At 71.8% G+C, this 55,375-nt stretch carries 54 protein-coding genes and 3 pseudogenes (1 of these 57 cut by a window edge); 27 read left to right on the forward strand and 30 right to left on the reverse strand.

Translation table 11 applies throughout. The features are described from left to right. Positions 1-158 precede the first annotated feature (158 nt). Positions 159-623, reverse strand: coding sequence for a type II 3-dehydroquinate dehydratase (aroQ, locus tag AC068B_RS39345; protein WP_468560455.1), 465 nt, complete (start codon positions 621-623; stop codon positions 159-161). Between the two features lie 84 nt (positions 624-707). Between aroQ and AC068B_RS39350 the strand changes: the two are divergent. Both AC068B_RS39350 and AC068B_RS39355 read left to right on the forward strand, forming a co-directional pair. Next, positions 708-1,644 (forward strand): annotated as a pseudogene (locus tag AC068B_RS39350) (S66 family peptidase); the annotation flags it as partial. A 54-nt stretch (positions 1,645-1,698) separates the two neighbouring features. After that, a complete protein-coding gene (locus AC068B_RS39355; RefSeq protein ID WP_478676272.1) occupies positions 1,699-2,991 on the forward strand; it encodes an MFS transporter in 1,293 nt (430 codons plus the stop codon). Here the strand turns inward: AC068B_RS39355 and AC068B_RS39360 are convergent. From AC068B_RS39360 to AC068B_RS39385, 6 genes are all read right to left on the reverse strand, one after another. Then, positions 2,981-4,081, reverse strand: a complete 1,101-nt coding sequence (locus AC068B_RS39360; RefSeq protein ID WP_478676273.1) for a calcium:cation antiporter — start codon at positions 4,079-4,081, stop codon at positions 2,981-2,983. The two genes, AC068B_RS39355 and AC068B_RS39360, sit on opposite strands and share 11 nt — an antisense overlap. A gap of 88 nt (positions 4,082-4,169) precedes the next feature. Beyond that, positions 4,170-5,177, reverse strand: a complete 1,008-nt coding sequence (locus AC068B_RS39365; protein ID WP_478676274.1) for a TerC family protein — start codon at positions 5,175-5,177, stop codon at positions 4,170-4,172. Between the two features lie 251 nt (positions 5,178-5,428). Beyond that, positions 5,429-7,378: a TerD family protein gene (locus AC068B_RS39370; RefSeq protein WP_478676275.1), complete on the reverse strand. Its 1,950-nt coding sequence runs from the start codon at positions 7,376-7,378 to the stop codon at positions 5,429-5,431. Between the two features lie 95 nt (positions 7,379-7,473). Then, positions 7,474-8,052 carry a TerD family protein gene (locus AC068B_RS39375; RefSeq protein WP_356264109.1) on the reverse strand — a complete coding sequence of 193 codons (579 nt, stop codon included), beginning with the start codon at positions 8,050-8,052 and terminating at the stop codon, positions 7,474-7,476. Positions 8,053-8,228: 176 nt separating this feature from the next. Beyond that, the gene (uvrB, locus tag AC068B_RS39380) at positions 8,229-10,400 is read right to left on the reverse strand and encodes an excinuclease ABC subunit UvrB (protein WP_478676276.1); all 2,172 of its coding nucleotides are present in this window, start codon (positions 10,398-10,400) and stop codon (positions 8,229-8,231) included. 77 nt (positions 10,401-10,477) lie between these two features. Continuing rightward, on the reverse strand, positions 10,478-11,362 hold the full coding sequence (locus AC068B_RS39385; protein ID WP_478676277.1) for an MHYT domain-containing protein: 885 nt from the start codon (positions 11,360-11,362) through the stop codon (positions 10,478-10,480). Positions 11,363-11,637: 275 nt separating this feature from the next. Here AC068B_RS39385 and AC068B_RS39390 point away from each other — a divergent pair, with 275 nt between their 5' ends. The 3 genes from AC068B_RS39390 to AC068B_RS39400 are packed head-to-tail and all read left to right on the forward strand — an operon-like array spanning position 11,638 to position 14,443. Continuing rightward, a complete protein-coding gene (locus AC068B_RS39390; protein ID WP_478676278.1) occupies positions 11,638-12,525 on the forward strand; it encodes a glycerophosphodiester phosphodiesterase in 888 nt (295 codons plus the stop codon). 40 nt (positions 12,526-12,565) lie between these two features. Next, the gene (locus tag AC068B_RS39395; protein ID WP_478676279.1) at positions 12,566-13,120 is read left to right on the forward strand and encodes a methylated-DNA--[protein]-cysteine S-methyltransferase; all 555 of its coding nucleotides are present in this window, start codon (positions 12,566-12,568) and stop codon (positions 13,118-13,120) included. Positions 13,121-13,180: 60 nt separating this feature from the next. Further along, positions 13,181-14,443: an MFS transporter gene (locus AC068B_RS39400; protein ID WP_478676280.1), complete on the forward strand. Its 1,263-nt coding sequence runs from the start codon at positions 13,181-13,183 to the stop codon at positions 14,441-14,443. Positions 14,444-14,462: 19 nt separating this feature from the next. Here the strand turns inward: AC068B_RS39400 and AC068B_RS39405 are convergent, their stop codons facing one another. Next, the gene (locus AC068B_RS39405; protein WP_478676281.1) at positions 14,463-14,828 is read right to left on the reverse strand and encodes a cupin domain-containing protein; all 366 of its coding nucleotides are present in this window, start codon (positions 14,826-14,828) and stop codon (positions 14,463-14,465) included. Between the two features lie 108 nt (positions 14,829-14,936). Here AC068B_RS39405 and AC068B_RS39410 point away from each other — a divergent pair, with 108 nt between their 5' ends. Then, positions 14,937-15,842 carry a pseudouridine-5'-phosphate glycosidase gene (locus tag AC068B_RS39410; protein WP_478676282.1) on the forward strand — a complete coding sequence of 302 codons (906 nt, stop codon included), beginning with the start codon at positions 14,937-14,939 and terminating at the stop codon, positions 15,840-15,842. A 47-nt stretch (positions 15,843-15,889) separates the two neighbouring features. Beyond that, positions 15,890-16,816 carry a carbohydrate kinase family protein gene (locus tag AC068B_RS39415; protein WP_478676350.1) on the forward strand — a complete coding sequence of 309 codons (927 nt, stop codon included), beginning with the start codon at positions 15,890-15,892 and terminating at the stop codon, positions 16,814-16,816. Positions 16,817-16,883: 67 nt separating this feature from the next. Here the strand turns inward: AC068B_RS39415 and AC068B_RS39420 are convergent, their stop codons facing one another. Next, entirely contained in the window at positions 16,884-17,732 is an 849-nt protein-coding gene (locus AC068B_RS39420) for a methyltransferase domain-containing protein (RefSeq protein ID WP_478676283.1), read from the reverse strand. Positions 17,733-17,878: 146 nt separating this feature from the next. On the opposite strand from AC068B_RS39420, the gene AC068B_RS39425 reads away from it, so the two are divergent. Beyond that, positions 17,879-19,024: a magnesium and cobalt transport protein CorA gene (locus AC068B_RS39425; protein ID WP_478676284.1), complete on the forward strand. Its 1,146-nt coding sequence runs from the start codon at positions 17,879-17,881 to the stop codon at positions 19,022-19,024. 9 nt (positions 19,025-19,033) lie between these two features. On the opposite strand, the gene AC068B_RS39430 is transcribed toward AC068B_RS39425, so the two are convergent. Both AC068B_RS39430 and AC068B_RS39435 read right to left on the reverse strand, forming a co-directional pair. Continuing rightward, complete coding sequence (locus AC068B_RS39430; protein WP_478676285.1) at positions 19,034-19,453, reverse strand: CBS domain-containing protein; 420 nt, start codon at positions 19,451-19,453, stop codon at positions 19,034-19,036. Positions 19,454-19,569: 116 nt separating this feature from the next. Further along, positions 19,570-20,202: a nucleoside/nucleotide kinase family protein gene (locus AC068B_RS39435; RefSeq protein WP_478676286.1), complete on the reverse strand. Its 633-nt coding sequence runs from the start codon at positions 20,200-20,202 to the stop codon at positions 19,570-19,572. A 142-nt stretch (positions 20,203-20,344) separates the two neighbouring features. Here AC068B_RS39435 and AC068B_RS39440 point away from each other — a divergent pair. From AC068B_RS39440 to AC068B_RS39465, 6 genes and pseudogenes are all read left to right on the forward strand, one after another. Next, a pseudogene (locus tag AC068B_RS39440) lies at positions 20,345-21,052 on the forward strand (DUF2293 domain-containing protein). A 149-nt stretch (positions 21,053-21,201) separates the two neighbouring features. Further along, complete coding sequence (locus tag AC068B_RS39445) at positions 21,202-21,777, forward strand: hypothetical protein (protein ID WP_478676287.1); 576 nt, start codon at positions 21,202-21,204, stop codon at positions 21,775-21,777. A gap of 138 nt (positions 21,778-21,915) precedes the next feature. After that, entirely contained in the window at positions 21,916-22,551 is a 636-nt protein-coding gene (locus tag AC068B_RS39450) for an ATP-binding cassette domain-containing protein (RefSeq protein ID WP_478676288.1), read from the forward strand. After that, the gene (locus tag AC068B_RS39455) at positions 22,499-23,440 is read left to right on the forward strand and encodes a hypothetical protein (RefSeq protein WP_478676289.1); all 942 of its coding nucleotides are present in this window, start codon (positions 22,499-22,501) and stop codon (positions 23,438-23,440) included. The genes AC068B_RS39450 and AC068B_RS39455 overlap by 53 nt, the downstream gene beginning before the upstream one ends. Positions 23,441-23,775: 335 nt before the next feature. Then, on the forward strand, positions 23,776-24,255 hold the full coding sequence (locus AC068B_RS39460; RefSeq protein ID WP_478676290.1) for an anthrone oxygenase family protein: 480 nt from the start codon (positions 23,776-23,778) through the stop codon (positions 24,253-24,255). 106 nt (positions 24,256-24,361) lie between these two features. Beyond that, entirely contained in the window at positions 24,362-25,879 is a 1,518-nt protein-coding gene (locus AC068B_RS39465) for a glutamate synthase subunit beta (RefSeq protein ID WP_478676291.1), read from the forward strand. 21 nt (positions 25,880-25,900) lie between these two features. Here AC068B_RS39465 and AC068B_RS39470 read toward each other — a convergent pair whose 3' ends face one another. From AC068B_RS39470 to AC068B_RS39480, 3 genes are all read right to left on the reverse strand, one after another. Further along, positions 25,901-26,698 (reverse strand): SAM-dependent methyltransferase, encoded by a 798-nt coding sequence (locus AC068B_RS39470; protein WP_478676292.1) that lies wholly within the window; start codon positions 26,696-26,698, stop codon positions 25,901-25,903. A gap of 38 nt (positions 26,699-26,736) precedes the next feature. Next, positions 26,737-26,952 (reverse strand): DUF397 domain-containing protein, encoded by a 216-nt coding sequence (locus AC068B_RS39475; RefSeq protein ID WP_356264515.1) that lies wholly within the window; start codon positions 26,950-26,952, stop codon positions 26,737-26,739. Between the two features lie 103 nt (positions 26,953-27,055). Continuing rightward, the gene (locus AC068B_RS39480) at positions 27,056-27,916 is read right to left on the reverse strand and encodes a helix-turn-helix domain-containing protein (RefSeq protein ID WP_356264062.1); all 861 of its coding nucleotides are present in this window, start codon (positions 27,914-27,916) and stop codon (positions 27,056-27,058) included. 158 nt (positions 27,917-28,074) lie between these two features. Here AC068B_RS39480 and AC068B_RS39485 point away from each other — a divergent pair, with 158 nt between their 5' ends. Beyond that, positions 28,075-28,578: an ATP-binding protein gene (locus tag AC068B_RS39485; protein WP_478676293.1), complete on the forward strand. Its 504-nt coding sequence runs from the start codon at positions 28,075-28,077 to the stop codon at positions 28,576-28,578. 90 nt (positions 28,579-28,668) lie between these two features. Further along, positions 28,669-29,088: a hypothetical protein gene (locus AC068B_RS39490; RefSeq protein ID WP_478676294.1), complete on the forward strand. Its 420-nt coding sequence runs from the start codon at positions 28,669-28,671 to the stop codon at positions 29,086-29,088. A 124-nt stretch (positions 29,089-29,212) separates the two neighbouring features. On the opposite strand, the gene AC068B_RS39495 is transcribed toward AC068B_RS39490, so the two are convergent. The 4 genes from AC068B_RS39495 to AC068B_RS39510 form a co-directional block, all read right to left on the reverse strand. Next, positions 29,213-29,392, reverse strand: coding sequence for a hypothetical protein (locus AC068B_RS39495; RefSeq protein WP_356264528.1), 180 nt, complete (start codon positions 29,390-29,392; stop codon positions 29,213-29,215). Positions 29,393-29,559: 167 nt separating this feature from the next. Beyond that, positions 29,560-30,243, reverse strand: coding sequence for a DUF899 domain-containing protein (locus AC068B_RS39500; protein WP_478676295.1), 684 nt, complete (start codon positions 30,241-30,243; stop codon positions 29,560-29,562). Between the two features lie 100 nt (positions 30,244-30,343). Next, positions 30,344-31,579, reverse strand: coding sequence for a cytochrome P450 family protein (locus tag AC068B_RS39505; RefSeq protein ID WP_478676296.1), 1,236 nt, complete (start codon positions 31,577-31,579; stop codon positions 30,344-30,346). Positions 31,580-31,633: 54 nt separating this feature from the next. Then, complete coding sequence (locus AC068B_RS39510) at positions 31,634-33,049, reverse strand: amidohydrolase (protein WP_478676297.1); 1,416 nt, start codon at positions 33,047-33,049, stop codon at positions 31,634-31,636. Positions 33,050-33,175: 126 nt separating this feature from the next. On the opposite strand from AC068B_RS39510, the gene AC068B_RS39515 reads away from it, so the two are divergent. The 5 genes from AC068B_RS39515 (at position 33,176) to AC068B_RS39535 (ending at position 36,879) form a co-directional block, all read left to right on the forward strand. Then, entirely contained in the window at positions 33,176-34,132 is a 957-nt protein-coding gene (locus AC068B_RS39515) for an endonuclease/exonuclease/phosphatase family protein (RefSeq protein WP_478676298.1), read from the forward strand. Between the two features lie 244 nt (positions 34,133-34,376). Continuing rightward, positions 34,377-34,928, forward strand: coding sequence for a nitrobindin family protein (locus AC068B_RS39520; protein ID WP_478676299.1), 552 nt, complete (start codon positions 34,377-34,379; stop codon positions 34,926-34,928). Next, positions 34,925-35,551 (forward strand): 2'-5' RNA ligase family protein, encoded by a 627-nt coding sequence (locus AC068B_RS39525; RefSeq protein ID WP_478676300.1) that lies wholly within the window; start codon positions 34,925-34,927, stop codon positions 35,549-35,551. Before AC068B_RS39520 ends, AC068B_RS39525 begins: the two co-directional genes overlap by 4 nt. A gap of 130 nt (positions 35,552-35,681) precedes the next feature. Then, on the forward strand, positions 35,682-36,173 hold the full coding sequence (locus AC068B_RS39530; protein ID WP_478676301.1) for a DUF3574 domain-containing protein: 492 nt from the start codon (positions 35,682-35,684) through the stop codon (positions 36,171-36,173). Between the two features lie 94 nt (positions 36,174-36,267). Next, a complete protein-coding gene (locus tag AC068B_RS39535; protein ID WP_478676302.1) occupies positions 36,268-36,879 on the forward strand; it encodes a DUF4291 domain-containing protein in 612 nt (203 codons plus the stop codon). 1 nt (position 36,880) lies between these two features. Here AC068B_RS39535 and AC068B_RS39540 read toward each other — a convergent pair whose 3' ends face one another. After that, on the reverse strand, positions 36,881-38,323 hold the full coding sequence (locus AC068B_RS39540; RefSeq protein ID WP_478676303.1) for an SWIM zinc finger family protein: 1,443 nt from the start codon (positions 38,321-38,323) through the stop codon (positions 36,881-36,883). Further along, on the reverse strand, positions 38,320-41,280 hold the full coding sequence (locus AC068B_RS39545) for a DEAD/DEAH box helicase (RefSeq protein ID WP_478676304.1): 2,961 nt from the start codon (positions 41,278-41,280) through the stop codon (positions 38,320-38,322). Before AC068B_RS39545 ends, AC068B_RS39540 begins: the two co-directional genes overlap by 4 nt. A gap of 307 nt (positions 41,281-41,587) precedes the next feature. On the opposite strand from AC068B_RS39545, the gene AC068B_RS39550 reads away from it, so the two are divergent. Genes AC068B_RS39550 through AC068B_RS39565 form a run of 4 tightly spaced genes read left to right on the forward strand, consistent with a single transcriptional unit; the run spans position 41,588 to position 45,332 of the window. Further along, positions 41,588-42,544, forward strand: a complete 957-nt coding sequence (locus tag AC068B_RS39550; RefSeq protein ID WP_478676305.1) for a metallophosphoesterase family protein — start codon at positions 41,588-41,590, stop codon at positions 42,542-42,544. A gap of 15 nt (positions 42,545-42,559) precedes the next feature. Then, on the forward strand, positions 42,560-43,867 hold the full coding sequence (locus tag AC068B_RS39555; protein ID WP_478676306.1) for an MFS transporter: 1,308 nt from the start codon (positions 42,560-42,562) through the stop codon (positions 43,865-43,867). Next, on the forward strand, positions 43,864-44,859 hold the full coding sequence (locus tag AC068B_RS39560; RefSeq protein ID WP_478676307.1) for a TolB-like translocation protein: 996 nt from the start codon (positions 43,864-43,866) through the stop codon (positions 44,857-44,859). The genes AC068B_RS39555 and AC068B_RS39560 overlap by 4 nt, the downstream gene beginning before the upstream one ends. Positions 44,860-44,918: 59 nt before the next feature. Continuing rightward, positions 44,919-45,332: a RidA family protein gene (locus AC068B_RS39565; protein WP_478676308.1), complete on the forward strand. Its 414-nt coding sequence runs from the start codon at positions 44,919-44,921 to the stop codon at positions 45,330-45,332. Between the two features lie 196 nt (positions 45,333-45,528). On the opposite strand, the gene AC068B_RS39570 is transcribed toward AC068B_RS39565, so the two are convergent. Then, positions 45,529-46,515 (reverse strand): glycoside hydrolase family 6 protein, encoded by a 987-nt coding sequence (locus AC068B_RS39570; RefSeq protein ID WP_478676309.1) that lies wholly within the window; start codon positions 46,513-46,515, stop codon positions 45,529-45,531. Positions 46,516-46,716: 201 nt separating this feature from the next. After that, positions 46,717-46,872, reverse strand: a pseudogene (locus AC068B_RS39575) (aspartate/glutamate racemase family protein); the annotation flags it as partial. Here AC068B_RS39575 and AC068B_RS39580 point away from each other — a divergent pair. Then, a complete protein-coding gene (locus AC068B_RS39580; protein WP_478676310.1) occupies positions 46,799-46,996 on the forward strand; it encodes a hypothetical protein in 198 nt (65 codons plus the stop codon). The pseudogene AC068B_RS39575 and the gene AC068B_RS39580 sit on opposite strands and share 74 nt — an antisense overlap. On the opposite strand, the gene pip is transcribed toward AC068B_RS39580, so the two are convergent. The 5 genes from pip to AC068B_RS39605 all read right to left on the reverse strand — a co-directional run bounded on the left by pip (position 46,987) and on the right by AC068B_RS39605 (position 53,038). Next, positions 46,987-47,940: a prolyl aminopeptidase gene (pip, locus tag AC068B_RS39585; protein ID WP_478676311.1), complete on the reverse strand. Its 954-nt coding sequence runs from the start codon at positions 47,938-47,940 to the stop codon at positions 46,987-46,989. The two genes, AC068B_RS39580 and pip, sit on opposite strands and share 10 nt — an antisense overlap. A gap of 25 nt (positions 47,941-47,965) precedes the next feature. Next, positions 47,966-49,180 carry a nitrate/nitrite transporter gene (locus tag AC068B_RS39590; RefSeq protein WP_478676312.1) on the reverse strand — a complete coding sequence of 405 codons (1,215 nt, stop codon included), beginning with the start codon at positions 49,178-49,180 and terminating at the stop codon, positions 47,966-47,968. A 9-nt stretch (positions 49,181-49,189) separates the two neighbouring features. Further along, complete coding sequence (locus AC068B_RS39595) at positions 49,190-49,936, reverse strand: uracil-DNA glycosylase (protein ID WP_478676313.1); 747 nt, start codon at positions 49,934-49,936, stop codon at positions 49,190-49,192. Positions 49,937-50,057: 121 nt separating this feature from the next. After that, positions 50,058-51,518: a YfcC family protein gene (locus AC068B_RS39600; protein WP_478676351.1), complete on the reverse strand. Its 1,461-nt coding sequence runs from the start codon at positions 51,516-51,518 to the stop codon at positions 50,058-50,060. Between the two features lie 158 nt (positions 51,519-51,676). Further along, complete coding sequence (locus AC068B_RS39605; protein ID WP_478676314.1) at positions 51,677-53,038, reverse strand: M20/M25/M40 family metallo-hydrolase; 1,362 nt, start codon at positions 53,036-53,038, stop codon at positions 51,677-51,679. Positions 53,039-53,204: 166 nt separating this feature from the next. Here AC068B_RS39605 and AC068B_RS39610 point away from each other — a divergent pair, with 166 nt between their 5' ends. Continuing rightward, positions 53,205-53,675: an RNA-binding S4 domain-containing protein gene (locus tag AC068B_RS39610; RefSeq protein WP_478676315.1), complete on the forward strand. Its 471-nt coding sequence runs from the start codon at positions 53,205-53,207 to the stop codon at positions 53,673-53,675. A 55-nt stretch (positions 53,676-53,730) separates the two neighbouring features. Here AC068B_RS39610 and AC068B_RS39615 read toward each other — a convergent pair whose 3' ends face one another. The 3 genes from AC068B_RS39615 to AC068B_RS39625 all read right to left on the reverse strand — a co-directional run. Then, positions 53,731-54,192, reverse strand: coding sequence for a DoxX family protein (locus tag AC068B_RS39615; RefSeq protein ID WP_478676316.1), 462 nt, complete (start codon positions 54,190-54,192; stop codon positions 53,731-53,733). Between the two features lie 75 nt (positions 54,193-54,267). After that, positions 54,268-54,960: a class I SAM-dependent methyltransferase gene (locus AC068B_RS39620; protein WP_478676352.1), complete on the reverse strand. Its 693-nt coding sequence runs from the start codon at positions 54,958-54,960 to the stop codon at positions 54,268-54,270. 69 nt (positions 54,961-55,029) lie between these two features. Next, positions 55,030-55,375, reverse strand: partial view of an acyltransferase domain-containing protein gene (locus AC068B_RS39625; protein WP_478676353.1) — the 3' end only. The gene runs 554 nt beyond the window's last position; 346 of the gene's 900 nt are visible here — the last part of the coding sequence; its start codon lies off the right edge, out of view; it ends in the stop codon at positions 55,030-55,032.

The raw sequence follows: 55,375 nt of genomic DNA on the forward strand, positions 1-55,375 counted from the left end.
CTCCGTGGGAGGAGGAGCGGCGTCCGGTGCGTGCGATCGGCGTGCGGTGGAAAGGGTCATGTGGCGGAGCCACCTGTCCCTTTCCACCGTGCGGCGAGCGTGCGTGCCGGGCGTCGTGACCCCACGGAGATCCATCAGAAGGGCCCTAGGGGTACGCGTTACGCCCCGGCGGCGATCAGCGCCGCCACCCGCTCCACCGCGAACGCGTACCCCTGCACACCGCATCCCGCGATGACACCGTCGGCACGCTGCGAGACGTAGCTGTGGTGCCTGAACGCCTCGCGCTGGTGGATGTTGGAGATGTGCACCTCCAACACCGGCATCCCGTCACAGGTGTTGAGCGCGTCCAGGATCGCGACGGACGTGTGGGAGTAGGCCGCCGGGTTGATGACGATGCCCGCGTGGTGCTCGCGCGCCTCGTGGATCCAGTCGACCAACTCGCCCTCGTGGTTGCTCTGTCGCAGGTCCACGGTCCCGCCGTGCGCGGCCGCCGCCTTGGCGCACAGGGCCTCGACGTCGGCGAGGGTGTCCGTGCCGTAGATCTCGGGCTGGCGGCGGCCGAGGAGGTTCAGGTTCGGGCCGTTCAGGATCATGATCGGGGCGGTGGCGAGGCTGCGCGTCATAGGGGAGGTCTATCACGCCTCCCGCGCGCGGGTGCACCTCAATCCGGCTGCGCCCTCCGTAGGGCCCGCCTACGCTCCCGGGATGAGCTGGGCCTGGCACGGCTCCACGAAGACTTCGGCCTCGTACCCGACGACCCGCACGATGGCCGCGACCGCGCGGGAGCGGGCCGACGACATCCACGCGGCGTTCGCCGACCCGACGATCAAGGCCGTCATCGCGACCATCGGCGGCGACGACCAGATCACCGTCCTCCCCCACCTGGACCGGGAGTTGCTCCGCGCGAACCCGAAGCCGTTCTTCGGCTTCAGCGACAACACCAACCTGCTCGCGTACCTGTGGCGGTCCGGCATCGTCGGCTACCACGGCACGTCCGTGATGTGCGAGCTCGGCCGCCCCGGGGCCATGGCGCCCGCGACCGCGGACTCGCTGCGCGCCGCGCTCTTCACCTCGGGAACCTACGAACTCCGCCCCGCCGAGCGCTCCCGCGACATCGACCTGCCCTGGGACGACCCCACGACGTTCGCGCAGGAGCCGCCCACCGAGCCCTGCGACGGCTGGCGCTGGCACGGCCCCGAGCGTGTCGTGGAGGGGCGCTCCTGGGGCGGCAACCTGGAGATCCTCTCCTGGCTCCTGATGGCGGACCGCGAGATCGAGCGGGACCTGTCCGCGTACGACGGGTGCGTGCTGTTCCTGGAGACCTCGGAGGAACTGCCCGGCGCCGAGGACGTGTTCCGCATCCTGCGCGGCATGGGCGAGCGCGGGCTGCTGCGGCGCTTCCCCGCCCTCCTGATGGCCCGCCCCAAGGCATGGTCCTTCCAGCGCCCCTCCGATGCCGAGGCGAAGGCGGCGTACGTCCGCGAGCAGCGCGAAGCCGTCCTGAAGGCGCTCGATACGTACGCCCCGGAGACCATGGCCGTCTTCGGCGTGGACTTCGGTCACACCGATCCGCAACTCGTCATCCCCTACGGGGGAACCGTGCGGGTCGACGGTCCGGCCCGGCGCATCGAAGTGACTTACTGAGACCAGAGCGGTCGCCATGCGTTACCTCTAGTCACTGTGGGTAGTTGACGCGGCATGCACCGAACTGCGCCACCCTCACTGCCGCGGCTCGCGGCCGCCTCGCTCGCCGGGACCGCCATCGAGTTCTACGACTTCTTCATCTACGGGACGGCGGCGGCACTGGTCCTGGGGCCGCTGTTCTTCCCCACGTTCTCCCCGCTCGCCGGGACCCTCGCCGCCTTCGCGACCTTCGGAGTGGGCTTCGTCGCGCGGCCACTGGGGTCCGTGCTCTTCGGGCACATCGGCGACCGGCACGGCCGGCGCCCCGTGCTCATCGCGTCGCTGCTGCTCACCGGCGTCGCCACGGTCGCCGTCGGCTGCGTACCGACGTACGGATCGATCGGGATCGCCGCTCCCGTGCTCCTCCTCGTGCTGCGTTTCCTGCAGGGGCTCGGACTCGGGGGCGAGTGGGGCGGTGCCGTGCTGCTGACCGCGGAGCACGCACCTGCCGAGCGGCGCGGGCTGTGGGCGAGCTTCCCGCAGATCGGCCCCTCGGTCGGGTTCCTGCTGGCCAACGGCATCATGCTGACCCTGTCCGCCACGCTCACCGAGGCGCAGTTCGCGGCCTGGGGGTGGCGGGTGCCGTTCTGGGTCGCGGGGCTGCTCGTGGCGGCGGGCCTCGCGCTGCGCAGTTCGCTCGCCGAGAGCCCGGACTTCCTGGAACTGCGCGAGCACGCGCGCGTGCCGCTCGCCGAGGTGGTGCGCGGGCACTGGCGGCTGGTCCTCCTGACGGCGGGCGCGCTCGCGGTCGGGTACGCGGTGTTCTACGCCGTGACGACCTGGTCGCTCTCGTACGGAGTGGAGCGGCTCGGCGTGAGCCGCACGGTCATGCTGGCCTGCATCATGGCGGCGGTGGTGGTGAAGGGCGCCCTGACGCCGGTGGTCGCGGTGCTCGGCGACCGTTACGGGCGGCGGCCGTTGTGCCTGCTCGGGTGCGCCGCGACGGCCCTGTGGATGTTCCCGATGATCGCCCTGCTCGCGACCGGGGAGCCGCTGCTGATGTTCACCGGGTTCCTGGTGGCGCTGCTCGCGTTCATCACGATGTTCGCGGTGATCGGCGCGTATCTGCCGGAGCTGTACGAGCCCCGGATGCGCTGCACGGGCGCCGCGGTCGGCTACAACCTCGGCGGGGTGGTCGGCGGCGCGCTCACCCCGATCGTGGCGACGGCGGCGGCGCAGGGGGACGGGACGCCGTGGGGCGTGGCCGCGTATCTCACGGGCATCGCGCTGCTGAGCCTCGGGTGCTTCGCGCTGCTGCCGGAGACCCGGCCGGTCGCGGTCCCCGATCCGGCGGCCGCTACGGGGTGACCGCGAGCTCCAGGAACGCCGCGAACAGCACCAGATGGACCCCGCCCTGCAGCGGTGTGGCGCGCCCCGGCACGACCGTGAGCGTGCCGACGATCACGGTGAGCGCGAGCAGGACCATGTGGGTGGAGCTCAGGCCCAGTACGAGCGGTCCCGACAGCCACACCGAGGCGATGGCGACGGCCGGGATGGTCAGCCCGATGCTGGCCATCGCCGAGCCGAGGGCGAGGTTGAGGCTGGTCTGCACGCGGTCGCGGCGGGCGGCGCGCATGGCCGCGATGGTCTCAGGGAGCAGCACGAGCAGCGCGATGATCACACCGACGACGGCGTGCGGCATGCCCGCGCTCTCCACACCCGACTCGATCGTCGGGGACACGCCCTTGGCCAGGCCGACCACGCCGATCAGCGCGAGCCCGAGCAGCCCCAGGCTGAGCATCGCGTCCTTGGCGGAGGGGCCCTCGGCGTGGCTGTCGGTGTCGATGACCTCGCCCTGTTCGGTGAGGGGCAGGAAGTAGTCGCGGTGCCGCACGGTCTGGGTGGTCACGAAGATGCCGTAGAGGACGATCGAGGCGACCGCGGCGAAGGTCAGCTGGCCCGTGGAGAACTCGGGGCCCTGCTTGGTGGTGGTGAACGTCGGCAGGACCAGGCAGAGCGTGGCCAGTGTCGCGACGGTGGCGAGGGCGGCGCCGGTGCCCTCGGGGTTGAAGACGGCGACGCGGTGGCGGAGGGCGCCCACCAGGAGGCAGAGCCCGACGATGCCGTTGCAGGTGATCATCACGGCGGCGAAGACGGTGTCCCGCGCGAGGGTGGAACTCTTGTCGCCGCCATCGGCCATGAGGGTGACGATCAGCGCCACTTCGATGATCGTCACCGCGACCGCGAGGACGAGTGAGCCGAAGGGTTCGCCGACGCGGTGCGCGATCACCTCGGCGTGGTGGACGGCGGCGAGCACCGCCCCCGCGAGGATCAGCGTCACCACGGCGACCAGCACGCCGGGCAGGTCCCGCCCCCAGGTGAGGGCGAGGAGAACGATCGCGAGAACCGGCACCACGGCCGTCCACTGCATGCCGAGCGCCCGGAGCCGAGTGACCATGACTCGATGCTGCCCCGGGCGCTCTGGTGCCGCTACTCGGTGGCTCCCGCCCCCGTGAGGGGGCGGGAGCGGTGCCGTCAGGCCTCGATCAGGCCTCGATGCTGTCCTTGCGGGCGTCGTCGGTGCCGCCCTCGGTCTCGGCCGCCGCCTGCTGCTCCTGCTTCTTGGAGGCGATGAGGCTGGTGATCGTGGTGATCACCAGGACGCCGCAGATGACGCCGAGCGAGACCGGGATGGAGATCTCGGGGACGTGCACCCCGTTCTCGTGCAGGGCGTGCAGCACGAGCTTCACACCGATGAAGCCGAGGATCACCGACAGGCCGTAGCTGAGGTGGACCAGCTTCCTGAGCAGTCCGCCGATCAGGAAGTACAGCTGGCGCAGGCCCATCAGGGCGAACGCGTTGGCGGTGAAGACGATGTACGGGTCCTGGGTGAGGCCGAAGATCGCCGGGATGGAGTCCATCGCGAAGAGCACGTCGGTGGTGCCGATGGCGAGCATGACGACCATGAGGGGCGTCATGATCTTCTTGCCGTTCTTCCTGATGAACAGCTTCGTGCCCTCGTACCGGTCCGAGACGCCGAACTTCTTCTCGATGGACTTCAGGAGGCGGTTCTCCTCCCAGTCCTCTTCCTCGTCGTCGGCACGGGCCTCCTGGATGAGCTTCCAGGCGGTGTAGATCAGGAACGCGCCGAAGATGTAGAAGACCCACGAGAAGTTGGCGATGACCGCGGCACCGGCGGCGATGAAGATCGCTCGCAGGACCAGGGCGATCAGCACGCCGAAGAGCAGCACTCGCTGCTGCAGGTGGGACGGGACCGAGAACTTCGCCATGATCAGGATGAAGACGAAGAGGTTGTCCACGGAGAGGGACTTCTCGGTGATGAAGCCCGCGAAGAACTCGCCGGACGCCTGACTCTCGCCCGCGAACAGCAGGCCCAGGCCGAAGAGTGCGGCGAGGACGATCCAGACGATCGTCCAGATTCCGGCTTCCTTGATCGACACGTCATGGGGCTTGCGCCCGATGAAGAAGTCGACCGCGATCAGGGCACACAGACCGAGAACGGTCGTCACCCACAGGGTCATTGAAACGTCCACTGCGCCTCCGGCGTCGTACGGCTACTGATCAGCGTCGTCGCTGCCGGAGGTCTCTTCCACCCGAGGCGGTTGCCGCCATGAGTCGGGCCGACGCCCCGGGACCGATGGCGGTCCGTATTGACGGGTACGTCGCAGCCGGGAGTACTCCCCTCCGCAGGTAGAAGCGTACGCGAAATACCAAGCATTGGTAAAGGAGACGGCAAACAAGAGCCAAAAGCCCTGGTCAGGGCGGTGCGAAAGTCGCTTTAACGTCAGCGTCCGCCGTTGCGCCGGGCCGTGGCGACCTGGTCGAGGACCTGCCGCAGGATCTGGCTGCCCGGCGGGAACACCGGCGGGTCGTACGTCCACGTGTGCCCGACCCAGGGGTCGGCGAGGTGGTCGTCGGGCACCGGCGTCAGCCGCAGGAGGGCGCGCCACAGGGGGTCGAGCAGCGGCCCGTACTCCGCGGCGTCCTCGCGGTCGGCGACCATCATGAGGTGGACGCCGACGGCCGGGCCCTCGTCCGCGAGGTAGCGCAGCCGGGTCACGGCGCGGTCGTCAAAGCCGTGCGGGAAGTCGTTGACGATCAGGAGCTGCTCGGCGATGTCCAGGTCCGGGGGCAGCGCGTCGGCGGCGCCGCCGCGGACGGCCATCTGGACCAGGTCCACGCGCTGGGTGAGCCTGCCGAGGACCTCCTCGACGCCTGCCGCCCCGGTGGCCGGGGGCCCGGCGAGCACACCGGCCGTCACGAGCGGCGCCAGCGCGGGCGCGGCCGAGCCCGCCGCGTCGATGACGTGCACCTGGAACTCGCCCGCCGGATAGGCCGCCAGCAGCCGGGCCGCGTGCGCGACCGCGGTGTCCATGGCCAGCCTGCGCAGCTCGGCGGAGTCCGTGAAGGAGTTGGTGAGCGCCTTGCCGCTGTCGATCCACAGGCCGCGCTCAAGGGGCAGCCTGACGAGCATCGGGATCCGCAGGTCGACGCGCTCGGGCAGATGGAGGTCGCCGAGGCGCAGGGCCATGGGGATCTCCATCGGCGCGCGGTAGGCGTGCCAGGCGGGGCTGCTCCACGATGCGTACGACGGGGGCAGGGCGGGCTCGACGACGTCGGCCTCGGCGGCGAGCTGGGCCAGGTCGCGGTCGAGGGCGGCCCTGGCCTGGCCGATGAGGTCGGCGTGCTTGGCGCGGGCGGTCTCGCGGGCGGCGTCGCCCGCACCGCCGATGCGGCTGCGCGGGTCGGAGAGGACCTTGTCGAGCTCCTGCTCCATCCGGGAGTCGGCGAAGTCCACGGCGCTGCGGTACGCCGCCGTGGTGCGGGCCAGGTCCTCGAACATGCCCCACACCTGGTTGTAGAGCCGCTCCTCCATGGACCAGCCGGTGGCGTCGCCCGCGACGGGCTGGGCGGGCTCTCCCGGCCGGGCGGCGGGCACGGTGGGCGGGGGCGGCGGGGGCGCGGTCGTCTGGCGTCCCGGGTGGGAGTAGTTGACGGGGCCGCCGCTCGGCTGGTCGGCGGGGGCGGCCGGGGTGTCGTCGCCCGGCTGTCGCGCGGGCCGGGCCTGCGCGGGCGCGGGGTGGCCCTCGGGCGTCGAGGTCCGGTGGGCGTCCTGGCCCTGGGAGGCGGTGCGCACCCTGCTGCCGTCGGCCGGGCGGGGCGGCGGCGCCACGGAGCGGGCCAGGCCCTGGGCCACCGCGTCGTTGATCGCGGCGGCGAGCTCGCGGGCCTGGGGCAGCCCCTGGTCGGTGAGCATCTCGGCGAGGCCGCCCGCGTACCCCTGGCCGACCGCGCGGACCTTCCAGGCGCCCTGGCGGCGGTAGAGCTCCAGGGCGACGACGGCGGACTCGGCGTCCAGATCGGTGACGGTGTAGCTGGCGATCTCGGCGCCGTCGAGTCCGGTGACCGCGACGAAGGGGGCGGCGAGGGACCGGAAAGTGGCCGGGCCCTCGACGCCGACGGGCAGCGCGAGCAGGAGGCTGACCCGGTGGACGGTGTCCTGGAGGGCGCCGAGGTCCACGGCGAGGCGGTGGTCGGCGGCCGCCTGCTTGGAGACCTCGAGGCCCGGGAGGGTGGGCGAACCGGGGTGGGCCACCCACTCCACACCGGGGACCCTGCCTTGGTCGTCGCCGAGCGTGGCGCCCGCCACGACCGGTCGGCCTGCCGACACGCGGATCTCCAGGCGGGTCCCGGGCAGCGGGTGGTTCTGCCCCCGCACCAGCTCGGCCGTCATCGCGTTCGTTCCCCCTCGTACGTACGGATGGTGCTTGTGGTGCTTTTCGTGCTCGTGCTGCTTGAAGTGCTCGTGCTGCTAGGTACTCGCGGTGCTTAGAGGTGCGGCAGGATCGACGGCATCAGGTCCTGGAAGGTGCGGCCGTTGGCCGGGTTGCCGATGGCCGTCATCTGCCAGCCCGCGCCCGCCCGGTGGACCTTCGCCATGATCTGCGCGGTGTACTGACCGCCGCCGTCGAGGGTGTAGCGCGCGAGCTCCTGGCCGTTGGTCTCGTCGACCAGACGGCAGAACGCGTTCTGCACCTCCTGGAAGGTCTGGCCGGTGAACGAGTTCACCGTGAAGACGATCTGGTCGATGTGGACGGGGATCCGCTGGAGGTCGACGAGGATCGCCTCGTCGTCCCCGCCCTGGCCGACGCCGCCCACCAGGTTGTCGCCGGTGTGCCGCACGGAGCCGTCGTCGCTGACCAGGTGGCGGAAGAACACGACGTCCACCGGCTGCTTGTCCGCGAACAGCACCGCCGAGGCGTCCAGATCGACCTCACGGGTCCGCGAGCCGAACAGGCCACGGCGCGGGGCCGCCTGCCACCCGAGTCCCATGCGCACCGCGGTCAGGGCGCCCCCGTCGTCCTTCTGCAGGCTGATGGCCTGACCCTTGGTCATGTTGACCGTCACGCGCTGTCCCCTCTCGAACTGCCTGGGCAACCGCCTCTTGCGGTTGCCCAGCACCCTATGCACTCCGACCTGCGGAGCAGCACTCCGGGCCGCACTTTGTGGCGGTCTTGCAACAGACCGGCCAGTACGCCGTTCCTCGGGCCCCGGGCGTGTTTCCCGGCCCCGTCGTCACGGCCTCAGGCCTGGCCCGCCTCCCGCATCTGCCGCAGTTCCTTCTTCATCTCCGACACCTCGTCGCGCAGCCGGGCGGCGATCTCGAACTGCAGGTCGGCGGCGGCCGCGCGCATGCGCTCGGTCATCTCGTCGATCTGCTCGGCCAGTTCGGCCGCGGGGCGGTCGGTCGGGACGGTCTCCGCGCCCTTCTTGCCCTTGGCCTTGCCCGTGGCGGCCGCCGCTCCCTTGCCTGCCTTGCCCGCCTTGCCTGCCTTGGCCGCCTCGCCGCCGAGCGAGGGCACCGGGGCCTTGGCGGCCTTCGACTTGCGGTAGTCGGAACCGAGGAGCTGCTCGGTGTCAACCTCCTCGCGGGCGATCTGCGACACGATGTCGTTGATCTTCTTGCGGAGGGGCTGCGGGTCGATGCCCCTCTCCTTGTTGTACGCGATCTGCTTCTCGCGGCGGCGGTTGGTCTCCTCGATGGCCTTCTCCATCGCCGGGGTGATCTTGTCGGCGTACATGTGGACCTGACCGGACACGTTGCGCGCCGCGCGGCCGATGGTCTGGATCAGGGAGGTGCCGGAGCGCAGGAAGCCCTCCTTGTCGGCGTCGAGGATCGCCACGAGGGAGACCTCGGGCAGGTCGAGCCCCTCGCGGAGGAGGTTGATGCCGACCAGGACGTCGTACTCACCGGCCCGCAGTTCGCGCAGGAGCTCCACGCGGCGCAGGGTGTCGACGTCGCTGTGCAGATAGCGGACCTGGATGCCGAGCTCCAGGAAGTAGTCCGTGAGGTCCTCGGCCATCTTCTTGGTGAGCGTGGTGACCAGGACGCGCTCGTCCTTCTCGGTGCGCGTGCGGATCTCGTGCACGAGGTCGTCGATCTGGCCCTCGGTGGGCTTGACGACGACCTCGGGGTCGACGAGGCCGGTGGGGCGGATGATCTGCTCGACGAAACCGTCGCCGCGCGAGAGCTCGTACTTCCCCGGGGTCGCCGAGAGGTAGACCGTCTGACCGATGCGGCCGAGGAACTCCTCCCACTTCAGGGGGCGGTTGTCCAGCGCGGAGGGCAACCGGAAGCCGTGGTCGACCAGGGTGCGCTTGCGGGAGGCGTCGCCCTCGTACATCGCGCCGATCTGGGGGACCGTGACGTGCGACTCGTCGAGGACCAGGAGGAAGTCCTCCGGGAAGTAGTCGAGGAGGGTGTTGGGGGCGGTGCCGCGCTCGCGGTCGTCGAAGTGCATCGAGTAGTTCTCGACGCCGGAGCAGGAGCCGATCTGGCGGAGCATCTCCAAGTCGTACGTCGTGCGCATGCGCAGGCGCTGGGCCTCCAGCATCTTGCCCTGCTTCTCCAGTTCGGCGAGGCGCTCGGTGAGCTCCTTCTCGATGCCGGTGACGGCCTTCTCCAGGCGCTCGGGACCCGCTACGTAGTGCGATGCCGGGAAGACGTACAGGTGGTCGTCGTCGCTGATGACCTCGCCGGTGAGCGGGTGCAGGGTGGAGAGCGCCTCGATCTCGTCACCGAACATCTCGATGCGGACGGCCAGCTCCTCATAGACCGGGAAGATCTCGATGGTGTCGCCGCGGACGCGGAAGGTGCCGCGGGTGAACGCCAGGTCGTTGCGCGTGTACTGGATGTCGACGAAGCGGCGCAGGAGCTGGTCGCGGTCGATCTCCGCGCCGACCTTCAGGGGCACCATGCGGTCCACGTACTCCTGCGGGGTGCCGAGGCCGTAGATGCAGGAGACGGAGGCGACCACGATCACGTCGCGGCGGGTCAGCAGCGAGTTCGTGGCGGAGTGACGCAGGCGCTCCACCTCCTCGTTGATCGAGGAGTCCTTCTCGATGTAGGTGTCCGACTGCGGAACGTACGCCTCCGGCTGGTAGTAGTCGTAGTACGAGACGAAGTACTCGACGGCGTTGTTCGGCAGGAGTTCGCGGAACTCGTTCGCCAGCTGGGCGGCCAGTGTCTTGTTCGGCGCCATCACGAGGGTGGGGCGCTGGAGCTTCTCGATCATCCACGCGGTGGTGGCCGACTTGCCGGTGCCGGTCGCGCCGAGCAGGACGACATCCTTCTCACCTGCACGGATGCGCCGCTCAAGGTCGGCGATGGCTGCCGGCTGGTCGCCGCTGGGCTGGTACGGACTGACGACCTCGAAAGGTGCCACCGTGCGTTCGATCTTGGATACGGGCCGCATGGAATCCACCGTACGACCCCGCACTGACAACCGGGCCGGACCGGCCGTTCAGCGGCTCACCGGCGCCGGGCGCCCGCTCACCAGTTCTGCGGGGTGCGGGAGCCGGGGCGGGTGCGGGAGCGGGGCCGGGTCCTGCGGCGGGCGACGGGCACGTGGCGGTCGCCGGAGCGCGGGACGGGGTAGGACTGCCGGGCGCGGTTGCCGTTCGCGGGGTTCCTGACGTCCGCCTGGCCGCCCATCACCATGAGCGGGTCGAACATCACGATGACGCCCGCGAGGAGCAGGAAGGCGAGCGGCCCGATCATCATGGGCGCGAGGATCTCGGCGGGCGAGTCGCCGGGCGGCGCGGCGCCCGAGCCGTGCAGATGGACGCTGAGCCCCGCCATCCCCATGTAGTGCATGCCGCTCACGGCCAGGCCCATGACGAGGCTCGCACCGAGGCTCCACAGGATTCCTCTGACCTGCCCGGCCGCCCAGAGCGCGGCGGTCGCGGCGACCATGGCGATCACCACGGACGCGGCGACGGTCAGCGTGTTGTACTCCAGCGTCCCGCGAAGACGCATACCGGCCATTCCCAGGTAGTGCATCGTGGCGACCCCGAGCCCGGTGACCGTCCCGCCGGTGAAGAGGGCGGTGCCCGTCGCGCCGCGGTAGCCGACGATGAAGATGCCGATGCCGACCATGACGATGGCGACGGCGAGGCTCGCGAAGGTGAGCGGCTTGTCGTAGTGGATGGGGGCTTCCTCGACGGTGAAGCCCATCATCGCCACGAAGTGCATGGTCCAGATGCCGGAGCCGATCGCGGCCGAGCCGAGTGCGAGCCAGCCGGGCCGCCAGGAGTGCGCGAGGAGGAGCGATCTGGTGGTGCAGCGCAGTCCGAGCGCTCCCCCCAGACACGCCATGAGGTAGGCCACTACCGGTGTGACGACTCCGTAGCTGAACCCGTCGACCGTGCCCTGCATGCGCGGAAGCCCTTCCTCCCATTGTGCCCGAATGCCCGGAAAACGTCCCATGCGCCCCCTGCTGACGGCCATCTGAAAGGCCGTCGGCTGAGGCAGAGAGTAAAGCTCGCCCCGGAACCTACGAACGATTTTCCGGCAAAGAATCGCCATCTCCACGCGCGGGGTCCTCGTCGGTGATGACTCCGTTCAACCTGTGGCCATCCTGCACCTGTCTCCCGTTGGCTGTGGACTGTCACTTTGGAGCAGTCCGCGATCACACGACGCGAGGAGTACCCGTGTACGCACGTGCTGCCGCCACCACCGCTGCCCTTCTGGGAGCCGGTGCACTCGTCCTCCCCACCGCCACCGCCACCGCGCAGACCCCGGCGCCGAGCACCCGGCACGACCGCCCGCTGGTCGTCGCCCACCGCGGCGCCTCGGCCTACGCTCCGGAGAACACGTTCGCAGCCATCGACAAGGCCCGTGACATCGGGTTCCGCTGGGTGGAGAACGACGTCCAGCGCACCAAGGACGGCGAGCTGGTGATCGTGCACGACGACACCCTGAAGCGCACGACGAACGTCGAGGAGGTCTACCCCGACCGTGCCCCGTGGAAGGTCGCGGACTTCACGGCGGCGGAGATAGCGAAGCTCGACGCGGGCAGCTGGTTCAGCCCGAAGTACGCAGGTCAGCGCGTACCGACCCTGAAGCAGTACATGCGCAGGGTGTCGCACAACCACCAGAAGCTGGTCTTCGAGTTCAAGAAGCCCGAGCTGTACCCGGGCATCGAGAAGCAGGGCCTGCGGATCCTGCGCAACGAGGGCTGGCTCGACAAGCACCACGTGAAGAGCAAGCTGGTCATCCAGAGCTTCAGTGCGGACAGTGTGAAGACGGTGCACAAGCTGCGCCCCGACGTGAAGACCGGCTTCCTCGGCACCCCCTCGGTCGCCGACCTGCCCGAGTACGCGCGGTTCGCCGACCAGATCAACTCGACGCACACGTCCATCTCGGCCGCCTACGTCTCCGCGATCCACGCCCTGAAGGGCCCGCACGGCAAGCCGCTGGAGATCTTCACGTGGACCGTCAACGACGCCCCGAGCGCCAAGCGGGCGGCGGGCTTCGGCGTGAACGGGATCATCACGAACACGCCTGACGTCGTGCGCAAGGCGCTGCGCGAGGACTGACGGACCCGCGTTGTCAGTGGGCGGTCGTACGGTGGTCGACATGAACGCCATGGCGCAGGACCAGCGTGCGGCCGTGTGGGCCGTCGTCGACAGCGACATCGGTCCACTGCTGCTCGTCGCGACCGGCGAAGGCCTGGTCACCGTGGGCTTCCATGCCACGGAGGCGGTGCGCGACAAGACCCTGGACCGGCTCGGCGCCCGCCTCGGCGCCGAGCCGGTCCACGCACCGGACTCACCCCTGCTCGCCAAGGCGATACGCCAGCTCCGGGAGTACTTCGCGGGCGAGCGGCACGACTTCGAGCTGGCGCTCGACTGGTCCCTGATCACCGGCTTCAACCGCCGGGTGCTGCGCGAGCTCGCCTCCGGCGTGCCGTACGGCGCGGTGGTGGGCTATGGAGACCTCGCCCGGCGCGTCGGCCAACCCGGTGCGGCCCAGGCCGTGGGCCTGGCGATGGGCTCCAACCCCCTGCCGGTCGTGGTGCCGTGCCACCGCGTGGTGGAGAGCGACGGCGGAATCGGCGGCTTCGGGGGCGGCCTGGAGACCAAGCGGCAACTGCTCGCCCTCGAAGGGGTGCTCCCCCAGCCACTGTTCTGACAGAAGCCTGTCCGACTGTTCGCTGTTTCGGACGTACGAACGTCCTGACACACTGCGTCAGTGACTTCGACCGTCGACGCCCCTGACATACCCGGCCCGGAAGCCCTGCCCGCGCTGCGTCGCCGCACGAACGCGGTACTGATCGCCAGTCAGATCCTGGGCGGCCTCGGGGTGCCGATCGGCATCGCGCTGGCTCCGATGCTGGCCACCGACGTGAGCGGGACGGAGGCGCTGTCCGGCCTCGCGCCGACGGCCTCCGTGGCAGGCACGGCCCTCCTTTCGCTGCCGCTGGCCGCGCTGATGAACTCGCGCGGACGGCGTGCCGGGCTCGTCATGGCGTACGTGATCGGCGCGCTGGGCGCGGGGATCGTCGTGCTCGCCTCGGTCGTCGAGAGCTTCGCCCTGCTGCTGCTCGGCATGGCGGCCTTCGGCGCGGGCTCGCTGGCGACCCTGCAGGCCCGGTTCGCCGCGGCCGACCTCGCGGAGCCCGACCGCCGCGGGCGTGCCATCTCCCACGTCATCTGGGCCACGACCATCGGCTCCGTGCTGGGGCCGAACATCTCCGCGCCCACGAGCCGGATCTTCACCGACACCGCCATCCCCAAGGAGGCCGGTCCCTTCCTCTTCGCCGCCGGGATCTTCGCGGTGGCCGCCCTGGTGGTGGAGGTGCTGCTGCGGCCCGATCCGCTGCTCACGGCCCGCGCCCTGGCACCGCAGGAGAGCGGGACCGCACAGAGCCGCTCACTGAAGGCAGGCATCGCGGCGGTGGTCGCATCGCCGATGGCACGCCTCGCCCTGGTGACGGTGGCCGCCTCGCACACCGTGATGGTCTCGATCATGGTGATGACCCCGGTCGACCTGGGGCATCACGGCGCGGACCTGCAGCTGGTCGGGCTGGTCATCAGTGGCCACATCGCGGGCATGTACGCGTTCTCGCCGGTGATGGGCTGGCTCGCGGACCGGTTCGGCAGGCTCTCGGTGATCGGGCTCGCGGTGGGGCTGCTGTGCTGCGCCGCGCTGCTTGCGGGCACCGCGGGGCCCAGCCACGGCCAGACCGCCGCGGGGCTCTTCCTGCTGGGCCTCGGCTGGTCCGCGGGCCTGGTCTCCGGTTCGGCGCTGCTCACCGACTCGGTGCCGCAGCCCGCCCGGGCGGCCGTGCAGGGCCTTTCGGACCTGACGATGAACGCGGCGGCGGGCATCGGCGGCGCCGCCGCGGGGCTGATCGTCGCCCGGGCGAGTTACGGCTGGCTCAACCTGGTCGGCGTCTGCGTGCTGCTGCCGATGGCCGCGCTCGCCGTCCGCAGGGCGCTCAAGAAGGCGTGAGAGAAGGTGTGCGGCGCGGTCACGGGAGCGTGATGTGGTACGCCTTGCGGAGCGTCTCGTGCACGGTCCAGGTGGTGCGGTCGCCCTCGCGCAGCACGGCGGCGTCGCCCGGTCCGATCTCCAGGGTGTCGCCGCCCGCGACCTCGACGGTGGCGCGGCCGCTGACGACCACGAAGAGCTCATTGGCCTCGGTGTCGGTGACCACGCCCGGCGTGATCTGCCAGATGCCGCGCAGCTGCTTGCCGTCGGCGGACTCCCACAGCACCTTGCCGGTCACCACCGGGTCTCCGGAGACGATCTGTGCCGGGTCGAGCGGCTCGACCTCCAGCTCAACATCCGGAATGTGCACGGCAAAAGACGAAACAGTCTGATCATTCGTGGTCATGGCCGGTCACCCTAGCCCGGGGCCGGGCGGCCCCCCGGCGGCGGGGGTTTGACGGAACGCGCCGCCCGCCAGGGATGAGGGGAGACCCGACAGGCAGGAGGCAGGCCCGTGCTGGTGGTGTCCGAAGAGGTGCGGTCGGCGGTCGCGGAGCAACGACCCGTGGTGGCCCTGGAGTCCACGATCATCGCGCACGGCCTGCCACGGCCGCGCAACCTCCAGGTGGCCGAGGAGCTCGAAGCGGTCGTACGGGACGAAGGCGCCGTCCCTGCGACGATCGCCGTACTGGACGGCCTCCCGCGGGTCGGCCTGACCAAGGACCAGCTGCAGCGCGTCGCGCACGACGACGGCATCCGCAAGCTCGGCCACCGCGACCTGCCCCTCGCCGTCGCGACGGCCGCGAGCGGCGCCACGACGGTGTCGGCCACGGCGCTGCTCGCCGCCCGCGCGGGCGTGCGGGTGTTCGCCACGGGCGGGCTCGGCGGGGTGCACCGGCAGTGGACGCAGGCGCAGGACGAGTCGGCCGACCTGGGACTGCTCGCCCGCACCAGGATCGCGGTGGTGTGCGCGGGCGTGAAGTCGATCCTGGACGTCGGCGCGACCCTGGAGCGGCTGGAGACGCTTGGCGTCGCCGTGGCGGGGTACGGGACCGACCGCTTCCCCGGCTTCTACCTCGCCGACTCCGGGCATCCGGTGGACTGGACGCTGCACACGCCCGACGAGGTCGCCGAGGTGATACGGGCCCAGGACGCACTCGGCGGCCCGGACGCGGCGCTGATCGTGGCCAATCCGGTGCCGCGTGCCGAGCAGCTCGATCCGGCACTCCACGCGCGCGTGCTCGCCGAAGCGCTGGCGGCCTGCGAGGAACGGGGCATCACGGGGCAGGCGATCACGCCGTTCCTCCTGGGGGAGCTGGTGCGGCGCACCGGGGGCGCGTCGCTGGAGGCCAATCTCGCGGCGGTCCGCGGCAATGTGCGGCTCGCGGGGCGGATCGCGACGGCCTGGGCCGGGCGTTGAACGTACGGGCGGCCGACGGACCGGCCGCCGAAGAGCCCGGCACGGGCCTGCCGCCGCGTACGGCCCCCACCGCCCTGCTGGTCGTCGGGGACGTCGTCACCGACATCGTGGCCCGGCACCGGACCGCGCTCTCGCCGGGCACCGACACGGCGGCGGCCATCCGCACCGTGCCGGGCGGCGCGGGCGCCAACGTGGCCTGCTGGGCCGCGCATCGGGGCAGCCCCGACGTACGGCTCATCGGGCGGGTCGGCGCCGACTCCGCGGCGTGGCACGAGGCGGCCCTCACGCGCGCGGGGGTGCGGCCCCGGCTCGTCGTCGATGCCGGGGCGCCGACGGGGACGGTGATCTGTCTGGTGGACGGGGGCGCCGCGGCGGAGCGCACGTTCCTCACGGACAGCGGTGCCTCGCTGCGGCTCTCCCCCGCCGACTGGTCGCCCAGGGACCTCGACGGCGTGGCCCTGCTGCACCTCTCCGGCTATCTGTTCTTCGCCGAGCCGAGCCGGGCGGCCGCCCGCGCGGCGCTGGCGGCGGCCGCCGCGCGCGGGGTGCCGGTGAGCGTGGATCCCGCGTCGGCGGGGTTCCTCGCGGAGTCGGGGGCGGAGCGGTTCCTGTCGGCGGTGGACGGGGTGGCCGTGCTGCTGCCGAGCCGGGACGAGGCGGAGCTGCTCACCGGGCTGCCCGACCCGGCGGACGCGGCGTCGAAGCTGAGCCACCGCTTCCCTGCCGTGGTGGTCAAGCTGGGCGCGGAGGGCGCGCTGGTGGCCCAGGACGGCCAGGTGCTCGGCCGGGTCCCGGCGCCCCCCGCGCGAGCAAGCGACTCGACGGGGGCGGGCGACGCGTTCACCGGCGCGTTCCTCGCCGCGCGGCTGGCCGGGGCGGGGCTGCGCGAGGCGGCGGCGGAGGGGTGCGGCGCGGGGGCGCGGGCGGTGGAGCTCATCGGCGGCAGACCGCCGGACCCGGCACCGACGACGTGACACTCCCTGCGCATGTGACACCCCCGGCGCAGGGGGACCGCGCCCCCGCACGCCCCCCCGTCAGCCGCTACGCCTTCCTCCCCCACGCCGAGATCAGCGGCGCCGTCGCCAGGTCCAGGGTGCCCGCCGCGGCGTTCGCCAGGTGGTGGTCGATGTCCTCGGGCGTGGCCAGGCCCGAGGCGGTCAGCTCCGGGCGCAGCTGTTGGAGCGTCGCCGTCTCCAGGGCCGCACTGGCCGGGGAGGAGAGCGGGAAGTACACGTCGGACGCCACCTGGCGCAGGCCAGCGTCGCGCAGCAGCCGGGGCAGCCTGCGCCCGTACGCGAGGTCGGCGCCCCGCTCGGTGAGCAGCGCGCGCACCCCGTGGCGCAGCCGGTTCGCCGCCTCCTGGGCGGGGCCGTGCTCGTCGGGGCAGGCCAGTGGCTGGAGCGCGGGGTCGGGCTCCTCGACGAGCAGCCTGCCGCCGGGCCGCAGCGCCCTGAGCATCGACGCCAGGGCCCGCTCCCGGTCGGACACGTCGGCCAGGACGAGCCGCGCGTGCACGAGGTCGAAGCCCCCGACCGGCGGCGGGTCGGCCGCGATGTCGTGGACCCGCACTTCGAGGGGCGAGCGCGCGGCGCGGGTCTGCCACGACGTGTCGATGTCGGTCGCCAGGACCCGTCCGGTGGGGCCGACCCGCTTGGCGAGCCACGAGATCACGGAGGTGCCGCCCGCCCCGACCTCCCAGCAGCGCCAGCCGGGACCGATGCCGAGGCGTTCGACATGCCCGAAGGTCGTGGGGTCGAAGAGGGCGGCGAAGGCGTCGGCGCACGACAGCGCCCCGGGCTGCCGGGCGTCGGAGAGCTGACGGTGGTCGGAGAGCTGACGGGGTCCTGGGTACTGCCGGGGGTCGAGGAGATGACCGTCGATTCGCGTCATGCGGCGATCATCCCAGTTGTCCCGCTTGCTCCCGGGAGGCAGAACCGGGCAATCCGGAACGGAGTTCTCCGTTCCCCCAGGCCTTGGCGAGCTGCCGGAACGTACTGGCAGACTGGCACGCCAAATCGTCGGTGCGAGGAGCCCACATGTCGATGGCAGGCAATCTGCGCAAGGTCGGAAGCCTGCGCAAGGTCGGCGGCCTGCGCGGGGTCGGCGGCCTCCGGAAGGTCGCGCGGCTGGCCCGCCGCGGCGCCCGTGTCGACCTGAGCCACCCGTCCCGCTCCCCGCTGGGCTCGTCGGTGGTGAACTGCGTGACGTATCGCGAAGGCGTGCGCCAGCCGCCGGACCGCGATCTGGTCGAGTCGGTGGAGCGCATCCGCAAGACCGGTGACGGCTTCGTCTGGCTGGGGCTGCACGAGCCGACGGAGGCGGAGTTCGCCGACATCGCCGAGCTCTTCGGCCTGCACCCCCTCGCCGTGGAGGACGCGGTGCACGCGCACCAGCGCCCGAAGGTCGAGCGGTACGACCAGACGCTGTTCGCCGTCTTCAAGACCGTCTGCTACGTCGAACACACCGAACTGACCGCGACCAGCGAGGTGGTGGACACCGGCGAGATCATGGTCTTCGTCGGCCGGGACTTCGTCATCACCGTCCGGCACGGCAGGCACGGCTCGCTCGGCCCGATGCGCGAGGAGCTCGAAGCGGCGCCCGACCAGCTCGCCCAGGGACCGGCCGCGGTCTTGCACGCCCTCGCGGACCACGTGGTGGACGACTATCTCGCGGCGACCGACGCCGTGCAGTCGGACATCGACCAGGTCGAGACGGACGTGTTCGCCCCGGACGGCGCGCGGGCCGACCCCGGCCGGATCTACCAGCTCAAGCGCGAACTGCTGGAACTGAAGCGGGCGGTGGTGCCGCTCGGCCGTCCGCTCCAGGTGCTCGCCACCCAGCCGATGCGCGTCATCGCCCCGGAGATACAGGCGTATTTCCGGGACGTCGACGACCACTTGAAGCGTGCCACCGAACAGATCGCCGCCTTCGACGAGTTGCTGAACTCGATCCTCCAGGCGCACCTGGCGCAGGTGACGGTCGCGCAGAACGAGGACATGCGGAAGATCACCGCTTGGGCCGCGGTCATCGCGGTGCCGACGATGGTCTGCGGGATGTACGGCATGAACTTCGACCACATGCCCGAACTGCACTGGCGGTTCGGCTATCCGCTCGTCATGTCGTTGATCGCGGCGGCCTGTGTGACGCTGTACCGCGGCTTCCGGCGGAGCGGCTGGCTCTGAGGAGCAGGGTCAGCTCCTGGCGTACACGCTCTCGACCCAGCCCACGAGCTGGTCGTCGTCGAGGTGGGTGGCCAGGTCGGCCTCGCTGATCATGCCGACGAGCCGCTTGTTCTCGATCACCGGCAGCCGACGGATCTGGTGGCCCTGCATCTCCCGCAGGACCTCGTCGACGTCGGCGCCCGAGTCGATCCAGCGCGGCGTGCCCTTGGCCATGTCGCCCGCGGTGATCCGGGACGGGTCGTGCCCCATGGCCACACAGCCGACGACGATGTCGCGGTCGGTGAGGATGCCGCAGAGCCGTTCGTTCTCGTCGCTGATGGGCAGCGCGCCCACGTCGAGTTCGCGCATCAGCTGGGCGGCGCGGTCCAGGGTCTCGTGCTTGGGGATCCACTGGGCACCCCGGTGCATGATGTCTCCGGCGGTGGTCATCACTACCTCCCGTTGCCGGGCAGTGTCCGGCGCGGCGCGGAGGCGCGGCTGGTCCCGGCGCTCCTCATTCTCGCGGCGGGCCCGTCGGCACGCATCCGGAGCCTGCCGAAGCCCGGTCACCCGCTCCACGCCGGATGCCGCGGGTCGTCCGCCCGCACCACCACGTCGGCCGCGGCGGCGGGGTCGGCCTCCGTCTCGTACCGTTCGAAAGCGGGCAGCGTCCATCGCTCGCCCTCCGGCGTGCGCCGCGCAAGGGCGCCCGGCGAGAGCCGCACGTGCAGGGTCAGGTCGAACGGGAACCAGTGGCCGAGGAGCAGCGGCCCGTGCAGCAACAGCAGCCCGCCGGGCGGCAGTTGCACATACGGACTGCGGGTCGCGCGGTCGGCCGCCGGGTCCCACAGATCGGGCAGGACCCGCCCCGTGCCGCCGGGGTCGAGCGGCCCGAAGACCTCCCGCCACAGCGCGCCGGTGTCGAACCACCCGCTGTAGTACGCCTCCACGTCCTCGTGGCCGTACTCGAACCGCAGCGACGCGGGCCGCAGGAAACCCTCCGTGCCGACCACGAGGGCGCTCCGTCCCCGCAGCCGCAGCGCGTCGGCCACCCGGCGCGCCAGCTCGCCGGTGTCCCCGGCCGGTGCTCCGTCCACGGCGATGCGCGGCCAGGCGCCCCCGTCGGCCGTCTTCAGGTCGAGCAGGCGGTCGGCGAGGGTGTCGGCCAGTCGTTCCCAGGTGATCGGTTCGAGTCGCACGGGCCCATGATGCCGGGCGCCGCCACGACTGCGGGAAAGCGGTGCGGCTTCCGGGCAGCGGTGCGGTTTCGCCGGGCAGCGGTGCGGTTTCGCCGGGCGGCGGTGCGGCTTCGCCCGGAGCGGTCGCGGGGATGAGAGGGGCATGGCGAGCTCCCCCGTATCCCCCGTATCCCCCGCCGCCCCTGCCGCCCGCGCCGGACCCCTGGTCTTCCAGCCGTTGAAGCGGCGGCGCTGCGCGGAGTGCCACGCCGGACCGCTTCCGCTGGTCGCCCTGGAGGCCGGTGAGCCACGCTGCCTGGACTGCGCCGACCTGGGACACCTCGTGTACCTGCCGCGCGGCGACACGGCGCTCACCCGCCGGGCCCGCGAGGGCAGCGGGCTCTAGGCGGTCGTCGTCCGCTTCCACCGGCGCCGCGCCCGGTACGAGCGGCAGGGCGTCCTCGTCGAGGAGGCCGCGCTCGCCCGCGCCGAGGAGCGCTGCCTGGCGGACGCGGAGGCAAGGGCGCGGCGCCGGTCCCGCGACGCGGCGCGCCGGGCCGCGGAGGACGTCCGGTTCACGGAGGCGTTCGCCGCGGAGATCCACCGGCTCTTCCCCGGCTGCCCCCTGGACCACGCCCGCGCCATCGCCGCGCACGCCTCGGTGCGGGGCAGCGGCCGGGTGGGACGCAGCGCGGCGGGCCGGGCCCTGTCCGAGGGGGCGGTGACGGCCGCGGTCGCGGCGGCGGTGCGCCACACGGCCACGCCGTACGACCGGCTGCTGATGAGCGGGGTGCCTCGCGGGCAGGCGCGGCGGCGGATCGCCGCCACGGTGCAGACGACCCTGCACGGATGGCGCGCGCATAGACCGTAGGTCGCAGGGCGCAGGCCCCCACCTGCCCCCCCGCAGCCAGCCCATACGGCCGACTTATGGGCTCATACATTCCGCTTGTGCCTGCGCGGGTTGAACCATGAAACCGGAGTCTTCAAGATCGTTTCAGTGACAGCGAACGGAGACACCTGATGAGAAAAAAGCTCGCAACTGCAGCGGCTGCCACCGGCATCGCGCTTGCCGCCGTATCCCCTGCAGCATGGGCGGCGTCCTCGGCAGAGCCCTTGGCCGTCAACGAGGAGGGAGTCGCTGTTGATCCAGAGCAGCTGACCCCTCAGCAACTCGCCGCGTTCACCGCTGAGCCGGAACCCGTAGGAGGCGACCTTTCCAGAGCGGAGTACGGCCCCACTCCTGAGGAGCCGGATCAGCCGATGGCCCGCGCCGCCAGCAAAACCAAGTACCGCAAAGCCCAGTTCAAGCGCGGTAGTGCTTTGATGTGGACCAGGGACACCGTCTACTTCGGCTACAACGGAAAAAAGGTGACCTCCTCGAAGGCATGGCAGGAAAACGGTCACATTTTCCCGAACATCGCCAAGAACAAGGGAATCGTCCGCTACCAGACCAGCGCCGGCACTCATAAATGGCGCGCCAAGAATTCCATCGGAGCCGGGATTCCCACACCCTGGGGAAGCGTCAAGGCCTACTCGAAGGACTACACCCACTACTTCTCCGGAAACAAATCCGGAGGTTGGAGCTGGAAAGGATAGCGCGAGGAATTCTATGTAACAATACTGACGCGGTGGGCAACTCATTATTATCCCCAGGGCGGGTTGCCTGCCCCTCAGATGAAAGAGAATCTTCGAGTGATCAGCGTACGGAACGTGACGAAAAGTTACGGTCGGCAGATGGTACTGGAAGCTGTGTCAGCAGACTTCCACAAGGGTCGCGTGAGTCACCTTCTGGGGCCGAATGGGGCAGGGAAGACCACCCTCTTCAAATGCCTCCTGGGCCTGGAGAAATACTCAGGTACCGTGCGCTTCGGCGGTCACCCTCTCACGAAGGCCCGTGAAAGAGTATTTCCTGTTTTCGACGACTGCGCGTTCTACCCGCACCTGTCAAGTTTGGAGAACCTGCGCCTCCTTCTAGGAAGGAGGATCGACGCTGCCGAGGTCCACGCGGTCGCGGAAGGCGTACTGGCCGAGTCCGCCCTGACCAAGCCGGCCAAGGCTCTGTCGTATGGTCAGCGCAAGAAGGTCTACACCATCGGACTCCTGCTGGACCGCCCTGCGTACATCTTCCTGGACGAGCTGGCCAACGGGCTGGACTATGAGAGTCTTCGCTGGCTCCAGCGGGCCATTCAAATGCTGAAGCAGAACAGCGTGATCATCTCTTCCGGGCACCAATTCGGATTCTACGACCGCGTGGCAGACGATGTTTTTGCCATGCGCATGAATGGATTGACTCAGATTGACTTCGCTCGACCCCGGGGTGACCGCATCGAAGACGCGTATGTCGCCCTTTTTGAGAACAGTGCTGAGTAATCTTCGTTATCAGTGGGTTTCCCGCCACCTGCTTTACTCACTCATGGCGCTCTCGGTTACAGCTGCCATATTCTCTTTCGGCGCGTACGGCGGAGCGCAGAACGCCGTCGACTCCCTGCAGAGAGAATGGGACTTTCTGCGCAGTGAGGGCGGGTATACTTTTCAGCGTGCCATCGGCCAAGGGGAAGACTCCTCCGATGCCCCCCTGAGGGAAACCTGGGAAGACGCCGGACAAGCCCTTACTAACCTGCACCCCATCCAGGGGACAGTCAACCTTCTGCAGGTCACCTGCTTCGTACTGGCGCCCCTGCTCTTCTTTTCCTACGGAGCCATCGCAGCGACCCGTGACCACCACTTCAAGACACTGAAGTTCCGCACAGTGCGTGCGGGACATACACGGCTGTTCACTGCCCACCTCGGAGCTCTTCTCTGCGTTACCGTACTGCTGTCCGTCGCTGCTCTGGCAGTGACTTCGCTCACCAGCGGCGGCCTCAGCCTCGCGGCGTCCGGAAACATCCATTCCGGCATGGTGGACGCCGCACACGATATCCCCCTGTTCCATATTCTCCCCAGCCTGGGAATGCTGTTCATCACCGGCATCTTTTTTTCGGTTGCCGGGATGGGGGTAGCTCTCATACTGCAAAGACCGCTGTATGTGATACCGGCCTTCTGCGTGTTCTTCCTGCTCGTTCCAGTGCTGGGCCGCTACGACCCCCGAAATCTGCTGATGGCGGTGGCATACCCGCACCTCAGCTTCGTCGGCGGATTCAGTCCCACGGCTCCCGTACCGGTTGCCGCGCCGCTGGCACTCTCCGCACTCCTCATATACGCACTCGTCACCCTGACGGCATCCTTCGCCATCACTGCACGAAGGTCTAATTACGTCTGATCGCTGAGATGCCGACTGGTGTGCAGGACGGAGCGTCCTGTCTGCATGGGCTGAGCGAAGGCGTGTAGCTGCAAGAGGCCCGCTGGCCTACGGGCCCGGCATGGCTGTTCCCCCTGTCGAACCGATGACCTGGGGGGGGTGGTGCCACCGGGCCCGAGAGGCGCCGTTGGAGACGCTGATGCCCCCCCCGAGACGACGGCGCATGCGGCCGCGACCGTCGCGTATGGCCTTCGTCGGCCTGTGGGAATTGACTTGTGGTGACGGGGTGCCGGGTTGCAGGATCACTCGCTGCCCGCCATCCGATGTAACCGCCCCAGTCTCCACGGGAGTTGTTCATGATCGACGGACCGTACTTCGTACTCGCCGTGCTGGGGGCGCTCGCCTGCGGTCTCGCCGCAGGTGTCTTCGCCGGATTCTCGACCTTCGTGATGAAGGGCCTTGCCGCGCTGCCTCCGGCCCAGGGCATAGCCGCGATGAACCGCATCAACGTCGCCGCGGTCACCCCGGCGTTCATGGCCGTGTTCATGGGGGCCGCGGCGCTCTGCGCGGTGCTCGCCGTCGTGACGTTCGTGCTCTGGCCGGACGAGGGCACGGTCGAGCTGCTGCTCGGCAGCGCGCTGTACCTCGTCGGCTCGTTCGGAGTGACCATCGCGGCGAACGTGCCGCGCAACGACGCGCTCGCCAAGGTCGACGAGGAGAGCGCGGAGGGCGCCGCGTACTGGCGTACGTACGTCAGTGAGTGGACCGCGTGGAACCACGTCCGCACCGTCGCTTCGCTCGCCGCGACCGCGTCCTTCATCCTCGCCCTGACCTGACCCTGACCTGACCTCCGCGGCCGGTTCCCGATCCCCGGCCGCGCACCGGGCGCCGCGGCCCGACCCGTCGTATGGTGACAAAAAAGCCTGCGCGAGGGAGACGGCCATGGCCGACCCCAAGGGCTTCCTCACCACCTCCCGCCAGGAATGGCCGCGCCGTCCCGTCGCGGAGCGGGTTCAGGACTGGGAGGAGGTGTACGTGCCCGGGGCGCTGCTGCCCATCGTGGAACGGCAGGCGGACCGCTGCATGGACTGCGGGGTCCCCTTCTGCCACGAGGCGTGCCCGCTCGGCAACCTCATCCCCGACTGGAACGACCTGGTCTCCCGTGCCGACTGGCACGCGGCGGCGGAGCGGCTGCACGCCACGAACAACTTCCCGGAGTTCACGGGGCGGCTCTGTCCCGCCCCGTGCGAGGCGGGCTGCGTCCTCGCCATCAACCAGCCCGCCGTGACGATCAAGAACGTCGAAGTGGCCGTCGCCGACCGCATCTGGGCCGACGGCCTCGCCCCGCCGCGCCCCCCGGAGCGCCTCTCCGGCAGGACCGTCGCCGTCGTCGGATCGGGGCCCGCGGGTCTCGCCGCGGCGCAGCAGCTGACGCGCGCCGGGCACACCGTCGCGGTGTACGAGCGGGACGACCGGCCCGGCGGGCTGCTGCGGTACGGGATCCCGGCCTTCAAGATGGAGAAGGCCCATCTGGAGCGCAGGCTGGGGCAGTTGGCCGCCGAGGGCGTGCGGTTCCGTACGTCGACCGAGGTCGGGCGGGACGTGGACGCGGCGGAGCTGCGCCGCCGGTACGACGCGGTGGTGCTCGCCGTCGGGGCCACGGCATGGCGGGACCTGGACGTGCCGGGGCGGGAGCTGGCCGGGATCGAGCAGGCCATGGTGTATCTGCCGCTCGCCAACCGCGTGTGCGAGGGGGATCTGGCCGCGTCGCCGCTGAGCGCCGCCGACAAGCACGTCGTCATCGTGGGCGGCGGCGACACGGGGGCCGACTGCCTGGGCACGGCCATCCGCGAAGGGGCGGCGACCGTCACGCAGTTGGACATCTACGCCCGTCCCGGCACGTCCCGCGACGAGGCCACAGAGCCCTGGCCCACGTACCCGAAGGTCCACCGGCTCTCCCCGGCGCACGAAGAGGCCAGGGAGCTTCGGACCGCCCCCGCGGCCGACACCGGCACGGGCACTGACCCCGACACCGACGCACGCCTGTTCGCGGCGTCCACGCTCCGCTTCGGCGGCGACGCCTCGGGCCATGTGCGCACCCTGCACCTCACGGAGGTCGACGCGGCCCGGCGCCCCCTGCCGGGCACCGATCAAGAGCTCCCTGCCGACCTGGTCCTGCTCGCGCTCGGCTTCTCCGGCCCCGACCGCACGACGGGCGGCCTGCTCGACCAGCTCGGCGTGGACCTCGACGGGCGGGGTGCGCTCCTCGCCCGCGACGCGCACTTCGCGACGAACGTCCCCGGCGTCTTCGCGACCGGCGACGCGGCACGCGGCCAGTCGCTCGTGGTCTGGGCGATCGCGGAGGGCCGCGCTACGGCGGCCGCGGTGGACCGCTGGCTGACGGGCTCGACGGAGCTCCCGGCGCCGATCACACCGCACGACCGCCCGATGACGGCGTGAACGGGGCGGCGCCCGGCGCCGTCAGGGCTTGCGCGCCACCGCGCCGTACCCCGGAGTGGGCCCCTCCGCCGACTCCGGTGTCCACTCGCCCAGCTCAGGCTTCCACCGGTCGAGGACCGCCACTCCGGGCACCACCAGCTCGTACCCCTCGAAGAAGCGTTCCACCTCGGCCTGGGTGCGCAGCGCCAGCGTCATGCCACGCGCCTTGTAGAGCTCAGCGGCCTGCTTCGCCGTGTCCGGGGTGAAGTCGGCCGTGCCGTGCGACAGCATCAGGTGGCTGCCGGGCGGCAGCTCCCGCATCAGCCGGTCCACCAGGTCGTACGCGCCGTCCTCGTCCGCGATGAAGTGCAGCAGCGCGACCAGGCAGAGGGCGACGGGCCGTTCGAGGTCGAGGACCTTGGCGGCCTCTTCGAGGATCCGCTCCGGCTCCCGGAAGTCCGCCTGGATGTACTCGGTGACGCCCTGCGGGGTCGAGCGCAGCAGCGCGGCGGCGTGGGCGAGGACGATGGGGTCGTTGTCGCAGTAGACGACACGGGTCTCGGGGGCGATCCCCTGCGCGATCTGGTGGAGGTTCGGCTCGGTCGGTATGCCGGTGCCGATGTCCAGGAACTGCCGTACGCCCTGGGAGGCGAGCCAGCGCGTGGCACGCTGCATGAACGCCCGGTTGGCCCGCGCCGTCGTCAGGACCCGCCCGTCCATGGCGACGAGCTGCCGCCCCATCTGCTCGTCCACGGGGTAGTTGTCCTTGCCCCCGAGGAACCAGTCGTACATCCGCGCGGGGTGCGGCTTACTCGTGTCGATGTACGACGAGTCGGTCATGCGAACTCCAAGCGAGGGGATCGGGGAACGTCACGCGGTCACGACAGCAGGAAGTCCGCTTCGCCCGCCTTCGCCCCCTGGATGAACGCGTTGATCTCCCCGAACGTGTAGATGAGCGCGGGGCCGTCGGGGTCGGCGGACTGGCGCACGGCCACCCGTCCGTCGGCCAGCTTCATGGCTTCCAGGCAGTTGCCGCCGTTGCCGCCGCTCCAGGGCTTGTGCCAGCCCTCGGTGCCCAGGTCGCGGGCGGGCATGCCGTTGTAGATCCGGGATTCCCTGATCTCGCTGCGCGAGTCGTCGCGGGCCCCGGGTGAACGCGGACCGGCAGGGCGCGTTCCGGATCGGTGTCGGTCCATGTCACAGCTCCTTGCGGAGGTCCCGGAGGATCTCCTTCGTGCGTTGTGCGGTGGCGGCCTGCGCCGCCATGCGGTCCATGACCTCGAGGTGGGTGGCCACCTCGGTGCGCGCGTCGAGGTAGACGGCGCCGGTCAGGTACTCGCTGTAGACCATGTCGGGCAGCTCCGCCATGGCGAAGCGGAAGAGCACGAACGGTCCGAACGTGCCGGGATGCGGGCCCGCCGCGAAGGTCGCGACCTGCAGCGTGACATGGGGCAGTTCGGCGGCTTCGAGCAGCCGGTCGACCTGGCCCCGCATCACCTCCGCATCGCCCACGGGCCTGCGCAGCGCGGTCTCGTCCATCACGACCCACAGGCGGGGCGCGTCCTCACGGGTGAGCAGCGCCTGGCGCTCCATGCGCAGCGCCACGTACCGCTCGATGTCCGCGGGCCTGGTCTGGCCGATGGCGCCGGAGCGCATCACTCCGCGCGCGTACTCCTCGGTCTGCAGGAGTCCGGGCACGAAGTGGGGTTCGTACGACCTGATGAGGCTGGCGGCCCCTTCCAGGCTGACGTACATGCTGAACCAGCCGGGCAGGATGTCGTGGAACCGCTGCCACCAGCCGGGCTTGTTGGCCTCCTCGGCGAGCATGACGAAGGCGTCGGCCTCGTCGTCCGCGATTCCGTACGACTTCAGGAGCAGCTGGAGGTACGGGATCTTCAGCGCGACCTCGGCCGTCTCCATCCGCCGGACGGTGGCGGGGGCGACGCGCAGGATCTTCGCTGCCTCCTCGCGTTTCAGGCCCGCGCTCTCGCGCAGGTCCTGCAGGCGACGACCGAGAACGACCTGGCCGACGGTCGGCGCGGACCGCGGTTCGCTCACGTCTCCTACCTCCACCTGACTCCGCGTTGCTTCAACTCACACCGCACCGCGAGCTGTAGCGAGCAGTGTGCCATGCGCCGTCACGGAGGAACACGCCACTGTGCACTTTTCAGAGTGGGTCTTGCCAAGGTGTTCCGGGCGGGGCGATAGTGGAGAGCGTGACTCCGCCCGCGCCGTTACGAACCGAAGCCGCCGGAGGCCGTCTTGGCGATCTCGCCGAGGCCTGGCCCGAGGACGCCGAGGTCTGCGTCAGTTTCGCTCTCGCACCTCGTCCGGGCTCCGTCGCACAGGCCAGACGCCTGATGCGGACGCAGCTGGACGGGTGGGCGGTGCGCGACGACGACGCCTGCGACGCGGCGGCACTCGTTCTCTCCGAACTGGTCACCAATGCCGTGGTGCACACCGCGAGCCGGCGGATCATCTGCGAGCTCTGCGCGGATCCGGAGAAGCTGCGAATAGCCGTACGTGACGAGGGCCGCGGTTCAGGGATGCCGCGCCCGGTGCACAGGGGGGCCGATGAGGAGCACGGGAGGGGACTGCTTCTTGTCGACGCGGTGAGCAGCGCGTGGGGCGTCCACGACGCGGGGCCCGGTATCGGGCGCACGGTGTGGGCGGAGTTGCGGCGGACGGGATCGTCGGCGACGACGACGGCGTACGCGTAGAGGCATCGAAGCACAGCGGCACAGAACGGAACGATCGAGCGTGGCAGTGGCACGGGCGGGGGGCATGTGAGCGCGGGTACGGTGCGGCCGTTGGATCTGAACACCTTGGTCCGTCTGTCGCGACGGCGGCAGCGCGCCGGGAGATCGACACCGCCGCCCCTGCGACTCGATCTGCCCGAGGGCATGACCGAGCCGCTCGGCCGCGACGCGGTGGCGGTGCCCGCGGCGTTCGGACCCCGGCTGATGTCCCGGCTGCCCCGCGTGGGGTGTGTGTACGAGGACGGGGCGCGCTGGTGGTGGATCGTGCCCGCGGACTCCGACGTCGCCATGGAGTGGCCCGCTCCTGTCGCCTACTCGGCGGGGGCGGTGGTGCGGGACGCGGACTGCCGTCCTGTGCTCATCAATCGTCCTGCGGACGACGTCCCCTATACGCCGCCGATTCCGCTGTATCTGGCGCTGTGCCGGGTGACGGGGACTACGCCGGGGTGGTCCCGGGCCCTCAGCGCGTGAGCGCTCCGCCGGGTTGGGAGGTGTCGGGCTCAGGCTCGGGGGCCTTGGGGTAGCTGCCCGGCTGCGGGTGGGTGGGGGCTTGTCGCGCAGTTCCCCGCGCCCTGAACCCTCCCCCGGGCGTTCCCTACGCTGCCGCTGCCAGTTCCCCGCGCACGATCACCAGGAAGGCGTCCGAGGCGAGGTCCATGACGACCTCGGCGGGCTGGCCCTCCTGGCGCCGGTCCCGCGCGAACTCCTCCGCGGGCCACGATCCGCGCGGTCCGCCCGCGGGAAAACGTTCCAATACCACTCGCTCGTTCATCATGATCCCTGTCCCCCGTTGTCGTTCCGTTGCGTGCGCTGTCCGAAGACTCTGTATCGATGAGAACGCGCGGGACGGGCCCGTGGATGCGCAACGTGACGGAATCGAGACGGAGTTGGGGCATTTCCCAGGGTTCTCCCCTGGGCTTTCCGGCGCCCGGCTCCGTCCGCTCAGTGCTCGTACTCGTCGTGGTACCTGACCCGCGCGCTGCCCGCGGGAGCCCCGTACACCGACGCACGCCCCGCGGGCAGCTCCCACTCCTCCTGTCGGCCGAGCGCGGTGAGGTCGAGGAGGCTCGTGGTGGAGCCGATGCCGTCCAGGCCGCGGGCGAACGTCGCGTACGTGTGGAAGATCCGGTCGCCGTACCGCAGGAAGCAGTTGATCGCGGGCACGTCGTGGGGCTCCTCGGGCGAGGACGCCAGGAAGTCGTAGTTGAAGTCGCCGCCGTTCGTCGAGTACCAGGGCACGGTCCAGCCCATCCGGGCCTTGAACGTCAGCAGCTTGGTGAAGGGCGCGCGCGACACGGCGACGAAGTTCGTGGACCGGGCCCGCAGGTGCGCGAGGTGCCCGATCTGGTCGAGGAACCCGGAGCAACTGCGGCAGCCCGCATCCCATTCGGGGGCGAACATGAAGTGGTAGACGATCAGCTGGTCCCTGCCGTCGAAGAGGTCGAGCAGGGTCGCCTTCCCGTCGGAGCCGTCGAAGTAGTACTCCTTGTCGACCTCGACCATCGGCAGCCCGCGCCGCTCGGCGTTGAGCGCGTCGCGGGCGCGGGTGGCCGCCTTCTCCTTGGCCAGCAGCTCCTCGCGCGCGAGGAGCCACTCCTCGCGCGTGACGATCTCCGGAAGTCCCATGGTGTGTCTCCTCCACCCGTCGGGCGCATACGTCTGCGAAGGGTGGACCGGCGGGCTTCCCGGAACTCATCGCTCGCGGGCGAAGAAGTTCGGAGAACTTTCAGAGGATCACCGGGAGTGCGAGCAGACCCCGGGAACGGATCGACGGGCGCCACCGGATCTCGTCCCTGGGGACGGCGAGCGCGAGGCGCGGGAAGCGTTCGATCAGGGCGCCGACCGCGATCTCGGTCTCAAGACGGGCGAGGGGCGCGCCGAGGCAGTGGTGGATGCCGTGGCCGAGGGCGACGTGTCCGGCGGTGGCGCGGTCGAGGTCGAGGCGGTCGGGGTCGGGGAAGCGCCCGGGGTCGCGGTTGGCGGAGCCGATCGAGAGCAGCACGGTCTCGCCCGCGGGCACGGTGACGCCCGCGATCGTGACGTCCCGCAGGGGAAAGCGGCGGATGGCGAGCGGCGCGGGCCCGTCGTAGCGCTGGAACTCCTCGACGGCCGCGGGGAGTCGGGCGGGGTCGGCCCGCAGCGCGGCGAGCTGGTCCGGGTGGTCGAGGAGGGCGAGCACGGCGTTGCCGATGAGGTGGACGGTGTTCTCGTACCCGGCGAAGAGGATGAGGAAGGCGAGCGACATCAGCTCGTCCTCGCTCAGCCGGTCCCCCGCGTCCCGCACCGCGATGAGGTCGGAGAGCAGGTCGTCGGCGGGGCTCCGCCGCTTGTCCGCGATGAGCCCGGTGAAGAAGCCGAGCATGGCGACGACGCCCTGTTTCGCCTTCTCTGGGTGTGCGGGGTCGGGCGCGAGGAGGGCGTCGGTCCACTCCCGGAAGTCGCGGCGGCTCCCGTCCGGCACCCCGAGGAGGTCGCAGATGACGGTGATGGGCAGCGGTGCGGCGTAGGCGGCGACGAGGTCGACGCGGTCGGCGCCGTCAAGGGGTGCGACGGCGTCGAGGAGGGTGTCGGCGGTGCGCCGGACGGGTGCGCGCAGTTGCTCGACGCGGCGCCGGGTGAAGGCGCGGCCGACCAGGCCCCGGATGCGGGTGTGGTCCGGCGGGTCCATGTTGAGGAGGTTGGCGTCGAGGGCGGGCGGCAGCGCGAGGCCGCGGTAACCGCCGGGCAGGGCGTGGCTCTTGTCGAGCGAGAGCAGCGGGTTCGCGAGGGCCTCGCGGACGTCGTCGTACCGGGTGACGAGCCAGGCGGGGCTTCCGTCGGCGCCCGCGATCCGGTGCACGGGGGCGGTGTCGCGCAGCCGTGCGCAGACCGTGTACGGGTCGTCGACGAGCCCCTCGGCCGGGTCCTGACGTGCGGGCTCGTCCTGATTCCCCGGGGCCTGGTGTGTCCTGGTCGTCGCCATGCCTCCCACCCTAGGCAGCCGCCCCGGTGGTCCCGGTGGCCGCCCCCGCCGCCGCTATCCCTCGTACTCCTGGATCCGCTTCCCGTGGCTCCGGTCGACGAGTTCGGGCAGGAGTCCGCTCAACTCGCCCACGATGGAGGGCACATCGAGGGCCAGCAGCTCGCGGTCGCGCATCAGGACCCGCCCGGCCACGATCGTGGTGCGTACGTCGCCGGAGCGCGCGCTGTGCACGAGCGTGGCCGCGAGGTCGTGCACCGGCTGGGTGTGCGGTCCTGTGATGTCGACGAGGACGATGTCGGCCCGCCGCCCCTCGGCGAGGCTCCCGATCTCGTCCCCGAGCCCGACGGCCCGCGCGCTCTGGAGGGTGGCGTGGTCCAGGGCCTGGCGGGCGGTGAGCCAGGCGGGGTCACGTTCGACGGACTTCTGTACGAGTGCGGTGAGGGACATGGACTCCCACACGTCGAGGGTGTTGTTGGACGCGGCGCCGTCGGTGGCCAGGCCGACCGGGACGCCCGCCTCCCGCAGGGCCCGCACGGGAGTCGTGTCCCAGCCGAACTTCAGATAGCCGCGGGGCGCGGAGGCGACGGCGACGCGTCCGCCGGAGCGCTCCGCTGCCCGGCGCAGGACCGGCAGGTCGCGGGCGGGGTCGAGGCCGGTGACGTGGGCGAGGAGCACGTCGGTGTCGAGGAGTCCGGCGCGCTCCAGGGTCTCGATGGGGGTGCGGCCGTGGCGGGCCAGGCTGTTGGCGGTCTGCTCGTGGTTCTCGGCGGCGTGGATGTGGACCAGCAGGCCGTGCTCCCCGGCGAGTTCCGCGGTCGCGGCGAGGTCGGCATCGTCGACGGTGTAGGGGGCGTGCGGGGCGAGGCAGGTGGTGATGCGGCCGTCGGCGGCACCCCGCTGCCGGAGCGCGAAGTCGAGGGAGGCGGCGCGCCCTTCGGGCCCCTGCGTGCTGAAGTAGGCCTGGCCGAGGACGGCGCGCAGGCCGCTCTCCGCGGTGGCGGCGGCCACCTCGTCCATGGCGAAGTAGTGGTCGGCGAAGGTGGTGACTCCGCCGCGGATCATCTCGGCGCAGGCGAGCCGCGCGCCGAGCCCGACGACGCGGTCGGTCAGATTGGACTCGACGGGCCAGATCCAGTCGTTGAACCACGCGTGGGCGGGCAGGTCCTCGGCGAGGCCGCGCAGGGCCACCATCGGCGTGTGCGTGTGGCAGTTGACGAATCCGGGGAGGGCGACGGTGCCCCGGCCGTCGATGTGGACGGCGCCCGGCGGCGCCTCCGGGCCGCCCGCCGTGACGGAGGCGATGGTTCCGTCCCGCACGACGATCGTGGCGTCCTCGACGAAGACGATCTCCCCCTGCGGATCGTGGGTCAGCGCGGTGCAGCCGGTGACGACGAGGTCGGCGGGGCCGGTAGGGCCGATGGGGCCGTGCGTGCCGGGTCCGGCGGGGCCTTGCGGCGGAGGCGGCGTCATCTCTTCACGGTAGTGCGAGTGCGCATCCGGCGGCCCTGTCGCGGGGACGGTTTCGCGGGCACGCTGGCCCCACCCGCCGATCGGCCGAGGGGACACGGACCAGGGAGTCGGACGAGGGAGTCGGCGATGATCATCGGCACGTGGAACCTGGAGAACCTCTACCGCCCCGGCGGGCCGTTCGGCCCCAAGGACAAGGCGGCGTACGAGGCGAAGCTGGCCTCGCTCGCGGCGACGGTCACCGCGCTGCGGCCGAGCGTCCTCGGGGTGCAGGAGGTCGGCGACCCGGCGGCGCTCGACGACCTGGCGGGCATGCTGGAGGGCACCTGGCACGTCACGCTCTCGCAGCACGCGGACGACCGGGGCATCCGGGTGGGCTTCCTGACCAGCCTGCCCGTCTTCGTCGTCGCCGACGAGGTCGGCCTCCCCGACCCGGTGCGGCCGGTGCAGACCGACGACTCGGGGCGGACGACGGCGCGGGCCGGGCGGGGGATCCTCGCGGTGACGGTGTCGACCCGGGCGTTCTTCTTCGACGCGGTCGTCTGCCACCTCAAGTCGAAGCTGCTCACCTACCCCGGCGGCCGCTTCTTCCCGCGCGACGAGGGCGAGCGCGCACGGTACGGCGCCTACGCCCTGTACCGCCGCGCGGCCGAGGCGACGGCGGTGCGCGCACTCGCCGACCAGCGGCTGCGGAACGACGGCCAGGAGCACCGGGTCGCCGTGCTCGGGGACCTCAACGACGAGGTCGGGGCCGCGACGACGCAGATCCTGCTCGGCCCGCCCGGCTCCGAGATCGGCACGCCGGGCTTCGACCGCCCGGACAAGGGCGACGCGACGCGGCTGTGGAACGTGGCGCCGCTGATCCCGGCCGACCAGCGCTTCTCCCGCATCCACGCGGGCCGCCGCGAACTCATCGACCACGTCCTGGTGAGCCGTGGCCTGATGGACCAGGTCCGCGGGGCGGGCACGGGCGCGCCGGGCGCCGCGGCGAACGCGCTGCCTTCGGTGGAGGAGGGGGACCCGGCGGTACGGAGGGATGCGCCGGGGTCGGACCATGCGCCGGTGTGGATACAGATCCAGCCGTAGCGGGGAGCCGAGGGGCGTATCGGCGGTGTACGTGACGCCGGGGGCGTAGGTGGTGCCGGGGTGTACGTGGTGCCGGGGCGTGCGTGGTGCCGGGGCGTACGTGGTGCCGGGGCGTACGTGGTGCCGGGGTGTGCGTGGTGCCGGTGGCGAGTGGGCGGCGCACGTGGGTTCGGCGGGGCGTGAGCCCTAAGGTTGCTCCCGTCACCTCACCAGCCGTCCCTCGTCAGCCGCCAGGAGCCCCACCGTGTTCGACTCCGCGCCGGAGCAGCCGTACCCGTACCCCGAGAGCCACAGCCCGGACGCGGCGGCGCCCGCCCCGCACGCGCTGCTCGCGCCCGTGCTCGGTCTGCTGGGCCGGTGGCACGGCCGGGGCCGGGGCGAATACCCCACGCTGCCCGAGGAGTTCACGTACGCGCAGGAGGTGACGTTCAGCCACGACGGCCGCCCCTTCCTGCGATACGAGGCCCGGGCCTGGCTGCTCGACGCCGACGACGCCCCGCTGCGTCCCGCGGCGCGGGAGAGCGGCTGGTGGCGGCTGCAGCCCGACGGCCGGGTGGAGGCACTGGTCACCCAGCCCACCGGCATCGCGGAGATCGCGGTCGGCCACGCGGCCGGGGGCACGGTCGACCTCGCCACCCACGACGTGGCGCTCACCCCCACCGCCAAGGACGTCACCGCGACCCGCCGCCGCTACACGCTGACCGACGACGGCACGCTCACGTTCACCCACGATCTCGCGGCGGTGGGCCAGCCGTTGCAGCACCACCTCGCGGCACACCTGCGCCGCACGCAGTGAGCACCGGGACACACGAACGCGCGGAGGAGGCCGGGGCAGCGGAGGCCGGGGCAGCGGAGTCGCACGGCTGGCCCGACCTCCCCGGCGACACGGCCCTGACCATCCGCATCCCCGAGGCGAACTCCCTGGTCCGGGCCGGTTTCCCGGCCCACGTGACGGTGCTCTACCCGTTCCTCAACGAGTCCCGCTTCACGCCGTCCACCCACACCGACCTGACGAACCTCTTCGCCGCCCGGCCCGCCTTCACCCTCACGTTCAGCGAGTTCCGCCGCTACCCGGGCGTCCTGTACCTCGCGCCGACGCCCGAGACCCCGGTACGCGCCCTCACCGAGTCCCTCACGGCCCACTGGCCACAGGCGCTCCCGTACCGCGGCATCTTCACCCCGCCCCTGGCACCCCACCTCACCCTGGCGAACGACGAGGGCCCCGACACCTGCGAAGCCGCCTACGACGCGCTGGAGTCGAGGCTCGCCCCGGCCCTCCCGCTGACCAGCCACGTGAGCAGCGTCCAGCTGATCGTGACGGACGGCCCGGGGAAGGGGTGGCGGGACCTCACGACGTACCGACTGGGTACGGGCGTGTCACGCCCGCGTGAAACCGGCGTGGGGCCAATCAGGCCATAACGCGGGAATAAGGGACATCGGGTGCACCCGGGTCCGCTACGGTTTGCCGCCGTCACGGATCTACGGCTCCCGTGTCCCGTGTGCGCGGGAGCCGGTGCCCCTGAACCCCCTCCCCGGAAAGGGAACCCCCATGGCCTTCGCCTTCCCCCGCATCTCCGGCACCCGTCTCGCCGTGGCCGCAGCGGCCACCACCGTGCTGGCCGTCGGCGCTCCGGCCGCCTACGCCTCGCTGGACGACGGGGCGAAGCCCGCGCCCGCCTCTTCGGCCGCCGCGTCGACCGTCGCCCGAGGCAAGCCCTTCACCGAGACGCGGCTCTTCTTCGGCACGGAACGGCCCGACGGCGGGCCCGCCGTGACCGACAAGCAGTTCATGGCCTTCATCGACAAGGAGGTCACGCCGGGCTTCCCCGACGGGCTGACCATCCAGGACGGGCGCGGGCAGTGGCGTGACTCCAACGGCAAGATCGAGCGCGAGCGTTCGTACGAACTGATCCTGCTGTACCCGACGACCGAGGCGCGCAAGCGGGACGTCCAGATCGAGGAGATCCGCAGCGACTACGAGAAGGAGTTCGCGCAGGACTCGGTGGCGCGGCTGGACGAGCGGACCCGGGTGGACTTCTGACCGGACCGGACGGACGGGCCGCACCCGGACGGGCCGCACCCGGCGACCGAAATTCGCTGGCGGCCCGTCATCCGCGGCGGCACGCTGATCTCCCATGAACCACCGGATCCGCGCCCTGCACACCGAAACGACCATCACCGTCTACCAGGCGTACGCCCCGGAGCTCGGCGTCCCCGCGGCGCGCACCGGACGCTTTCCCGCCGCCTGGAAGCGGGACCGCATGACCTGGATCAAGCCGTCCTTCCTCTGGATGATGTACCGCTGCGGCTGGGCCACCAAGGAGGGCCAGCAAACGGTCCTAGCGGTCGAGATCACACGCGAAGGCTTCGACTGGGCGCTGCGCCACGCCTGCCTCTCGCACTACGTCCGCGGTCTCCACCCGGACCGGGCCGCCTGGAAGCGCGACCTGCACCGCTCCCCCGCCCGCGTCCAGTGGGACCCGGAACGCGACCTCCACCTGACCGCCCTCCCCCACCGCTCCCTCCAACTGGGCCTGTCCGGCGAGGCGTCCCGCCGCTTCGCGGACGAGTGGACGGTCTCGATCACGGACGTCACCGACCGCGCGCGGGAGATCCACGGCCTGGTCAGGGAAGCACAGGAAGGGCGGGAGGGGAGCAGCGACGGGCTTGCAGCGGCGGCCCGACTGCTGCCGGAGGAACGTCCGTACCCGGCGGGCGACGAGCTGCTGGCTCATCTCCGGGCGTGAACTACGCCTCCGCCACGTCCGCCAGCGCCCCCACCGGATCCATGTCCGCCTCCCCCTCGGGCCACCAGTCGCCGCCGCCGGGCTCGCTCCGGTACGGATACCAGCGGCCGTCCGTTCCGTAGCGGAGCTGGAGCGTGCCCTCCGCGTTCGTGAGGTGGTTGCGGTGGATCGTCATGCGGGGCAGGTCGGCCGCGACCAGGGCACCGCGGGCCCGGTCGAAGGGGCCCGCCGGGGGGTCCCAGGGGGATTCCAGGACCGCGAGGCCCTCCTCTCCTCCCTGGCGCCAAGCCGCCGACGCCCGGGAGAGCTCCGTGGGGGTGCTCCCCACCGACCTGGCCAGCTCGGCGAACTGGCGGCTGAAGGTGCGGCGGCCCGTGAGGCCGGGGTGGGAGGCGGCGAGGCGGACCGCGTCGTGCCAGGGGGACGCGTCCGCGGGGAACGGGTTCGCGCCCGCCGTCAGGAATGCGTGGGCTCTGGTCGCCGCGTCCGTGATCAGGAACTCCAGCGCCGTCGGGTCCGGGGCGCCGGGAAGCGCGGGCAGGACCGGGGGCTCGCCCGGGTGGGGCGGGGGCGCGAGCGGGGCGGGGAGCGGGGAGCGGTACTCCGTGGCCAGGGCCTCGCGGGCCAGGACGCCGGGGAGGGCGGGGCCGCTGTTGCCGTCGCCGTCGCCGTCCTCGGACGGCGGTTCCGGGGACTGTCCGGGTGCCTGTTCAGAGGCCTGTTCGCCGGTCGGCGGCTGCGGATCCGCCCGGCGCTCGCGCTCCCCCACACGTCGCGCCTCCGTCGCCTCCGCCGCCGACTTCTGCGCGTTGCGCCGCGAGAGTTCGTCCAGCAGGTCCCCTTCCTCGCCGCCGCGCAGCAGCAGGAGGACGAAGGGGTCGGCGTCCAGGAGCCGGGCCGTCTGGTAGGCGAGGGCGGCGGCGTGCTTGCAGGGGTGGCCGCGGTCGGGGCAGGTGCAGGAAGGGGCCAGTTCGCGTCCGCCGGGGAGGAGGGGGACGTCCGCCCGGTCCGCCGCGTCGGCCAGGGCGTGCGGCATCTCCTTGTCGAGCAGTGCGGCGATCCGCGCGGGGTCGGTGGCCACCGCGTCCAGGAAGCGGTCCCAGTGTTCGGGAAGCATCGTCCGCATGCGGATCTCCGCGCGGTAGGGGCGGGCGCGGCTGCCGTGGACGTACGCGACGATGCGGCCCGGCGCGACGGTGATGGTGTCGACCGCGCCCTCGCGTGCGTAGGTCCGGCCGCGGGCCAGGCGGGCCTGGTCCAGGGCGCTCTCCTCCAGCGCGTCGATCCACGCGTTGCCCCACCAGGAGGTGGCGAAGGGGGCCTGGGGGTCGGGGTGCGCGGGCAGGGCGGGGAAGACGCGGCCGCTGCCCATGCGGCTCGTCTCGCTCATTCCGCTGGCCCAGCCGAGGCCGCCGCCCCGTCCCGGCCTGCCCTGCGGCGTCATGCCGTCCTCCTGAGTGCGACGAGGTCCGCCAGGTCCGCGTCCGACAGTTCCGTGAGCGCCGCCTCGCCGCCGTCGCCGAGCACCGCGTCCGCCAACGCCTGCTTCGCCGCGAGGAGTTCGGCGATGCGGTCCTCGACCGTGCCCTCGGTGACCAGGCGGTGGACCTGGACCGGCTGGGTCTGGCCGATGCGGTACGCGCGGTCGGTGGCCTGCTCCTCGACGGCCGGGTTCCACCAGCGGTCGTAGTGGATCACGTGGCCCGCCCTCGTCAGGTTCAGGCCCGTGCCCGCCGCCTTCAGGGAGAGGAGGAAGACCGGGACCTCGCCCGACTGGAAGCGGTCCACCATCTCCTCGCGGCGCGCGACGGGCGTGCCGCCGTGCAGGAGCTGGGTGGGGATCCCCCGACTGGCCAGGTGTGCTTCCAGGAGGCGTGCCATCTCGACGTACTGAGTGAAGACCAGGACGGCGCCCGCGCTCTCCGACTCGGCGAGGATCGTGTCGAGGAGCTCGTCGAGCAGTTCGAGCTTGCCCGAGCGCGGGCGGCCGGTGCGGGTCGTGAGCGCGCCGTCCTTCAGGTACTGCGCCGGGTGGTTGCAGATCTGCTTGAGCGCCATCAGGAGCTTCATGACCAGGCCGCGGCGTGCCATGCCCTCCGACGCCTCGATGCGGGCCAGGGTCTCGCGCACCACCGCCTCGTACAGCGAGGTCTGTTCGCGGGTGAGGGTGACCGGGTGGTCGGTCTCCGTCTTCGGCGGGAGCTCGGGGGCGATGCCGGGGTCCGACTTCTTGCGGCGCAGGAGGAAGGGGCGGACGAGGCGGGCGAGGCGGTCCAGCGCGTCGTCGTTCGCACCGGTCCCGGTGGGGTCGCCGCCCTCCACCAGGCGTGCGTGGCGGGCCCGGAACGCCTTCAGGGGGCCGAGCAGGCCCGGGGTCGTCCAGTCGAGCAGCGCCCAGAGCTCGGAGAGGTTGTTCTCGACGGGGGTGCCGGTGAGCGCGACCCTGGCCGGGGAGGGGATGGTGCGCAGCGCCTTCGCCGTCGCCGCGTGCGGATTCTTGACGTGCTGCGCCTCGTCCGCGACGACGAGGCCCCATTGCGTGGCGGCCAGTTCGGGCGCGCTCGTGCGCATCGTCCCGTACGTGGTGAGGACGAAGCCGCCGGTGAGGCCGGTGAGGGTGCGGCCCGTGCCGTGGAAGCGGCGGACCGGCGTGCCCGGCGCGAACCGCTCGATCTCCCGCCGCCAGTTGCCGAGCAGCGAGGCGGGGCAGACCACGAGCGTCGGCGCGGATCCGCCGTCCCTGTTCCGGTGCAGGTGCAGCGCGATGAGGGTGATCGTCTTGCCGAGGCCCATGTCGTCGGCGAGGCAGCCGCCGAGGCCCAGGGAGGTCATGCGGTCGAGCCAGGCGAGGCCCTTGAGCTGGTAGTCGCGGAGGGTCGCGTGCAGGCCCGGCGGCTGGGCCAGTACGTCGAGGTCGCCCGTCACGCGCTCGCGCAGCATCGCCAGCGCGCCGACCGGCACGGCGGGCACCTGCTCGCCGTCGACCTCCGCGGTGCCGGTGAGCGCGACCGACAGGGCGTCCACCGGGTCGAGCAGGCCGAGGTCCCGCTTGCGTGCCTTGCGGACGAGCTCGGGGTCGACCAGGACCCACTGGTCCCGGAGCCGGACGACCGGGCGGTGCGCCTCCGCGAGGACGTCGAGCTCCGCCTCGGTCAGCGGGTCGTCCGACTGGTCGCCGAGCGCCAGCTGCCAGCGGAATTCGAGGAGTTCCTCGGTCTTGAAGAAGTCGAAGTTGTCGGCGGCGGTGCCGGGGGCGGGGCGGACGACGGCGGTGGCGGTGAGGCCGCGGGTGAGCTCCCTGGGCCAGTGGACGGCCACGCCCGCCGCGGCGAGCCGTCCGGCCGCCGCGCCCAAGAGGTCGGACAACTCCTCTTCGCTCAGCGGCAGCACGTCGGGGGTCGGCCGCTCAAGGAGTCTGCCGAGCGGCGGCCACACGCGGGCCGCGCGGCGCAGCGCGAGCAGCGTGTCGACGCGGGCGCGCGGCCCGAAGTGGTCGGTGCCCGCCCAGAGTTCCGGCACGTCCGCGACGAGCGCCGGGTCGGCGAGGCTGTGCACCTGGACGACGGCGGCGGCGGGACTGGCCACGGCGGCCCGGGGGACGCCGCCATCGGCCGCTCCCCCGGTGGCCCGGTCGGCCTCCGTCCCGCTCGCGTCGCCCCCGTCGAACACCTCGTGCGCCCGCAGGTCGAGGCGCAGCGACACACGGACGCCCGCGTCCATGCCCGCCGCCACTTCGGCCGCCCACTCCCGGGCGCCGGTGAGGTGCTGTGGCTCGCGGGCGGCGAAGGGGGCGCCGACCGCGTGGGCGGCGGCCGGGGTGCGCGGCAGGTCGTCGATCACCGCGTCGACGAAGGCTCTGACCAGGGCGAACGGCTGCGGGAGCAGCAGGGGGCCGCCGCCGGGGAGCGGCACCGCGTGCGCCTCGGCGGGGAGCGCCGCGGCGATGGCGCGCAGGTGGACGATGTCGGCCTCGTCCAACGGGCCCGCCCGCCACGCGTCCAGGTCCCCCGAGGTCAGTCCGGGCAGCAGCCTGCCCCGCGCCGCCAGGTGCAGCGCGTGCCGGGCGGCCGCGCCCCAGCAGGCTGCTGAGGGATGCGGGCGCTCGGCGCGGAGCAGCAGCGGCACCGCTTCGGCGACCGGCAGGAACACCGCGGGCACCGTGCGGCTCCGCGCGCCCTTGCCGTGCTTGCGGGCGACGACGAGGTCGCCCCGCACGCCACCCCCGTGCGGCAGCTCTTCGCGGGGCTCCCCGGACCCGCCGTCCGGGCGCCAGAAGGCGATCCGCCCCTCCCGGGGCACCTCCGCGGGAAGGAAGACGGCGGCCCAGGATCGTACGAGAGCGGCACGGGCACGTACGAGAACGGCCTCGTCGCCCTCCACCGCCTCCGCGTCCATCCCCATCGCCGCCTCACTCAGCCCAGCTCATGCACCTGCCACTCGTGCCCGCCACCCTAGGCGAGGGCACTGACAACCCCGGCGCAACCACCGCCCCAGAGTCGACGCCGCACAGCCGACGCCTCACCGACACCATCAACCTCACGAGCGCCACGAGCACCCCTAGCACCACGAGCACCACGCGCCCCGCGTGAACACTGGAAGGAAAGTTTCCTAACAATAATTCACCCCAAGTTATTGACGCGCACATGCCGTGTCGCCAAGATTCCCCGAGACGGTCCGGCACCCCCCCACGCCAACCGAGGAGACGGACATGCCGCTCACCCCTAGCGCCACGAACTCCCGTACGAAGAAGACCCGTTGGGGCATCCCCATCGCCGCGGGCGCCTCGCTCGCCCTGGTCGGCGGCGTACTACTGTGGTCCCCCGCCGGGGAGGCCGACGCCTCCCCCACCGCCGCCACGAAGGCCGCAGGCTTCACGGCGGTGGCCGCGGGCGACATCGCGGAGCAGTGCACCGCGAGCAGCAGCAGCTGCAAGCACGCCAAGACCGCCGCCCTGGTGAAGCAGATCAACCCGTCCTTCGTGATGACCATGGGCGACAACCAGTACGACGACGCCCGCCTGAAGGACTTCCAGAAGTACTACGACAAGACCTGGGGCGCCTTCAAGAGCAAGACCAAGCCCGTCCCCGGCAACCACGAGACCTACGACCCGGCGGGCGCGCTCAAGGGCTACAAGTCCTACTTCGGGTCCGTGGCCTACCCCGACGGCAAGAGCTACTACAGCTTCGACCAGGACAACTGGCACTTCATCGCGCTCGACTCCAACAGCTTCGACGACGACGAGCAGATCGACTGGCTCAAGGACGACCTCGCCGCCAACTCCAAGAAGTGCGTGGCCGCGTACTGGCACCACCCGCTCTACTCCTCCGGCGAGCACGGCAACGACCCGGTGAGCCGCCCGGTCTGGAAGCTGCTCTACGAGAACAAGGCCGAGCTGGTCCTGAACGGCCACGACCACCACTACGAGCGGTTCGCCCCGCAGAACCCGGACGGCAAGGCCGACGCCAACGGCATCGTCGAGCTGCTCGGCGGCATGGGCGGCGCCAACCCGTACAAGATCGAGGAAGTCCAGCCCAACAGCCAGAAGCGGCTCACCGACACCTTCGGCGTCGTGAAGCTGAACTTCACCGACACCGGCTTCTCCTGGAACCTCGTCGCCACGGACGGCTCGACGAAGGACACCAGCCCGTCCTACAGCTGCCGCTGAGACGAACGCGACGCCATGTATCTGGCCACCACCGACGCGGTCGCCAAGACCTCGGAGCAGTCCGAGGTCCGGCGCGGCCGCGTCGCGGGACCCGTCCTCGCGCTCGGCGCGGTCAGCCTGGTCACGGACATCTCATCCGAGATGGTCACCGCCGTCCTGCCGCTCTACTTCGTCCTCCAACTCGGCCTCTCCCCGCTCCAGTTCGGCTTCCTCGACGGGCTCTACAACGGAGTCACCGCCCTGGTGCGCCTGGCCGGCGGGTACGCCGCCGACCGCGGCGGCCGCCACAAGCTGGTGGCGGGCGGCGGCTACGCACTCTCCGCGCTCTCCCGGCTCGGGCTGCTGCTCGCGGGCGGCGCCACCGCCGGGATCGGCGCCGCCCTCGCCGCCGACCGCATCGGCAAGGGCGTGCGCACCGCGCCCCGCGACGCGCTCATCTCGCTGAGCAGCCCGCCCGACACCCTGGGCCGCGCCTTCGGCGTGCACCGGGCGATGGACACGACGGGCGCGCTGCTCGGGCCGCTCGCCGCGTTCGCGCTGCTGTGGGCGACCGCGGACGCGTACGACGCCGTGTTCGTGGTCAGCTTCTGCTTCGGGCTGCTCGGAGTGCTGATGCTGGTCGCGTTCGTGCCGGGGCACGAGGGGCGGACGCCCCCGCGGCCACTCGCCACCGCCGTGCGGAGCCCCGGAACGCGTGATCCTGGAACGCGTCGTCCCGGAGCGCGGCGCCAAGGAGCGCTCGGTCTGCTCCGCGTCCCCGCCTTCCGGCGCGTCCTCGTCGCGGCGGCGCTGCTCGGCGCCGCCACCATCGGCGACTCCTTCCTCTACCTCCTCCTCCAACGGCGGCTCGACTTCGCCATCTCGTGGTTCCCGCTGCTGCCGCTGGGCGCCGCCGCCGTCTATCTGCTGCTCGCGATCCCCGCCGGACGGCTCGGCGACCGCATCGGGCGCCGCGTGCCGTTCCTCGCAGGGCACGTCGCGCTGCTCGGCGGTTACGTCCTGCTGCTCGCGCCCACCGACGGCTGGCCGCTCCTCATCGGCGTCCTGCTGCTCCTCGGCGTCTTCTACGCGGCCACCGACGGCGTCCTGATGGCGCTGGTCGCCCCCGTGGTCGCCCAGGAGCGGCGGGCGAGCGGGATGGCCGTGCTGCAGACCGGGCAGGCCCTTGCCCGGCTCGTCGCCGCCGCCGGGTTCGGTGCGGCCTGGACGTTGTGGGGCGTCCAGGCCGCGCTGACCTGCGCGGTGCTCGCACTGACAGTGGCGCTCGCCGGGGCGGCAGCCCTGCTCCGGCCGTCCGAAAAGTCTCCCGGAGGGCCCTCATGACGTCACCTCTCAGCTCCCTGCGCTCCCGGGTCGTCGCCGTCACCGCGGCCGCCGCCGTCCTCACGGGGGTCGCCGTCACGTACACCCTGCACGCGGCGCAGCGCGCCGAATCGGCCGACGCCACATCGGAGTTCGGCCTGGACCGCGGGAAGCTCTACTTCCGCAGCACGGAGGCCGGGGCGGGCCGGGTCGCACGCGTCCCGGCATCAGGCAAGGCCGCCCGCACCACCGGCGGTCCGACCTGCGAGCGCTTCTACGCCGCCGCTGGCACCGGCCTCTGCCTGCAGCGCAGGTCCGGGATCCCGCCCAAGTCGTACGCGGTCGTCCTGGACGACCGGCTCCGCGAGAAACGCCGCATCGCGCTCACCGGCATCCCCAACCGGGCGCGCGTCTCGGCATCGGGCCGGATGCTGTCCTGGACGATGTTCGCCACCGGCGACTCGTACGCGGGCTCGTCCTTCTCCACCCGCACCTCGATCCTGGACACCCGCACCGGCTACCTCATCAAGAACATGGAAGAGATCCCGCTCACCATGGACGGCCGCCGCTACCACTCCCCCGACGTCAACTACTGGGGCGTGACCTTCGCGAAGGACGACAACCGCTTCTACGCGACCGTCTCGACCAAGGGCCGCACGCACCTCGTGCAGGGCGACATGAAGAAGTGGGCGGCGACCACCCTGCGCACCAACGTCGAGTGCCCCTCGCTCTCCCCCGACAACACCCGCATCGCCTTCAAGAAGCGGGTCCGCAAGGGCACTCGGGATCCGTGGCGGCTGTACGTCCTGGACCTGCGGACGATGCGCGAACGCCCCCTCGCCGAGCGGCACAGCGTCGACGACCAGGCTGCCTGGCTCGACGACGACACCCTCGCGTACGCCCTGCCGGGCGAGGACGGCCGCAAGCAGGACATCTGGTCGACCCCGGCCGACGGCTCGGGGAGCCCCACTCTGCGGATCCGCGGCGGAAGTTCACCGGCGGCGGTGCGCTGAGGGGCACGGCAGGCGAAATTCGGATGCGGCGCCCGGCCCGACTACCGCACGATCACCGTATGACCGCCCCCGAACGCACCGTCGTGCCCACCCTCTTCCCGCCTCCCGGATACGCCCACGCCGCCGTGGTCGAGGCCGGCACCCGGCTCGCCTTCATGGCGGGCTCCGTCCCGCTCGACCCCGAGGGGAACCTCGTCGGCGAGGGTGACGTCACCCGCCAGACCGCGCAGGTCATCGCCAACCTCGACGAGGCCCTGCGCGCGGTGGGCAGCGACCTGTCGCAGGTGGTCGCCAGCACGGTGTACGTGGTCAGCGGCGAGCCCGCGGCGCTGAGCGAGGCGTGGGAGGTCGTGCGCGGCTCCGCCCTGCACGCGGGCCCGCACACCTCGACCCTGCTCGGCGTGTCCTGCCTCGGCTACCGCGGACAGCTCGTGGAGATCACCGCGACCGCGGTCGTGCCCGATCCGTCCTAGAGCCCCAGGGCCGTAGGGCCTGTGTCGGAAGTCCCGCCTGCCCCGCGACGCCCGGCACGCACTCCCCCACGCCTGAAGGGCGCGGGGGGACCCCCAGCGGCGTTGTCGGATCACCCCGATACCGCCTTGCGAGCGCACGCGCCGGACGCCGCGGGGCCCGCCCTCCGGGCGAACGACGGGACCTCCGACACAGGCCCTAGCCGCGCGCCCGCTTGGCGAGGCCCAGTGCGTACTCCGGCCACCACCGCCCGGCCTGCGGCCCGCCCCGGCACGTCCCGTCGGACTCGCCGGGCCGCTTGATCCACAGGTAGGCGTCGAGGGCGGGGTCGCCGGTCCTGCCGGTGGGCGGGGTGCCGAGGGCGCGGCCGGGCGGGTTGCACCAGGACTGGGCGCCTCGGAAGGGGCCGTTTCCGTTGCGGCTGCTGTCGATGACGAAGTGCTTGCCGCCGCCGAGCTCCTTGGCGAGCCGGTGTCCGTAGTCGGAACTCACCTTGTTGGTCTGGTAGTTGGAGACGTTGAGCGCGAAGCCGTCGGCACGGGCGATGCCCGCCCGGCGCAGCGGGGCGACCAGGCGCCGCTCGTCGGGGATCCAGCTCGCGTTGCCCGCGTCGACGTACACCTTCGTGTGCGGCTGCCGCTTGAGGCGCTGGATCGCGTAGGCGAGCAGGCCGTACCGCTCGGCGGCGTTCGCGCGCGGGCAGCCCGCCACCAGCTGGGCGACGGCGTCCGGTTCCAGGATCACGTACGCGCCCCGGGTGCCGAGCCCCGCGGCGAAGCCGTCGATCCACCGGCGGTAGTGGGCGGCGTCGCGGGCGCCGCCCGACGAGTACGCGCCGCAGTCGCGGTGCGGGACGAAGTAGGCGACGAGGACCGCGGTGCGCCGCGCCTTCGCCGCCGCGTCGACGTGGGCCCGCACGGTGGGGCCCGCCCCGTCGTCGTTGAGCCAGGAGGCCTGGGGCCGCCCCGCGATGCGCTCGATGAACCGGGCGTCGGCGACCCGGCCCGCCCGCCGCCACTGCGCGGCCTGGCGGGCGGCGGCGCCCTGCGGGTCGACCCAGAACGCGGGGGCGACCGCACCGGCGGGGGCGGCGTCCGCGGACGGCGCGCCGACGGCCTGCCCGCAGCCGGTCGCCGCCGCACCCAGGAGGAGGGCCGCGGCCAGGGCGGCGGCGACCCGGGACACGGCCCAAGGGGCAGCCCTCGGGCGGCGGGTACGGGAGCAGTAATGGTCACGGGGACGGAGGCGGCGGGGGAAGGACGGGGACACCGGGCGGCTCCACTTGCTCGGCGCCGGTCCTGCCCGGCGCATTCCCCGGAGTCTGCGGTCGGCCCGTCCCCGCGGCGGCGCACACGCCTGCCGCCGCGACGACGGTTCACCCATAAATCACTCCGACGGCGGCCTCCCGCGCCCCGTACCCCAAGTGCGCGCCTTCGGCAGGGGTTTGGCATAGGCGCCGACGCGGCTGGTGGTCAGGCCGAGTCCGACGAGCGACTCGGCGAGCCGCACCGCCGCGCCGACCCCGTCGACGACCGGCGTCCCCGGCGCGCTCGTCCGCCGCGTACAGGCTGTCCTCGATCTGGCCGCGGGCGCGGTCGGGGATGGTGCCGACTGCGACGTCGAGGAGGGGGAGAAGGGCGGCGCAGGCGGCGCCGATCAGGCCTGACGGAACCGGTCCGTCGCCGCCACCAGCTCCTCCGTGATGCCGCGCGCCCCCGCGTCGTGCCCCGCGAGGTCGACCAGGACCAACTCGCTGCCGGGCCACGCCTGCTGGAGCCGCCACGGAATGCCGACGAGGTTCCCGAGGTCCAGGCTGCCCTGCACGAGCACCCCCGGAATCCCCCGGAGGGACTCCGCGTCCCGCAGGACGACCTCGTCGCCGCCCAGCCAGTGGTCGTGGGCCCAGTAGTGCGTGACGGTGCGTGCGAAACCGGCCCGGAACGCCGCGTCCTCGTAGCGCGGCACGGACCGCGGCGGCGCCGGAACGCACGCCGTCTCCCAGTCCGTCCAGGCCCGCGCGGCGGTGGCCCGCACATCCGGGTCGGGCGACTCCAGGAGCCGGTTGTAGGCGGCGGCCAGGTCCCCGTCCCGCTCCCCCTCAGGCACCCCGTCGCGGAACGCCTCCCATGCCTCGGGGAAGATCCGCCCCAGCCCCCGCGTCAGGAGGTCCACCTCGGCGCGGCTGCCCGTGGCGATCCCCGTCAGGACCAGTTCCGAGACCCGGTCCGGGTGCGTCTGCGCGTACCGCAGGCCCAGCACGGACCCGAACGAGACGCCCCACACGAGCCACCGCTCGATGCCCAGGTGGCGCCGCAGCAGCTCCAGGTCGGCGGTCAGGTGCTTGACCGTGTTGACGCCCATGTCGGTCGCCGGGTCGCTCGCGTGCGGTGTGGAACGGCCTGCGCCGCGCTGGTCGAGCAGGACGATCCGGTACGCGTCGGGGTCGAAGTACCTGCGGAAGAAGGGCGTGCAGCCGGAGCCGGGGCCGCCGTGCAGCACCACGGCGGGCTTGCCGTGCGGGTTGCCGCAGGCCTCCCAGTACACGCGGTTGCCGTCGCCGACGTCGAGCATGCCGTGGTCGTAGGGTTCGATGTCCGGATAGAGGCCCATCGGGGCAGGGTAACGGCGCCCCGCGTCACTCCGCCTTCGCGTTTCGCATGCGCCCGTAGGCGTACACGCAGCCCGCGAGCGCCAGGTCGGAGAGGAGCATGAAGCCGATCGAGTACGAGTCCTTGGCGCTGTAGATCGCGCCCATGACCAGCGGCGGCAGGAACCCGCCGAGACCGCCCACCGCGCCCACGATGCCCGTGACGGAGCCGACCTGCGGCTGCGGGGTGACCTGGGAGACGAGGGCGAAGACGCTGCCGCTCGCGGTGCCGAGGCCCGCCGCCATGCACAGGAAGCAGATCGTGCCCATCGGGTTCAGCGCCGGGTCGAACGCCTGCATGACGGCGAACAGGGCGACGACCGCGAGGGCGACGGTGGTGACCGTGGCCGGGTGGATCCGGTCGGAGAGCCAGCCGCCGATGGGCCGGAAGACCACGGTGACGAGCGCGAAACCGGCCGCCTTGGTGCCCGCGTCGGTGGGCGACAGGTCGTACCAGGTCTTCAGGTACGTGGGCAGGTACACCCCGAAGGCGACGATGCCGCCGAAGCCGATCGCGTAGAGCGCGGAGAGCTCCCACGTGACCCTCAGACGTCCCGCCTGCCCAAGGCGGGTGCTGAGGGAGCTGGTGGGCACGGGCCGGTCGGGCCGGTCGGTGATGAGGAGCGCGGCGAGCACCGCGAAGGCGGCGAGCGCGATCGCCACGACGATGAACGGCAGGTTCTCGCTGTGCTTGGCGATGCGCGGGGTGAAGTAGCCGGAGAGCGCCACACCGCCCATGCCCATGCCGAAGACGCCGAGCGCGAAGCCCCTGCGGGCGGGCGGGAACCAGGAGTTCACCAGCGGGATGCCGATGGCGAACGTCGTACCGCCGAGGCCGAGCAGGAAACCGACCGCCAGCATCGCGCCGAAGCTGTGCTTGGCCGGAATGATCAGCAGCACCGGGATGATCGTGAGCGCCGAGACGAGCGGGAACATCTTCCGGGCGCCGTAGCGGTCGGTGAGCGCGCCGACCGGCACGCGGCCCAGCGAGCCGACGATCACCGGCACGGCGACCAGCAGCGACTGTTCGAAGGAGCTCAGGTCGAGCCGGTCCTTGAAATCGCTGCCGAGCGGTGCCACCAGGTCCCACGCCCAGAAGGTCAGCGTGAAGCCGACGGTCGCCAGGACCAGGTTGCGGTACGCCGCGCCGGAGGGCTTGGCAGCGGGGGCGCTTGCGGGCTTGGCTGCGCGAGTCTCGTCCACGTCCTCACGCTAGGAATCGGCCTCAGGACCGGCTAGCTCTGCTGGGCCGTTCGGGTGCAGACCGGCCTCGAAGGCCGCCGTGCGCAGCACCTCCCGCAGCATGCCCGGCGTGAGGCGCCCGGTGAACGTGTTGCGCTGGCTGACGTGGAAGCAGCCGAAGACGTCGAGCGGCTCCTGTTCCGGGCCGCCCGGGAGCCGTACGTGCGCTCCGTGCCCGAAGGCCGGGCGCGGCTTCGGCACCTGCCAGCCCGCCGCGCCGAAGGCGGGGAACGCGGCCTGCCAGCCGAAGCCGCCGAGCACGACCACCGCCCGGAGCGTCGGGGCGAGCAGCTTCAGCTCGCTCACCAGCCAGGCACGGCAGGTGTCGCGCTCCTGTGTGGTGGGTTTGTTGGCGGGCGGCGCACAGTGCACGGGCGAGGTGATGCGGGTGCCGTACAGCGTCAGGCCGTCGTCGGCGCTCTCCGCCGTGGGGCGGGAGGCGAGCCCGACGTCGTACAGCGCGGGAAAGAGGAAGTCGCCCGAGCGGTCGCCGGTGAACATCCGGCCCGTGCGGTTGGCGCCGTGCGCGGCGGGCGCGAGGCCGACGATCAGGAGCGCGGCGTCGTGCGGACCGAAGCCGGGCACGGGGCGCCCCCAGTAGTCCTCGTCGGCGAAGGCCGCGCGCTTGGTGCGCGCGACCTCCTCGCGCCACTCGACGAGGCGGGGGCAGGCGCGGCAGTCGGTGAGGCGCCGGTCGAGTTCGCTCAGGCCGTCCATGTCCACCACCGTACGTACGCCGACACCGTACGTACGCCGACACCGTACGTATGCCGACACCGTACGTACGCCGACACCTACGCCGACACGGGCGCCGCGCCCGCCGCTGCCCCCCGCCCGCTCAGGTCACCGCGGCACCCAGCGCCACGAACCCGCAGATCAGCACGGCGAGCAGGGCCAGCAGCGGCCACACGAACCGCAGGTACTTGTCGTAGCCGACCTTCGCGAGCGCCACACCGCCGATGGTGACGGCGGTCGTCGGCACCCACAGGTTCATCCAGCCGCTGGCCGCCTGCCAGGCCGTCACGACGACCGCGCGCGACACACCGGCGAAGTCGGCGAGCGGGGCGAGGATCGGCATGGCGAGCGTGGCGTGCCCCGAGGTGGAGGGGATCAGGAAGGCGAGCGGCAGGTTCACCAGGAAGACGATGACCGCGAAGAGCCCGGACGACGTCCCCTTCACGACCCCCTCGATGGAGTGCAGCACGGTGTCTGTGATCTTCGAGTTGTTCATGATCGTCGTGACGCCGCGGGCGAGCAGGATGACCAGCGCGGGCGAGACGAAGTCGGCCGCGCCCTGGATGACCGTCGAGCTGAGCTGCTGCTCCCCCATCCGCGCGACGATCCCGACGAGCACCGCCGCGCACAGGAAGAGTGCGGCCAACTGCGGGAAGGACCAGCCGAGTTCGAAGCCGTACGGCGTCGCGTCGGCCTTGCCCGTCAGCGCACTCGACCAGGGCACGACCGAGAAGATCATGAAGGCGAAGACGAGTGCCGTGGTGACGAGCACCGCCTTGTGCAGACCGGTGAGTTCGGGCACCTCGGAGGCGCCCGCGGCGGCCTGCCCGCGGTCCCGGTCGCCCGGCAGGAAGCCGGACAGCGAGCGCTCCGGATCGCGCCGGACGCGCTGGGCGTAGCGGATGACGTACGCGACGGTGACCCCGGTCAGCACGACCCACATGGCGGAGCGCAGCACGATGCCGTCGCCCAGGGAGATGCCCGCGGCGGACGAGGCGACGCCCGTCGCGAAGGGGTTCACGGTCGAGCACAGCACACCGACCCCCGCGCCGAGGATGATCGCGCCGACGGCGGTCATGCGGTCGTATCCGAGGGCGAGCATCAGCGGCACGATCAGGCCGTAGAAGCCGAGCGTCTCCTCCGCGAAGCCCTCGACCGTGCCGAGGACGGAGAACACGACCATGACGCCCGCGATGAGCAGCGCCCCGCGCTCGCGCAGCCGGTGCGCGAGCCGTCCGATGCCGCGGTCGAGCGCGCCGGTCGCGAAGACGACGGTGATGAAGGCGCCGATGGCGAGGACGAAGAGGAAGACACCTGCGCTGCCGTACAGCGAGCCGACGTTGTCGGGCGCGACCAGCGAGGTCTTCTCGTCCTGGATGCCGTAGAGCCCGTTGACGGGTGACAGGAAGAGGTCGTTGAGGCGGTCGACGAAGGACTGCCCGGAGTCGACGCGGTGGTAGGTGCCCTCGACGGGGGCGCCCGACTTGTTGCGGTCGTACTGGCCCGAGGGGATGAGGAAGGCGAGCAGCCAGACGGCGACGGTGACGATCGCGAGGACGGTCAGGGCGCTGGGGAAGGTGAACTTGCCCTTTCCGGGCGGACTTTCACCCGCATCCCTCGGCTCTCCCGGCTCTCCCGGCTCTCCCGGCTCGTTCGGCTCGTTCGGCCCTCCCGACTCCTCCGACCCTCCCGTCCCCCCTCCCACAGGCGTCTCTGCCGTGCTCACGCGGCACCGCCTCCCGGCTGCCGGAACCCGTCGGCGTACTCCCGTACGAAGGCGCACATGGCGACGACCGTGCTGCGCAGCTCCGAGAAGAGGACGCGCTCGTTCGGGGCGTGCAGATTGCACATGCTGTCCTGCGCCCCGAACAGCAGCACCTCGGCGCCGGGCGCCGCCTTCGCGAGCCCGTTGACCAGCGGAATGGACCCGCCGGTCGCCACGTACGAGGCGTCCTGCCCCCAGCCCTCCCGCAGCGCGGCGAGCGCGGCGCGGTAGGCGGGCCCGCCGGTGGCCGCCTCGTACCCGGGGCCGGTGTCGCCTGGCGTGACGGTGAGCGGAACGCCGAAGGGCCTGAGCGAACGCAGATGTTCCACGAGCCTGCCCTGCGCCTCCCGCGGGTCCTGCCGCGGATGGAAGCGGAGATTCAGCTTGGCCCTGGCGTACGGCACCACGGCGGAGGCGGCGTGCTCCACGCTCGGCGCGTCAAGCCCGATGACGGTGATCGCGGGTCCGCTCCACAGCCGCTCGCCGATGCTGCCGCTGCCGATGAGCGGCACTCCCTCGCGCACGCCCGCGAGCGAGCGGAACTCCTCCTCGGTGTACGAGGTCCCGCCCCACTCCTCGCGCCGCAGCCCTTCGACGGCGACGTCGCCGTGGACGTCGTGCAGGGTGGCGAGGGCCTTCAGGAGGACGAGCAGCGCGTCGGGCGCCGCCCCGCCGAACTCTCCGCTGTGGCGCGGTTCGTCGAGGGTGCGGACCTCGACCGTCACCTCGGCGGCGCCGCGCAGGCCGGTGGTGAGGGTGGGGGTGCCGGGGCGCAGGTTGCCTAGGTCGGCGATGACCATGGCGTCGCAGGCGAACCGCTCGGGGTCGGAGGGCGGGTAGTCGTCGAAGGCGCTGCCGTACTCCTCCTGTCCCTCGATGACGATCTTGATCCCGACCGGTGGCCGCCCCTCGAACGCCCGCACCATCCCGAGGTGCGCGATGACGTTGGACTTGTCGTCCGCGATGCCCCGGGCGCGCAGCCCGCCCTCGACCGGCGTCGGCTCGAAGGGCGGGGACTTCCAGAGCGACGCGTCGCCGGGCGGCTGCACGTCGTAGTGGCCGTAGAGCAGGACGGTAGGCGCGTCCGGCGACGGGGGCAGGATCTCCCCGTAGATCACCGGGGCGGTGTCCGGCAGGTCGAGGCGCTCGACGTGCGGGACCCCGGCGTCGCGCAACAGCCCGGCCAGCAGGTCGTGTGCCTCCTCCACCGGTTCGGCGGGGAATCCGGGGAACGCGATCGAGGGGATCGCGGCGAGCCGTTCCAGGTCGGCACGGAGTCCGTCCATCAGACCGTCGACGGTGGCTTCGAAAGACGTCATGGGCAGCACTCCTGGGAGTCGCGTGTCATGTCCTCATGTCCGGACCTTTTTGTTGCGATCGGTTTTGTCGCGATCGGTCCGAATTATCGGCGTCCGAGGTCAGCGGTTTCCGGACGGCTCGCCGGGAGGCGGACATGCCGCACCGAAGCCGGACTAAGGTCGACACATGGCTTCGGAGACTTCAGGAGACGGCGGATCGGGCGGTGGCACGGGCCGGGCGCCGGGCAGCGGTCCGACGGGCGAGGGCTCGGTGCGCGTCGACAGCTGGATCTGGTCGGTCCGCCTGGCCAAGACCCGCTCGGCGGGCTCCACCGCGTGCAAGGGCGGCCACGTCCGGGTCAACGGCGAGCGCGTCAAGCCCGCGCACGGAGTACATGTGGGCGACGAGGTGCGCGTGCGGCAGGCGGGCGGCCGGGAGCGGATCGTCGTCGTGAAGCGCCTCATCCGCAAGCGCGTCGGCGCACCGGTCGCCATCGAGTGCTACGTCGACAACTCGCCGCCTCCGCCGCCCCGCGAGGCGGTCGCCCCCGCGGGCATCCGCGACCGGGGCGCAGGACGCCCCACCAAGCGGGACCGTCGCGACATGGAACGGCTCCGGGGAGCGGAGGGCCAGGCCCCGGCTCCAGGGCTCCACTGACGGATCTCAGCGGGACAGCCGGAAGCGGGACAGCCGGAAGCCGGACAGCCGGATCTCAGCGGGAGGAACCCCGGCGTCGCAGGCGGGCGACCAGCTCGGTCGTCTCGCCGCGCCTCGCCCAGGCGATCCACGCCAGCGGCAGGATCAGGATCACCGGCGTGGCCGCGTTCTCACCGCCGAGCGCGGTGACGGTCACGACGAACGCGCCGATCATCAGCCCGATGAACGCCGTGGCGGCGACCGAGGAGAGCAGCGGGAGCAGCAGCGCGATCCCGCCGAGCAGCTCCAGGGCGCCGATGGTGTACATCCCCGGCGCGCCCCACCCGAGCTTGTCGAAGGACTCGACGGCGGTGGGGTGCGCGATCAGCTTCGGGGCGCCGCTGGCGACGGCGAAGAACACGCCGAGCAGCACCTGTAGGACGCGCAGGGTGACACGGGCGCCGCGGCCACGGCCACGGGTACGGGGGCCGCTCGAAACGGTGGCGGGAGTGGTCGCGGGGACGGTGGCGGACATCATGGTCTCCTCGGGCTGTTGTGCTGTCACCGTTGAAGACCGGTCGCCCGCCCCGAACTCATCGCTGGGCGCGCGACCTCATCCCACGGGCACGGCCCGCACCCAAATGCCGTCCTCCGTCAGGTACTCGTCGACCTTCAGGCCCGCCTCCGCCAGCGCCTCCTCGAACTGCTCCCGGTCGAGCGGCCTGGCCCGGAACGTCTGGGTCCATACGGCGTCCGGGAAGACGTACTCCGCGCGCACCTCGTTCACGCCGTCGCCGACCGGCTCCGCCGAGACGATCCGGACCGTATAGCCGCTCGGGTCGACGCGCTCCCTCGGCAGATCCGTGTGGTAGTCCGCGCCCTCCCGCTGGATCAGCACACAGCCCTGGTCCGTGACGTGGTTCCGGCAGGCGCGGAGCATGCCGCGCCGGACCGCCGTGTCGCCGCTGTGCACGAGGAACGACGCGAGCATCACCACGCTGAACTTCTCGTCCAGGTCGAGCTTCTCGATGGGGCTGCGCACCGTCCGCACCCCGCCGTCGAGCTCGGCGACCTTCTCCAGCATCTCGGCGGACTCGTCCACGGCCGTCACCCGGAACCCCCGCTCCAGGAGCGGACGGGTCACCCGGCCAGCGCCGCAGCCCAGTTCCAGAATGTGCGCCCCCGCGGGCACCGCGGCCTCGATGACATCGGGCTCGCTCCCCACGGCCAGGCGCGTGTACAGCTCCACCGCGCAGCCGTCCGGCGTGATCGCGCCGGGTCCCGTTCCCTCGTATCCCTCACGCATCTGCAGGCTCATGCCCGCCCAACGAAGCCCGTCGGGCCCCCGTTCCCGTCCCCCGCACTGACCCGCCCGCTACAGCGGAAACCAGCCATGCCCTCCGTACCAGTGGCCGCCCGCCCGCAGATGGTCGCCCACGGCCCTCTCCACCCGCGTGCGCCTGGGAAGTTCGGCCACCGGAAGATCCCGGTCGCCGAAGACGAAGGCGACGGGGTCACCGTCCGACGGCTCCTGCCCGTACCCGGTCGCCGGACGGAATCGCTGCTGGAAGCGGACGATGTTCGAGTCCGCAGGGAGGTATGTCGTCAGCTGCGGGTCGAGCAGCCAGGAGTGGCAGACGGCTGTCTCGAACCGTTCCTCGGGGAAGTGGCGCGCGAAGAACCCCCGCGCCCTGGAGATCGACCGGTCGCAGGCCTCGGGC

This window comes from Streptomyces sp. NPDC042371, from assembly GCF_056437465.1.

What these genes read in the sequence shown, in the direction of transcription:
- aroQ (WP_468560455.1), bottom strand. Translation starts at nt 623, where the DNA reads ATGACGCGCAGCCTCGCCACCGCCCCGATCATGATCCTGAACGGCCCG.
- AC068B_RS39355 (WP_478676272.1), top strand. Translation starts at nt 1,699, where the DNA reads ATGCACCGAACTGCGCCACCCTCACTGCCGCGGCTCGCGGCCGCCTCG.
- AC068B_RS39360 (WP_478676273.1), bottom strand. Translation starts at nt 4,081, where the DNA reads ATGGTCACTCGGCTCCGGGCGCTCGGCATGCAGTGGACGGCCGTGGTG.
- AC068B_RS39370 (WP_478676275.1), bottom strand. Translation starts at nt 7,378, where the DNA reads ATGACGGCCGAGCTGGTGCGGGGGCAGAACCACCCGCTGCCCGGGACC.
- uvrB (WP_478676276.1), bottom strand. Translation starts at nt 10,400, where the DNA reads ATGCGGCCCGTATCCAAGATCGAACGCACGGTGGCACCTTTCGAGGTC.
- AC068B_RS39385 (WP_478676277.1), bottom strand. Translation starts at nt 11,362, where the DNA reads ATGCAGGGCACGGTCGACGGGTTCAGCTACGGAGTCGTCACACCGGTA.
- AC068B_RS39395 (WP_478676279.1), top strand. Translation starts at nt 12,566, where the DNA reads ATGAACGCCATGGCGCAGGACCAGCGTGCGGCCGTGTGGGCCGTCGTC.
- AC068B_RS39405 (WP_478676281.1), bottom strand. Translation starts at nt 14,828, where the DNA reads ATGACCACGAATGATCAGACTGTTTCGTCTTTTGCCGTGCACATTCCG.
- AC068B_RS39420 (WP_478676283.1), bottom strand. Translation starts at nt 17,732, where the DNA reads ATGACGCGAATCGACGGTCATCTCCTCGACCCCCGGCAGTACCCAGGA.
- AC068B_RS39425 (WP_478676284.1), top strand. Translation starts at nt 17,879, where the DNA reads ATGTCGATGGCAGGCAATCTGCGCAAGGTCGGAAGCCTGCGCAAGGTC.
- AC068B_RS39430 (WP_478676285.1), bottom strand. Translation starts at nt 19,453, where the DNA reads ATGACCACCGCCGGAGACATCATGCACCGGGGTGCCCAGTGGATCCCC.
- AC068B_RS39445 (WP_478676287.1), top strand. Translation starts at nt 21,202, where the DNA reads ATGAGAAAAAAGCTCGCAACTGCAGCGGCTGCCACCGGCATCGCGCTT.
- AC068B_RS39450 (WP_478676288.1), top strand. Translation starts at nt 21,916, where the DNA reads ATGGTACTGGAAGCTGTGTCAGCAGACTTCCACAAGGGTCGCGTGAGT.
- AC068B_RS39460 (WP_478676290.1), top strand. Translation starts at nt 23,776, where the DNA reads ATGATCGACGGACCGTACTTCGTACTCGCCGTGCTGGGGGCGCTCGCC.
- AC068B_RS39465 (WP_478676291.1), top strand. Translation starts at nt 24,362, where the DNA reads ATGGCCGACCCCAAGGGCTTCCTCACCACCTCCCGCCAGGAATGGCCG.
- AC068B_RS39470 (WP_478676292.1), bottom strand. Translation starts at nt 26,698, where the DNA reads ATGACCGACTCGTCGTACATCGACACGAGTAAGCCGCACCCCGCGCGG.
- AC068B_RS39475 (WP_356264515.1), bottom strand. Translation starts at nt 26,952, where the DNA reads ATGCCCGCCCGCGACCTGGGCACCGAGGGCTGGCACAAGCCCTGGAGC.
- AC068B_RS39495 (WP_356264528.1), bottom strand. Translation starts at nt 29,392, where the DNA reads ATGATGAACGAGCGAGTGGTATTGGAACGTTTTCCCGCGGGCGGACCG.
- AC068B_RS39500 (WP_478676295.1), bottom strand. Translation starts at nt 30,243, where the DNA reads ATGGGACTTCCGGAGATCGTCACGCGCGAGGAGTGGCTCCTCGCGCGC.
- AC068B_RS39505 (WP_478676296.1), bottom strand. Translation starts at nt 31,579, where the DNA reads ATGGCGACGACCAGGACACACCAGGCCCCGGGGAATCAGGACGAGCCC.
- AC068B_RS39510 (WP_478676297.1), bottom strand. Translation starts at nt 33,049, where the DNA reads ATGACGCCGCCTCCGCCGCAAGGCCCCGCCGGACCCGGCACGCACGGC.
- AC068B_RS39515 (WP_478676298.1), top strand. Translation starts at nt 33,176, where the DNA reads ATGATCATCGGCACGTGGAACCTGGAGAACCTCTACCGCCCCGGCGGG.
- AC068B_RS39530 (WP_478676301.1), top strand. Translation starts at nt 35,682, where the DNA reads ATGGCCTTCGCCTTCCCCCGCATCTCCGGCACCCGTCTCGCCGTGGCC.
- AC068B_RS39535 (WP_478676302.1), top strand. Translation starts at nt 36,268, where the DNA reads ATGAACCACCGGATCCGCGCCCTGCACACCGAAACGACCATCACCGTC.
- AC068B_RS39540 (WP_478676303.1), bottom strand. Translation starts at nt 38,323, where the DNA reads ATGACGCCGCAGGGCAGGCCGGGACGGGGCGGCGGCCTCGGCTGGGCC.
- AC068B_RS39545 (WP_478676304.1), bottom strand. Translation starts at nt 41,280, where the DNA reads ATGGGGATGGACGCGGAGGCGGTGGAGGGCGACGAGGCCGTTCTCGTA.
- AC068B_RS39550 (WP_478676305.1), top strand. Translation starts at nt 41,588, where the DNA reads ATGCCGCTCACCCCTAGCGCCACGAACTCCCGTACGAAGAAGACCCGT.
- AC068B_RS39555 (WP_478676306.1), top strand. Translation starts at nt 42,560, where the DNA reads ATGTATCTGGCCACCACCGACGCGGTCGCCAAGACCTCGGAGCAGTCC.
- AC068B_RS39560 (WP_478676307.1), top strand. Translation starts at nt 43,864, where the DNA reads ATGACGTCACCTCTCAGCTCCCTGCGCTCCCGGGTCGTCGCCGTCACC.
- AC068B_RS39565 (WP_478676308.1), top strand. Translation starts at nt 44,919, where the DNA reads ATGACCGCCCCCGAACGCACCGTCGTGCCCACCCTCTTCCCGCCTCCC.
- pip (WP_478676311.1), bottom strand. Translation starts at nt 47,940, where the DNA reads ATGGGCCTCTATCCGGACATCGAACCCTACGACCACGGCATGCTCGAC.
- AC068B_RS39595 (WP_478676313.1), bottom strand. Translation starts at nt 49,936, where the DNA reads ATGGACGGCCTGAGCGAACTCGACCGGCGCCTCACCGACTGCCGCGCC.
- AC068B_RS39605 (WP_478676314.1), bottom strand. Translation starts at nt 53,038, where the DNA reads ATGACGTCTTTCGAAGCCACCGTCGACGGTCTGATGGACGGACTCCGT.
- AC068B_RS39610 (WP_478676315.1), top strand. Translation starts at nt 53,205, where the DNA reads ATGGCTTCGGAGACTTCAGGAGACGGCGGATCGGGCGGTGGCACGGGC.
- AC068B_RS39615 (WP_478676316.1), bottom strand. Translation starts at nt 54,192, where the DNA reads ATGATGTCCGCCACCGTCCCCGCGACCACTCCCGCCACCGTTTCGAGC.
- AC068B_RS39620 (WP_478676352.1), bottom strand. Translation starts at nt 54,960, where the DNA reads ATGCGTGAGGGATACGAGGGAACGGGACCCGGCGCGATCACGCCGGAC.